Raw genomic sequence first — 57,671 nt, 5'->3', positions numbered from 1 at the left:
TAACCTGCAAAGTCAAAAAAGAGCTCCAGACCAAAGGTATACATAACTGCCAAGGCATAGAGGTTAAAGAAACCACCTGACTGCAAGGCTAGATTCTTCAGAGGAGGGAGTAAGGTCTCTCCTAAAACATGAGCTAGGATAAACTTATACAAAAATCCCCACATGATATAGCGAACAGATTCATCCAGCATATCCATCAACTCATCTCGCTCAGGAATGGCCTGATAATTTTCATTAAAACGCTTAAAGCGATCGATTGGACCACTTGAAAAAGTCGGCATGAAGAGAAGGAAACGAAGGAATTCCCAGAGGGTAAAATCCTTAATCACTCCATCTCTCAGCTCGATGATAATCCCAACCGAACGAAAGGTCAGATAAGAAATTCCCAAAAATCCAAGCAAAGACTGCGTTCCATTGATAGCTGGCTGCACCTTGACAAAGATAATCGGAAGTAAGGACAGAAAACTAACTAAGTAGAAGACCCACTTGCCATCCTTGCTTTTTCGATAATGCTTGTAGAAAAGCAGGAGCACTATTTCCCAGCAAAGGTAAATACCCAAGGCAGCCAGTTGATTGGTCTTTCCACCCACCAACATGGTGACGATAAAGAAGAGGCTAACCAGCACTTCATACCAGGCAAAGCGTTTCTTGAAAAAGAGGCCAATAAAGATGGGTAAGGTTGCAGCAATCACATAGACAAAATACTGAGGATTGCCGTATGGCTCTAAATGAGGAAGCTGTTGAAAGAACTCCATCATCTCTTATTCACCTCGTTAATCAATCCTTTAATATCAATCTTTCCATTGGGAGTCAATGGCAAACTGTCTCGGTAAAGGAATTTAGACGGCATCATGTAGGACATCATGATGTCTATCAGGTCTTCCTTGATAGCCTTGGTAATATCGATATCACGCTCAAACTGCTCACGAACACCGTCTTTTAAGATGACATAGGCCAGTAGATTTTGTACCTTGTGATCCTTGTTATAACGTGGTACTGCGACAGCAGATTCGATATAACGAGACTTATTAAGATTTTGAGAGACATCTTCTAACTCAATGCGGTAACCGTTGAACTTAATCTGGAAGTCCATGCGTCCGCCGTAGAGAAGTAAGCCCTCATCTGTCATGGTTCCCACATCGCCTGTGTGATAGGCTGGCAGACCTTCAAATTCAAAGAAGGCTTCCGCTGTTTTTTCAGGATTGTTCATATAACCTTTTGAAACAGCTGGCCCAGAAACAATGATTTCTCCCTGTTCACCATTTGGCAGTTTATTGCCTTCCTCATCAATAATAAAGGTTGGAGAATCAGCCTTGGTATAGCCGATTGGTAGGCGTTTGAGAGTCGCTAACATCTCGTCTGTCACGGAAACTGCTGACAGGGCTACTGTCGCTTCTGTTGGGCCGTAGGCATTGATAATACGGGCATGTGGGAAACGCTCACGCAATTTTTGAGCCGTTTTAACCGTCAATTCTTCTCCATCAAAGTAGAAATGCGTGATTCCAGGCATTTTCTGACTATTGAAGTCTTCTGACAACATGGCCATATCCGCAAAAGAAGGCGTTGATGTCCAGATAGCGATTGGCAATGAAAAGATGGTCGCAAAGAGTTGCTTAAAGTCCTGAGTAATAGCTGAAGGAAGAGCGAAAAGCGTACCACCAAGTGCCAAGGTCGGTGCCCAGTACATGACAGACAGGTCAAATGAATAAGGTGGTTGAGCCAGCATTTGCGGACGACTTGGCGTCACAAATTCCTTGTCCATAATCATCCAGTTGGTAAAGCTGAGGAGGTTATCATGGGAAATCTGCACTCCCTTTGGCTTACCAGTCGTACCAGAAGTAAAGATAATGTAGTAGTTATCATCGCCCTTGACTGGATGTGTGATCTCATAGCTAGTCCCTTGGGCAAAGGCTTCTTGAACCTGAGCTAGAGTCATCATCGGTGTAGAAACCTGCTCCAATGGAAAGTCTGAGATGGCAATAATCAAGCTTGGCTCTGCTACTTCTAAAATAGCTGAAACTCGCTCCAAAGCCGAATGACTATCAATTGGAATGTAGGCATGTCCTGACTTAGTCAAGGCTACAAAAGTTGCCAACATTTCATATTCTTGGCCACCAAAAACGACCACAGGAGACTTCTTAGGCAAGCCTAGTTGGTCAATGGCTGCAGCCAAACTATCCGAATCAGCCTTTAAATCTCCATAAGTGTGTTCCTGCCCCAAAACATTGTAAACAGGATAGTTAGGCTGTGTCTGAGCAAAATGCTCAATGGTTTCAATCATATCTACTATTGGTTTATTTGACACAATAGGAATTCTCCTTCAAGTTAAAATTCATTATAGATAAAGCTTCCTTGACCCTGGCCAAGATAGCTAAAGAAGTAAAGCAGCCCTAGAAAGATAAGAAAATACAAGGCTGTCCGACCAAGAAAGAGGTACAATTCTTTTCTCTGTTTCATCAAGAAAAACCATTCATTTCTGTAATTTTTGCTAAATAAGATAGACTCTTACTATAGTATTTTTCTACTATTGTACCACTTTATAGACTAGTTTTTCAATTGTTTACCGTACATTTTCACTAGATTTCAGTTTATTTTAAGAATTATGCGGTTTTTCTATGTATATTTCAAATAGAGTGATCCTGGGCAAAAACTCCATTTCAGGAGACAATGAAGGGAATCTTTCCATAATAAAACGCACAATATCAAGTTTTTCAACACCTGATACTATGCGCTTTTCTAATTTTTCAAGACTTTTTAACCAGTCTCTTATTTAAAATAATCTCGTCTGATATAAATTAAAATAGCTTCTATCATCAGACAAATGGCTGATAGCCAAAAACTGATGCTAATACCAAAACTCTCAGTAATATAGCTCATTAGCAAAACAAACACTGAAAATGCTAGTGTCGAAATCACTTCAAGAACGGAATAGACATTAACCAAGTTATTTTCCTCTACTGTTTCCTGAAGAAATACACTTTCAGGAACTTCTTTTAGTTGCGATAACATACCAACTAAAGCTGAAAATAATAAAAAAATCTGTGCGTTTGGAAAATATAGAATAGTCAGTGTCACTATTGCCATAGCTACAAGCGGAAAAAGAATACTTTCCCATTTAGCAGCAAGGAACTTTTCAGATAGCCTAAAAGCAATTAAGCCACTAATTATAATACCAATAGAGTATGCTGTATTAGAATATCCCCAGTAACTTTCCGTTTTATTTAATAACTCAGTTACAAAAACAAGTATAATGGAAGAAACCCAAATCGTATTTGAGAAAATTTCCAATAAATTTGCTGATACAAAAAGTCTTAATCTAGGATCTCTAGCAACTAACTTCCAACCTTTGAGCAAAATTTCAAGATTAGTTTCTGACTCTAACACCTCCACTTCAGCGTTAGGAAGAAATAACATCAGAAAGCTAGAAATTATATACAACATTAAAATGATAAACGTGGTAGGTAAAAGACCAATTGTTGCAAACAAGAGTCCACCTAATCCCCAACCCACTAACTGAACAGCTTCACCACTCATTGATAAGGCTGAATTAGCCTTACCCAAATCGGTCGCATAGCGTGGCACAATAGCATAGGAAACAGGTGCTGCAAAACCATCTAATATTGAAATTGCCACAACAAATAGATAGGTTACCAAAGGCGCTACGGATTGCATTACGGTAAACATTCCTACCAGTATCGCCAATAATATAGTCTTTCCAAATTGGGATAAAGATAAAACTCTATTTAGCGCTATCCTTTTAGTAACTAAAGGAACTAAAAGACTCGCAACAAAAGAGGATATCCCTATTAAAATGGGAACTAATGACGTGGCAATTACTGATTTTGAAATAATGTATATGTTAGCAATGATTGTTACTCTAAAGAAAATATCTGCTAAATTTGCAAACAATTGAGAGACTAACAACTTGACAAATGAATTAGACATGTAGCGCTCCTATAACATAAAAATATTTAACTGATAAATGGTATAGTAGACTTTGTTTGATAACTATTTGACACAAGATTAGGTGGTCAGAAATTGAATTTTTAACATTCCAACTTAGCCATAGTTTTTAGTTCTCACATCTTTAAATCAGCTAAAACAATCCATAATATAACACATATATTATGGCTAGCAAGATGCCGAACAAGTCTATTTATTTTATTCTATATTTTCCCAAATCAATTACTTGATTATAAACCGTTTCTGAATCAATATGATGAGCAACTTCAATCAAAATGATAGGCAACTGCAAAAGTAACTGGCGCACTTGATATGCATTGTCCTTGTCTAAGGATGATGTAACCTCATCCGCCAACACAATGTCTTTTTTCCGAAGCAGACAGCGAACTAATTCAAGTCGTAAACGTTGCCCACCTGAAATGTTTTCTCCATTATTTATCAGTTGATAATCCAAGATATTAGTGATTTCATTCGTTAAGCCAACTTGTTCTAGGCAACAGAGTAATTCTTTATCTGAAATCTCCTGTCCTAATGTTAAATTTTCTCGAATTGTCCCATGTCTGAAAAATGGATTCTGAGAGATATAAGCGACATTCCCTTGATAATGAGTAAATTCTCGACCTGATTTATCACGTACGATAATTCTACCACTATTCGGACTTATCTTTCCTGCTACCAACTGTAGGAGAGTTGACTTTCCGGTACCACTAGCTCCCTTTATTAAAACTTTACTTGGCTTGGTTAATCTAAGTGACAAATCATAAAAGAGCACTTGCTCTCCAACCTGTTTTGAAACACCCTCCAAAACTAGCTCAGCTAAAGATTCGACTGTCGGATATGATGTTTCTAAACAAGATTCTTCCAATAATGAAAATATTTTTTCTTTCACTGTTTGCGATCGCTGTATATCAGATATGCTATACATAATTCTTTGAATAGGTCCGCTAAGATTCATTGTAGCTATATACATAGAGACCAAACTAGCTGTTGTTAACTCTATACCGCTCTTTTGTAATAAAAGACCAAGTGCAAGAGGTAGTACCTGACTAAGGAATTCTAAAGGACCATTGAAAAAATAAACGACATTGCTAGTCCATTCATTTTTCCAACGAGCGTTCTCGTAACACTCGTTGTTTTTTCTCATCTTAGCAAGGTTTTCTTTACTAGCGCCATAAAAATATATCGTATCTGCTCCCTTAAAAAAATCTCCTACAGATAGATGAAAAGCTTTTTGCATTTCCGAAAAATTTGCACCACTTTTCATTAAATGATTATTCATTACCCATTGAGGTAATGGTCGAAGAAAAGAGAACACGATAAAAACAATACCAAGCCAAAAATTTTGCACCAAAATAAAAACAATCGTTGTACAAAGTATAAAAACTCTTCCAACTATCATATCCAGGGGTAAAAAGAAGCGATTATAGAGCAGTTCCATATCTTGTGTAACAATTGAAACTTTTTCATCATATACAACATTTTCCTTCAAAAATAGTTTCTTGATAAGCTGATCTTTTAAACGAATTTGTAGATGACGCTGCAGATTATTACTGACAAAATTTGCTAGCAACATCGTGCTATAAAAAAACAGGTGCAAACACAGTCCATATAAAACAAAGTATGAAATTGTACCAATTGTAAGTTGCTCTTCACGAATATTCAATAGCTTATCCAATAACAATGGCTTTATTAGAGCCATCCCACTATTCAAAAGCACTCCTATTAAAAAATAGATAAAAATATTAGTTTTAATGTATTTTAGAAATTTCATAAATAAGCCTATCTAAAAGAAAGCGAATAGATATAAAAGCCTCAGTCTAAAAGTTATAAACAAATTAACTCCAACTGAGACTATACAATAATTTAATTAACCTATATATGATGCTGTTTATTAAGAGTGATTACCTCCTGAACTAGACTAACTAAATTTCGATTTATATTTTAAAAATCAATCTAAAACTCATTTCCATCTTCATCGCAATAATGATCACGGAGTACAAGTATATCAAGTTGAGTAGTACTCTTATTTTCAATTACAATCATCTTTTCACCCCCTCTCTTATTGCATCAAGATAATCACAATATTCCTTATTTAACATAAATAATTCTAGATTTTTATCAATTTTCTTTTTTATTTGATTGCATAATGTTCTTTGCTTATTACTTCTATGTTTGGGCGGACAAAATCCTGATTTACAAATTAAAACAATAGGACACTGCTTACAATCTGAATCCATGTTTAAGTGCCATTTATCAAACTTTTCCTTATTAAACTTAGCATGTACACTTCCAAATATATTAGAATTAGAATACAAGGCAACCGTACAAGTTTGAATTACACCCTTTACATTAATAGTATAGTGATTTTTTCTATTTGCATAACAGTTGAACAAATTTGTTATTATACCTCTAGCAGCAGGAACATTATAACCTTTTTTTATGGCAAACTTTGATAATTCAAAACTAGCATCTGAATTAGGTAATGTCACTTTATAATTTTGGGCACGCTCCCCACAACCCCAACTACCTACATTATAAAAATAAAATCTAAATCGTTTATCATGCTTAAAATATTTCCCATCTGAATCTAAAAAAATCTTAACATTATTAAAATTTTCTTTCGATATATTAAATCTTAAATTACAATAAAAATTCAAATTTGAATTTTGTAAACCTTTGATATTCTCGAGTATTTTGATATATGATCCCTTTCCATTACGCAACACTCTTTGAAAATTATGACTTTCCTCATCTCCATCAATTGTTATCTGAAAATTATTAACGCGATAGTCTAGAATTAACTGATGAATCATTCGTTCATTAAGCAAATATCCATTAGTTGTTATACTAGCAGAATAATCAAGTCCATTTTGAGAACAAATACTAATAAATTTTTTTGAAAGATTCTTTATCGTTTTTAGCCCTAATAAAGGCTCTCCTCCAAACCATGATACATGTAAAGATTTAAACATAGATTCAGATAATAGTTTTTCTGTAAATTCAACTATCGCAATCTCTGTTTCTTTACTCATTTTTATATTTTCAAATTTTTCATAACAATATTTACATCTAAAATTACAGTCTCCATGTGTTAAAATTGTAAATTCTAACGTCTCCGTTTCACTATTTTTAACATAATCTATTGTATTCTCGAATTCATTTTCTTCTTGAAAATAATTATACTTATTCAAATAATTTTCATATTGTTCCTTAATCTCTAAATCATTTTCCATAACATCTTGTAAATCATTTGTAATGAAAAAAGAATGATTATTTTTACTATTGAAAAATAATTCTCCTGTTTCACTTTTCTTTCTTAAAATATATGGAGATAGAACTTGCATATTAAATACCTCAAAATTCATAATTATGGTGACAACTTCGAAAAATCCTATCGCTCAAATACAATGAACTGATAAAACAACTGTAATTGAAATTTCTAAAGACAATTCTACCAAAATATTATTTCGAGATACTTCCTTTCCCATATCTGCACACTACCCTTTATCTGCTAAAATTTTTTCTAAATGTCCCTCATAATTCTTTGCCAAATGGTTACTTCCCGCTAATTTCATTGCTCCAATACACTTCCTCATTTCAATAATTGCTTTACAATCCGTCTCTTTTTTATAGCGATATAGATATTGGGCATACTGGAATACCAACCGTTCATAAATTTCAGTTTCAGTGAAAAAGCATTGGTTTAGTCGTTTTTCAAAATACAAAGCATCAAGCAATTTTCCTCTTTCAATACATGTGATATATCCGTTCAATAGCATAGATGAAATCAATCGTCTATTATTAGGAATTTCTTTATAAAAATCAGAACGTCTAGACATCTCTCTAGCCAAAACCATAAAGACATCGTGTTTTAGGACATCTAAAGTATTTGAAAAAATCAATAATTCATAGTATCCCCAGTATTCAACACTAAAGAGATAGTCAGTTAGATAAGATAAATCATCACCAGAATAATAAGCTTCTCCAGATAAATCTTGTAAACGAATTTTTAATAAAATAATGTTAAGCTTATGAAATTTCTCTTGTTTAGAATCTGACTCCATCTGAGAATAAAGTAGTTTTTTCAACCCATCAACATCATGATTTGATACAAAATGCCTAATCTTTGATAAGAGTTCATTCAGTTCATCACGATGAAAATCATGAACAGCATACATAAATTCATCAATAGGCATGTTAATTTCATCCAAAATAGCCATAAATTTTGAAATGGTTAAATCAGTCTCTCCCTTTTCAAAACGTGAGAGCTGTGATTTTGATATACCAGCTTTTTCGACATCTTTTAAGCGAAACCCTCTAGATTCTCGAAACTTTTTAAAAATTTCTCCAAATTTTTTCATAATATCTCTCCAACAAGCATATACGGGAACAATTTTTGATTTTTAATATTTTAGCATAAAATAGAAGAAAACAAAAGTGAGGTATTTCACATGAAAAAACAAAAACTATTGCCTTTATTATTCCTAATTTTAGGAGGAATTATGATTATCGTTGTTGGCTAGTACTAAGAAGTTAGTTATTAGAATACTTACATCTTCAATCGAAAAAGAGACTGGGAAAAAGTCTTAAAAATCAGAAAAACGCATCATATCAGGTGTTGAAAAACTTGATACTATGCGTTTTATTGTGAGAAGATTTACTTCATTTTTTGCTGAAATTGGGCTCTTGCTCAAGCTCTTATCAACATAATTGTTTTCTAGATTAGAAAAGTGAGAATACAAGCACGGCCAAGGCTGCACCGATAACAGGTCCCACAACAGGAATCCAGGCATAAGACCAGTCTCCGTCTCCCTTGTTTGGAATTGGCAAGATGCTGTGCATGATACGAGGTCCAAGGTCACGCGCAGGGTTCAAGGCATAGCCTGTTGTCCCACCTAGTGATAGACCGATACCGACAATCAAAGTCCCCACTGCGAAGGTTCCGATTCCTGCTTGAAAATCGTAAAGACCCAAAGCAAAGATTGTCAACACCAAAACAAAGGTTCCTAGGATTTCACTGATCAAGTTAGAAACTGTATCCTTGATGGCTGGCCCAGTACTGAAGGTTGCTAGGATATTACCTGCATTTTCTTCTGCCTCATAATGCGGTTTGAATTGCAACCAAACCAAAATCTGACCGAGCATAGCCCCTGCGAACTGAGCTAGGATGTAAGGGAAAACGGAAGCCCAAGGCAAACCACCTTTCAAGGCCACACCGATGGTCACAGCTGGGTTTAAATGAGCTGGACTGAGCTTGCCAGATACAAATACTGCAACCGCAACTGCAATCCCCCACCCCATGGTAATCACAATCCAACCTGCACTGTTGCTCTTGGTTTTAGGAAGAACTACACCTGCAACAACACCATTTCCTAGAAGAATCAGGATTAAAGTCCCCAAAAATTCTCCAAATAATTCATTCATCATCTTTCTATCTCCATTAAAAAGGGAGGGAGGGTAGACTAGGAGTCCTGCCCTCCACCTCTTTTATTTTTTCTTAATTTTTTAATTCTGCTAAATCATTATTAGCAAGAGCTACTTCTACATCAGCACGGTAAGTTGCTTTTTCTTCTTCTGTCCAGTCATAGAATCGTCCCATTTCATCCAAAACTGGCTCAACGATGCTGTCCAAACTATCACGCATAAAGAGCATGTGGTTGGTACGACGAAGAAGGAAGTCAACTGGGCTAAGAGCCAACTCATTGCGCATTGCATAGTGAAGTGACAAAGTGTCCGCCAAGCTGAGTCCTGGCGCTTGTTCCAAGCTGTGAGCAAGAGCAAAGACTTTCGGTGCATTTGAACCATAGAGATTTGCTAGGTAATGAGCTTCCTTGCTATCCAAACCACGTGACACTCCAAGTTGCGCAAAGGCTTCGATTTCTGAGTCCACATTTGCTGGGTTCAATTCCCCACCTGAAACAGGGTAAGTCTTAGAGTTGATGAGTTTAAAGCTACGGTCAAATTCTGCTTTGAGGATGTCAACCACGCGCTCCATAGCTCCTTCAGCCATCTTACGGTAGTCTGTGATTTTACCACCAGCAAGAGTCAACAGACCATTATCATCACGGTCCAAGCTCGAACCACGAGAAACTGCAGATGGATCCAAATGTTTCTCAGAGGTACTGCTTTCAAGCTTGCTGACAGCAGCCTCTACATCTTCACGCGTTTTTTCTTTAGAGAGATAAGATTCAACAGTCGCAATCAAGTTATTAAAGCTTTCGTCACTGATTGTACCGTTATTTCCTCCATTGTAGTCAGAAGCGCTATTGCCTGCAATCAATGGACGAAGACCTGCCCAACTGCTTTCAATATCATCAATGGTGATGTTGGCTTCTGGGAAGCGGTTGTTGACAATGCCAAGCAAATAATCTACATCTTCCTGAGTCACTTTCGGATGTTCCAAATCCCCTGTGTAGTCTGTATCAGTTGTACCAAAGTAAGTCTTGTTTTCACGTGGGAGGACAAAGACCATACGGCCATCACCCAAACCTGTATCAAAGTAAACTGGCTGTGAAACCTTGATTTTGCTTGAATCCACTACCAAGTGAACTCCCTTAGTTGGACGCATTTGTGAGAATTGTGTTCCCTTATTAGACAAATTGCGTACTTTGTCGCTCCAAGGACCTGTTGTGTTGATAACCAGACGAGCCTTGATTTCAAAGACTTGGTCTGTCAACAAATCACGGGCTACAATACCTGTAATCTTGCCACTTTCGTCAAAGAGGAAGCCTTCTGCCTTCACGTGGTTGGCAATGAGGGCACCGTCTTGGTTGGCACGTTTGATGTTTTCAATCACGAGACGTGCATCGTTGTTACGGAAGTCAAGGTAAACCCCACCTCCTACCAAACCTTCTTTCTTCAAATTTGGCTGGCGTTCCAAGACTTCTTCCTTACTCAAAACCTTGTTAGCAGCTGGTGTGTTGTTAACTCCTGCCAAAAGATCGTACAAGTCCATAGCTACTTTAAGACGGAAAAGGCTAAAAGTAGCTCCATCTTCGTCGTAAACTGGCAAGAGCATTGGATCTGGTTTTGGAATGTGTGGAGCAATTTGTTGTACCACTGCACGTTCAGAAACTGTATCTGATACCACTTCTACATCAAATTGCTTAAGGTAACGTAGTCCTCCGTGAACCAATTTTGTTGAACGGCTGGATGTTCCTTCTGCGAAGTCCTGCATTTCAATCAAACCAGTATCTAGACCACTAGCTGCTGCCTGTAAAGCTACACCAGCCCCTGTGATTCCTCCACCGATAATCAAGAGGTCCAAGGTACGTTCCTGCATTTTTTGAATTGATAATTCACGTGTTTTCTTTGAAAATTCCATATTTACACACTTTCTAACTAAGTCGCTTTATTCTTCCAGTATTAGTCGTCTACTTCCGCAAAGACTTGGGTTGCTTTCACAGCTTTCTTCCAGCCCTTGTAGAGTTGTTCCTTGCGAGATTCGTTCATAGATGGCTCAAAGAGTTCTCCTGTCTCGTTCAAGAGTTTCAACTCATCCAAGTCTTTCCAGTAACCTACTGACAAACCTGCTAGGAAGGCTGCCCCTAGAGCTGTTGTTTCCAAGTTTTTGGCGCGTGCGATATCGATTCCCAAAATATCAGCTTGGAACTGCATGAGGAAGTTGTTCATAGCTGCACCACCGTCTACTTTCAAGACTTGGATAGCTGTTTGAGCATCCACTTGCATCGTATCGATAATATCACGCACTTGATAAGCTATAGATTGCAAGGTTGCCTTGATAAAGTCTTCTTTACTTGTTCCACGAGTCAAACCAAAGACAGAACCGCGAGCATTTTGGTTCCAGTATGGAGCACCTAGACCTGTAAAGGCAGGAACGACATAAACTTCATCATTGTTGTGAGAATCACGAGCGTATTTTTCAGATTCTGGTGAATTTTCAACCATGCGAAGACCGTCACGAAGCCACTGAATAGCACTTCCTGCGATAAAGATTGAACCTTCCAAGGCATAGTAAACCTTGCCGTTGATTCCGTAACCAATCGTTGTCAAGAGGTTATTTTCAGACAACTGCATCTCTTCCCCAGTATTCATGATGATGAAAGAACCTGTTCCATAAGTATTTTTAACCATACCAGGTTCAAAGGCCAACTGTCCAAAGAGGGCTGCTTGTTGGTCCCCAGCCATACCTGAGATTGGAACTTCTCCACCATAGAAATGGAATGGCGCTGTCTTACCGTAAATTTCAGAGTTAGAACGAACTTCTGGCAGCATAGCCTTAGGAATGTTGAGAATTTCCAAAATCTCATCATCCCATTTGAGTTCTTTAATGTTATAAAGCATGGTACGAGCTGCATTTGAGTAATCCGTCACGTGAGCCGCACCGTCAGTCAATTTCCAAACCAACCAAGTATCGATGGTACCAAAGAGCAATTCACCCTTTTCTGCTCGCTCTTGAGCTCCTTCTACATGGTCTAAAATCCAACGAACCTTGGTAGCAGAAAAGTAAGCATCGATGATCAAACCAGTTTTTTCATGGAATTTTTCTACATAACCTTGACTTTTTAGTTGTTCAGCCAAAGGAGCTGTCTGGCGTGACTGCCAAACGATAGCGTTGTAGATAGGAAGCCCTGTTTTCTTATCCCAGACAACAGTTGTTTCACGCTGGTTAGTAATCCCGATTGCTTCGATTTGATTTGGCTTGACACCACTTTCGATGAAAGCTCCCGCAATAACTGACTGGACGGAATTCCAAATTTCATTGGCATTGTGTTCAACCCAACCTGCCTGAGGGAAAATCTGGGTAAACTCTTTTTGACTCGAGCTAACCTTTTCTCCTTTTTTGTTGAAAATGATGGCACGAGAACTTGTAGTTCCCTGGTCAATGGCCATAATGTATTTTTCTTGTGACATGTGCTGTCCTCCTGATAAAGATCTTGAGGATGTTTCCTCTTTACACTAACTAGTATACAAAATGAAGCGCTTTCTTGTTCATCAACTTTTTTTAATTTTTTAAAAAATGTGAGTAGATTGTGTGAATTTCACAAAAAAGACCTGGAACAACCAAGCCTTTTAAGTGAATAATAACTGACGAATCCCTGCCAAATCTTCCATATCCAAGTCGTTTTTTAAATAATAGACTGGGGTCTGTTCTTTCTTATGAATGGGGTTATTGGTAACCAGTAAATCATAATGCCGAGTTCGGTCATAGGCCTCAATGGTAATAAAACGGTTGTATTCCAAATACCGTTTCAAAATGGCTGCCATCCTTGAAAAGACAAGAAAACCAGATGTCAAATCCAGACCAATCCGCATATGCTGGCCACCGTTTTCAGCCATATATTCGATTAACTGGAGCCATTCCCAGAAAATTTTCTTATCTAAGTCTGTCCCCTGATGAAAAGCAGGTAGAGCATGAAAAATCTCTTCTGCTGTCTCTTTAAAATCATGTTCCATCAGCAAATAGGGATGACGATTCTCCAACTGGTACTTGTAGCGATCCTGTAAAATATAGCCCTTATAGAGATAGACTTGAGCACAAAGCTGACTGAGTTCATAGGTGACATGGTCCTCTGTATAACCGCCCAGCAACTCCTCCTTTTTCATTTCTTGAATCAATTGCGTCAGTAAATCTACCAACTGCCCTCCAAAACCAAGGATATACTCCATAGTATGAAGAGGAAGAATACGATGAGATAGGAGGAAAGAGAAGAAAATCATCATCTCACCATCCTCAGTCCCCAAAGGAATGTGTTGCCCAGCAAAAAAGGACGGAGCCTTTCTCAGCAAACGAAGGTAGAAAATATTGTCAAAATACCCTCGCATTTTCTCTTCTATGACTTGAAACTGACAGGCATTGACACGGAGACGTTGTTGACTGATATGAGCCCAGAGAACCAAGTCCAATTTCTGCCCCAAAGACAAACTCGCACCGCAGATTTCTTCTAAACTAGCAATTTCCTGCTTTCTCTCTGGTTTCTGCATGTGACCTTCCCACTCCTGACTCGACCAGACCTTGCGGAAAAGACAGAAATAGAAATAGCGAATCTGATGCTCTGGACCTCGCCAACGTCCATTTTGGATAGATAAGTCAAATTCTGACAAAATCTGATTTAAACTAGCCAAGTGGCGACCAAGCGTAGCCTCACTAATCATCAATTCTTGAACCAGCTGATGGGCTAAAAACTGTTGGTGGTAGAGAAGATAAACCAAAATCTGGTATTTAACAGCATTCTCCAAAAACAAGCTCCGAATATCTCTCCCCTTGGTAGCTGCACCGATCGATAGACGCAGATTTTCATCTTCTAAGTGAATAGTCAGCTCTAAGCCACTATCCAAAGCCTTGTCATTGAGTAGGGTGACATATTTGGTTAGGGTTGCTTTTGAAAATCCTGTTTCCTCCATTACAGCCTTGACGGTCGTCTGAGACTCTTGTAATAGAAAGGAAAGGATTGAAAATTGGCCAGATTCGGCCTTTTCCATCAAATCTCCTAAATACATTTGTTACCCCTTTCATTTTCTACCTTAAGCATAGCATAAATCTTACAAATGCTGAAATAATCTGTTTCTCTTTTTATTTTCATGCTGATTTCATGGTCCATTATCCTAAAAATCAGCAAACACACGGCTCCCCCTTTGGGCATTTTTATGCTAAAATAGTAGCTATGGATAAAATTATTAAAACAATATCAGAAAGCGGAGCCTTTCGTGCTTTTGTCCTTGACAGCACAGAAACCGTCCGCACTGCTCAAGAAAAACACCAAACCCAAGCTAGCTCAACTGTAGCGCTTGGTCGAACTCTTATCGCTAGCCAGATTCTCGCAGCCAATGAAAAAGGAAATACCAAACTAACAGTAAAGGTACTGGGCTCTAGCTCTCTAGGTGCTATCATCACCGTCGCTGATACCAAGGGGAATGTCAAAGGTTACGTTCAAAATCCTGGTGTTGACATCAAAAAGACCGCAACTGGTGAAGTTCTAGTCGGACCTTTTGTTGGAAATGGTCAATTCCTCGTTATCACAGACTACGGTACTGGAAATCCTTACAACTCTATGACTCCCCTCATTTCTGGGGAAATCGGTGAAGACCTTGCCTTTTACCTGACTGAAAGCCAACAAACCCCTTCTGCAGTCGGCCTCAATGTCCTTTTGGACGAAGAAGACAAGGTCAAGGTTGCTGGTGGTTTCCTAGTTCAAGTCTTGCCGGGAGCCAAGGAAGAAGAGATTGCTCGCTTTGAAAAACGCATCCAAGAAATGCCAGCTATCTCAACCCTTCTGGAAAGTGAAGACCATATCGAAGCCCTCCTCAAGGCTATCTACGGTGACGAGGCCTACAAGCGTCTTTCTGAAGAAGAAATCCGTTTCCAATGTGACTGTAGCCATGAACGCTTTATGAACGCTCTTGCTAGCCTTCCAAGCTCAGACTTACAGGAAATGAAAGAGGAAGACCACGGGGCAGAAATCACTTGTCAATTCTGCCAAACTACCTATAACTTTGATGAAAACGACCTGGAGGAACTCATTCGTGACAAATCTTAATACACCTTTTATGATTGGCAATGTTGAGATTCCCAATCGTACCGTTTTAGCACCCATGGCTGGTGTCACCAACTCAGCCTTTCGCACTATCGCAAAAGAGCTCGGAGCTGGACTCGTTGTAATGGAAATGGTCTCTGACAAGGGAATCCAATACAACAATGAAAAAACCCTGCACATGCTTCATATCGATGAAGGCGAAAACCCAGTCTCTATCCAACTTTTTGGTAGCGATGAAGACAGCCTAGCACGCGCAGCAGAATTCATCCAAGAAAACACCAAGACCGATATTGTGGATATCAACATGGGCTGCCCAGTTAACAAAATCGTGAAGAACGAAGCTGGCGCTATGTGGCTCAAGGATCCAGATAAGATCTACTCTATCATCAACAAGGTTCAATCTGTCCTTGATATCCCCCTTACTGTCAAAATGCGTACCGGATGGGCTGATCCATCTCTGGCAGTAGAAAATGCCCTCGCCGCTGAAGCTGCAGGTGTTTCTGCCCTCGCTATGCATGGCCGTACCCGTGAACAAATGTATACAGGTCATGCAGACCTTGAGACCTTGCACAACGTAGCTCAAGCTTTGACCAAGATTCCATTTATCGCCAACGGTGACATCCGTACAGTTCAAGAAGCCAAACAACGTATCGAAGAAGTCGGTGCTGACGCAGTCATGATTGGCCGAGCTGCCATGGGAAATCCTTACCTCTTCAACCAAATCAACCATTACTTTGAAACAGGAGAAATCCTACCTGATTTGACCTTTGAAGACAAGATGAAGATCGCCTACGAACACTTGAAACGCTTGATTAACCTCAAAGGAGAAAACGTCGCAGTTCGTGAATTCCGTGGACTCGCTCCTCACTACCTTCGTGGAACATCTGGTGCAGCTAAACTCCGTGGAGCCATTTCACAAGCTAGCACCCTAGCAGAGATTGAAGCCCTCTTGCAATTGGATAAAGCATAAAATGGTTCATACTGCTCTACTGATTATCGATATGCAAAAAGCATTTGATAACCCTATCTGGGGAGAACGGAACAACCCTCAAGCTGAACAACAAGCATTGAGGATACTGGCATACTTTCGTAAACACGCTCTTCCAGTCTTACATGTTCAACACATATCTGACAATCCCCAGTCACAATTTCATAACAAACAAAATCAGGTGTTTAAAAGTGGATTTGAACCAGTTGCTTCAGAACCTGTCTTTCAAAAAACGGTTAATAGCGCCTTTATTGGAACAAATCTTGAAGCCTATTTACGAAAAAATCAGATTTGTCATTTAGTCGTTGTTGGTTTGACCCTGCCTCATTGTGTATCTACTACGACACGAATGGCAGCAAATCTTGGTTTTGAAGTCACTTTACTAGCAGATGCTACTGCCAGTTTTACCCTATCTAACAAAAACGGTCAAGTCATCTCTCCTGAGACTATCCATGAGATTAATCTCCTTTCTCTACAAGATGAGTTTGCTCAAATTCTTACTACAGAAGAATTTTTAACCCAAGTACAAGTATAAAATAAGAGTCTGGGACAAAAGTCTAGCCTTAAATATAAAAAGCGAACAAAACGAGTTATCTGACACTCAGAATTCTGTCTTGTTCGCTTTTTTGTCTAATCTATCGATTTTTAAAATTTATAATAAAGAATTCCTAAAATCAAAATCTTTTTGTCCCAGACTCTTTTATTTCAATCGATAGGTTTTTCTTGGTTTCTTTTTAGGTACTCGTTTGAGTCCGACTTCTTCTACATATTCTCCATATTTTACGAGAAAGTTATTGCTGACGATTGGACGACCGGGGTTGATAAGATTGACCAGTTCAGTCCCTTCGTATACAGTGAACTCCTCCTCTAGCAGATAAAGGAAGGTCGGATTCCAGTCAAGTCGACCTTGGATTCGTTTGATGGATTCTTGGATAATGGCATAATGGTCAAAAGCGAAGGCTTGCTCCTCCAACTCTACTCCCTCTAAGAAGCACTTGCCCGTCTGAAAATCGACATCTACGAAAACGACATCCTTGGCATCGTCTCCTGCTTGAACAAGTTCTAATGCACGACTAGGCAAATAAACCAAGTGGGCAATGGTCACTGTCCAGCCCCGTGGGTCACGGCCGGGAGTCGATACGGTCATCAATTGCTCGATTTTTTCCAAAGGAAGATCGAGATTGACTTCTTCTCTCACCTCACGCTGACAGGCATGCGCAGCGTCTTCGCCCTTGTCCATAAATCCTCCAACCAGAGCCAAACAATTTTGATAAGGGTGAGCCTTGCGTCGAATTAATAAGAGCTTGATCTTTCCTTCGACAAAGCAGTAGGCTACCATATCCACCGTCACACTTGGTTTTTCGTATTGAGGGAGTTCCTGCTTGTAGTACCAATCTAAAAACTCTTCCTGACTGGCATGGATTTCAAAATATTCTCTCTCTGTCATCCCAGCTGGAATCATCGTGTCCGCCATTTTATGCCTCCTTACGAACTGCCTTGGTCCATTGGTACCAACCTACTAGACTATTGAGAGTGTAAACCCAGTACATCCCTTGGATATGGATCTTTTCACCCCACCAGAGATAGATACTAAAGAGATTGGTTGCAATCCAGAAAATCCATTGCTCACGGTAAAGACGTGTCATCAAGAGCTGACCAACACCATTGGTCGCATCGGTAACACTATCACAGAAAGGGCGAGCACTATGGATACTTTGGTAAGCTAAGCCCATACCAATCCAAATGATAGCAGTCAAGGCTAAGTACTTGAGCCAGTCAAGCACAGATAATTTCTTGGCTTCAAAGTGAGATTCTTCTGCTTTTCCTTGGTCATTAATACGGTTGGACAGCCAAGCATAGAGGCCAATCGGCTGCATGACAAAGAAGTAAACTGTCGTCAAAACTTCGCCATAAAAAGTCGCATTCATGGCCAAAACCAAATAGATAGCAGAGTTAATGGCCCCAAAGAGATAATTGCTTGCACGCCCTTCTGCTACCAAGATAACACAGACAATCCCAGTCCAAGATGCAAACAAGCTCATCCAGTCATGACTTTCTGTATTTTGCGTGAATTCCAAGATCAAGGGAACACTTGACAGGACGATGAGATACAACCACTGGAAAAGACTACGGCCGACAAAGAGATCTTTCCAGAGCAAGTGCATGATTCCTGCAAAACCAATCTTGCGGGCTTCCGCATGGACATTTTTAAAGTTTTCGATAAATTGTGTGATTTTTTCAGTTAGTTTTTTCATAATTTTCTCCTAATCTGCTTGATAAATGGCATCAATAGCCTCTTTTGCAGTTTCATAATTTCCTAGATAATCCTCTGCTAGATAAACTAGTGGAATATTTGCTAAGTAGCGCTCCCTCATCTGATCCAAATGCTGGGAAAAACTATGACGAATATGGTCTTCTGCTATAGTCATATCTCTAAATCCGTCATTGACATAGGAGCCGACAGGCTGCACAAAGAGAATCAAGTCCCATTTCTCCTTAGCCAATATCGAGACAAAGAGATTATCAAAAGTCTCTCCCGATAAGTCCCCTTGATCCTCAGTCTCCATGTAATAATCATAGTAGCCCTTGGTTACTAAGGAGTTGGTGTCTGCTACCACCAGTCCCCTATTGGCATTACTGTCAATTAACTTAGAGGTCTGGTCATACTGCCCCAACAGGATATAATAGTAATCTTTTGGAGTCAATTCATCGTCGCGGACATTGTTTTTGATCTGGTATTCACGCGCGTATTCCAGACTAACGGGTGCATCGTAATACCTAGCCAAATCCTTGGCCAAAGTTGTCTTCCCATTGCTAGCACTTCCCATAATCAACACTTTCTTTGTAAACTGACGTCGGAAGGGTTGAGCAATATATTTCCAATATTTGCTTGGATTTTCTCGAATCATAGTCGCTGAGATACCAAACTTTCTTTCTTGCAAGACAGTCTCAAAGCCACGATTAGACAATTCTTGCTGGTAGTCTGCTTCTCCCACAAAGAAAATTAGTTCTTGCTGGTTTTTATCATAGGAAATCTCCGCTAACATTTGGTCCAACCACTCCTGCCAACCCATAGGGTAACGAGGAAGATTGATTTCATCTAACTTGCAGACAGAGGTCAACTCGTCATCACGAAAGGCCTCTCGGATATAGCGAAATCTTTTTTGAAGCGTTAAGCCTACCTGTTCCCCTCTGTCTCCCTCATAGCCTGAAACGACAACCCAAACCTGGTCACACTGCCGCTTTGCACACTGGATCAGATCGATATGCCCTTGATGAAGCGGAGCAAAGGTTCCAAATACCACTGCTGTTTTCTTTTTCATAAATGCATTGCCTTTTTATAATTTTCGATATTTTCATTGTCTATGTTTTTATTATAAACTATATTTTTATTTCGTCAATAGATTTTTATTATTTTTATACTTAAACAAAGTATAAATTTCTAATTATCTTTTTATATTTTCTTAAATGCTCGTAAAGCCTTATTCTATGTGCTTTCGAGTATTTTTACTGTAGGAAGATACTTCACGTTTCTTTGCATATTTCCTCATGTCTTAGCTGTCAGAAGTGGTAAATAAGTAGTAAATTCATTTGTACTACTAAGCAACAAGACGCTCCTGTTGCTTCTCTTTATTCAAGCGTTTCATTTCTGCCATTGCAGAATCGAATGTTGCATGTGCGTAATAGTTCAGCGTCATGGCTATATTAGCATGTCCCATAATGTACTGTAATGCCTTTGGATTCATTCCTGCATTTGCATAGTTGGTACAGAATGTATGTCGCAAACTATGTGGAGTGATGTGTGGCAATTTATCCTCGTTATACTTATTGTATTTCTTAACAAGACCTTTCATCATGCCGTTGTAATCACTTGCCACTTTTGGATAGTTCTTTCTATTAAGAAAGAGGAAATCACTATATCCATCAATCTCAACACGCTTATCATTCTTTCGATTCGCTAACACTCGCTTAAATGCTTGATAGGCTTCTTCAACCATAGGAACTTGACGTTCGCCACTTTTGGTCTTTGGTGTTTCAATGTAGTACCCAATTTCAGTATCTCTCAATAGCTGATGGTCTATATTGACAAGACGATTCTCAAAATCTAAATCTGGAAGTGTCAAACCACCAAACTCTGAAATACGAAGACCTGTTTTTAAGAGTATCAGAATTTCATCATAATTTTTGCTGTAGGTTTTATCAGCTTTTGCAAAGGCTAACAGTTTTTCTTCCTGTTCTTCTGTTAGTACGGTCTTAGGGACAGTATCATCATCAAGAACTGCTTTCAGTTGAAAGTCAAATGGATTCTTCCGAACACAATCATCTTGTATAGCAATATAGAATGAAGCCTTTAAAGAACGTTTGTAGTTATTGATGGTTTGATAAGCATAACCATTTTCACTCATTCTAATAGCCCATTCTTTAGCGTCTGATGGCTTAATACTGTCAATACTTCTTACACCTAACTTGTCTTTCTTCAAAATATCCATAAGATATTTGCGTCCAGTTTCAGTGTTTTTTCTAACCTTTGGTCTTTGAGCGTTCTGTTTTGCGTAAAGCTGGCAGAGTGTCATTTTCTTTCCTACAACATCAATACCATCATGAATGTCTTTCTGTAACTCTGCGATTTTCTCTCTAAGTGAGATACAATCACGCTTTCCTGCTGGTACTAGGTCTGTAGCCACAAGTTTCCACGAGTAAACAAATTGCGGTTCTCCAAATGAATCTATATATTTGTATAAGTATCTTCCGTCTTTTCGTTGGCTCTCTCCAGTCTTTAAGATTCGACCTTTATTGTCACGTCTTTTTTCTGACATGGCATTTGCTCCTTTCCTTTATGGAAAGAGCCTTGATACGACTTAATACTATTTTATCATATACAAGACCCTTTGGCGACGCTAGATTGCGTCCAATGTATCTATAATTTTTTCAAATTGTTTTCGTTTAATCTGAATACGATTGCCATTCATAATCAGCCAATTTGCATTTTTATTTTCCTCTGCCAAGCGTCGTAGCTTGTTTTCGCCAATACGAAAATATTTTGACGCTTCTTCAATGGTTAGGGTATAACGTTCCCAAATAGGAATGTCAGTCTGCTTCATAAAATCCTCCTTTCCAAATCACTTATTTGGATTTCATAAAAGTTGTTTTACCAGCAATCGAACAGCTTTAGCAAAGCTCACGGGAGTTCCACCCCTGCATGGTTCTCATGTAGCCATACTCATTGCCTGCGACGGTTTTATCACGCTCGGACTATTGACTGTATGGGAGTATCATTATCACGATAAGAATGTCGTTGCAGGCAATCCTGCTAAAGATTGCTTCTCGGATCACTAACATGAATCGCTCGCTATCTTTATAAGATAGGTCATGGCGGTTAGTTCCGTTGGCTCTTTTCTTATCGAAACGTATTCGATTACTTTTATTCAGTTTTCAAAGAACAATGGCTCGTTAGCCTATCAAAACACATTGAAAGCTCAATATGCTTTGGTGGAATAACAAACCTCCCTGTTCGGGAAGCGTGGAATGGTTTAGCACGCTTCCACGAAAGGAGAGAGGATATTACTTAATTTCAAATGACAAAATCTTTGTAATCAGTCTGGTTTCCATTCTTCCACGTAAGACTTCATCAACGACCATACTTTGATTGCCATATTCATCTTTCATAAGTCGTAGGGAACGCTTCGTTATGTACCCTCTGTAATGATGTAGAATCTGGTTAATCGCTTCGGTATCGCCATCTGTTGCCTTTACAATGAGAGGAAAGGGAATCATAGGATATTGTGTTTTCATTCTTCAAATTCCTCCATAAACTTTTTAATTAAGGCTAGTCCACTGGTTCTATGCCGATAGACAGTAGAACGGTTCAATTTCAACAGGTCTGCAATTTCTGAATCGCTCATGTCCATAAAGTAAAACAGCAGTAGAATTTCACGTTTCTTGTCTGGCAACTCACGTAATGCTTCACTCAACAAATCATTTTCAACGCCTACTGATAACCCATTGAGTGTAAAAATCTGAAAGTCAGTTGAATAGTTATCTGTTGTCGCAAACTGGCTAACAAGATAATCGCCAACATCCGAAAAGGACACCTCACGCTTTGCAATCCTTGAAAGATAAAGCATATAATTCTTTCGCTCGTCTTCCATAGCACGTTTACAGATATAGTCAAACTGATTTTCTATTGTGGTCTGAAAAGAAGATGGTTTCATGTTTCTCACCCCCTTTCTGTCTAGGAAAGGAAGTGAGCCTTGCTCGTTTATCTCCTTTCACTCTTAGTCCCAATGTGAAAGGGGGATTTGTTGCATTACTGATAAATAAACTTTGTAAAAAAGTTCTGAATAGCCAAAAAAGCATATAAACAGATTTATTTCTCTGTTTACATGCTTCTGTTATTCTATCTATATGATTTATAAAACCACATTGGTGGACGTACTTATCTATTGCAGATAGACGACTTTTTTTGACAAGAACCCAATGTAAGGAAATTTATTGTATATGATGTACTTCATGGCGACGTTGACCTCCAACAAACCGCCATTTGGAAGTAATATACAATATTTTAACAGCGTAAATAGCACTACCATATAACGGTTTTTTTTATTGGCGTTTAGTAGTGCTTTTTATTAAATATAAACCTATAAACCATATAACACGTTTTTCTATACCTGTTTTTAATTCAGTAGGAACAATAAAATGTATAGAGGTGGTCTACTATGCGTAAAAAAGAAGATAAATATGATTTTAGAGCCTTTGGTTTAGCCATTAAAGAAGCTCGATTGAAACGAGGTTTAACTCGTGAACAAGTGGGAGCATTGATTGAAATTGACCCACGGTACTTAACTAATATTGAAAATAAAGGGCAACACCCCAGCATACAAGTTCTTTATGACCTTGTATCGTTACTTCATGTTTCCGTTGATGAATTTTTCTTACCTGGGGTCCCGAGCGCTTAGTGGGAATTTGTATCGATAAGGGGTACAAATTCCCACTAAACCAATGTTTCAAGGCCTATTTATTTTTTATATTCAATTCTCTTAAGTGTTTAGGAATAGATAACAAGTCAAATTTATACTCTCCAAGAAAAGTGATATGCTCCCAATTAATAGGAGATACATGCTTCATATACTTAGTTACTTCGGGATCTATTTTGACGAGATAATTATAAGCTGCTTGTAAGTAGACGGCGTTCCATATACTTATTGCATTTATTAACACATTAAGCGCACTAGCACTTTGAAGTTGTCGGCGAATATCGCGCTCCATAAATTTTCCGCGTCGCCCAAAAAATAGTTCTCTAGCTAAAGCATTAATCGCTTCTGTCTTATTTAGTCCATGAGTGATCCTTCGCCGTAGCTCACTATCTGTAATATAATCTATCATAAAAATGCTCTTTTCAATGCGACCTAGTTCTCTCAGTGCAAGAGCTACTCTATTCTTACGTGCGTATGAGCCTAGCTTTCCTAATAGTAAAGAACTAGATACTTTTCCTGTTTGAATCGAATAGGCGATTCGTTTAATTTCATCATAGTTTTCTTCAATAATTTTTACATTGATTTTTCCGCTTATATCTTCTGATAAGTTAGGGTAGTAGGAAGGTGATTTGATAGAAAATAATTGTGATTTTTTTATATTTCTGATGCGAGGTTCAAAATCAAAGCCTAGTAATGCGGTCATTCCAAACACCTGATCAGAATACCCATTTGTATCAGTAAAATGTTCCTCAATATCTAGATCTGTTTCATGATAAAGTAGGCCATCAAGGGTATGAGTAGCTTCCCTTGTATTAGTTGAAGCAACCTCGATATGATGAGTCGTATGCCTATCATTTATTGATCGAATCATTGTAGCTCCTTTTTCCATACTTTTGTAATGTGGATTAACATCGGATTTTAGAGCTGAGACGCCCACTGGGACGCGCATTCCGTCTGAAGCAGTGGTTTTTCCTTCACCCCAAAAGTCTGCAACAGGAAGCTTTAACTGATAATTAACCAAAACAGATTGAGCACGAGTCAGAGCTTCTTTATAAAAGCGCCATTGTTTGGCATTGGCTAACTGAGAATAAGAAATTCCAGGAGTTGATTGGGCCATTTTTTCAAGACCAATATTCATCCCTAAACCCAGCAAAGCAGCAAAAATAATTTTTCTTTCTTGTTCACTCGGCGGTTTCCCTGTAGAATCATGACTAAATTCTTGTGAAAAGTTGGTCCAACTGTCCACCTCAATTAAAAGATCACTAAGCCTTATCTTAGGAATTATTGAATAAAGTTTTTTTCTATATATTTCTGCTTCGCTAGGTGTAACTTTTTCCAACTTTTTAAGGTTTGCTCTTGAAATTCTCTTATCAACTGTCGAATAAAATTGAAGCTGTAAATCTAAAATTATTTCCCGATCCTTTAAATAGTCCTCAAACGTGTCTGGAATAGTTTCTGAATCAATACAAGCAGATAAATCAACTAAGTAATCATCAATATTTCGATGGATCATACTTCCTTCAACTGAAATATCTCCTGATCGAATATTGTTCTTTAGCTCGGTGAAAGCTACTAACTCATAGTAAGACCGATCTATTTTCCCCTCTTCTGGCCGAACAAGGCTTTTCCATTTTTTACTCACAAAATCAGTAGAAGTATCTGCCGGTATTTTTCTTTTACCACTATTGTGTAAATCAGTTAGTTGAGTTAGGGCCATGAGGACTGGATTTGCTGCCGGAGTTGCTTTGAACGAAAGGGTCCTCAATAACATTGGCGTGTATCTTCGGAGGTAATTAGCTTTATTTCGAACCATTTCTAAATAGCCATGATTTTTATTACCTGTAATTTTTTTAGCTTCTTCTCCATCTTGTACTAAATCTTCCCAAGGCATGATTCGTTCAATTTCGTCAAAAGGATTACTATCATTATCTTTTGCAAAGTGAAGAGCATCAATTAAAGAAGCATAATGTTCCAATTTTTTAGTAGCCAATTTTCCTTTTTCTTTTAACTGTTCTTGTGAATCACGTGTCCCTTTGCGTTTAATACTTGCTAAAATGCGGTCATTAATCTCAATCAGTTGATCGATCAGATATTGATGATGATTGACTAAAAAAGCAATAAGTAAAGAGTATCTTTTTTCAAGCTCAAAACGGGAGAAGTCATATGCATCATAATTTTCCCCTAGTCTAGCTAGCTGAAGAAACCTGTTCCGATTAATATGGGAGACATTAATTGTCCCGAGTCCCATGGAAGCAATCACTTCCACTTTTTTACAAATACTCATAAAGCTTTCTGGATTTGCCTTACCTGGAATGTCTTTTAGCCAAGCGAGTTTAGTTATTTTCGTCTCTTCATAAATTTGAAACAAACTCTCTAGTTTTTCAATTTGTATATCTGTTAATGAACAGAGTAATATTGAAAATAAGTTGTTTTCTGCTTTATCTCGACAGCGGCTTATAATGTCTTCAAGTGTAGCTATAGATGGAAAAATAATTCTTTTTCGAGTTAAGAAATCAATTGTTTTTTTCATTAGATAGATAGAGTCATCATTTTCTAAAGCTAGTTCAATTAAATATTCTATTAACTGTTTTTGTGTATTAGCACTACCGAATCGATGATAGTTGAATACTTCTAAGATCTCGTTGAAGTGATTTGCACGTGTATTTCTATGATCATATGAATTTAAATCAATTGCATCAAGATGGAGCTGTCGACTCACATAAGAAGTTAGTCTGGTTGATTTAATCGGCCAATTACTTAAAGAACACCCAGGATACCGGGCCAAACAAAGTTGTATCGCAAATCCTAGTTTATTGACCTTTCCACGGTGTTGATTAATAACCTCCAGATCATAATCAGAAAAACTAAAATACGCTTTAAAATCCTCTTCTGATAAGTGGTCTACAGAAAGAAGTTGTTCACGCTGTGAAGTAGTTAAAATTCTTTTCATAGCCATATCTTAAGCATTCCTTTTATTGAGGTAACGGTAAAAGGTTGTTTTGCTTAATTTAGAGGCATCAAGAATTTGACGAATAGAATACTCTTTGCTGTCATACATTTTTAAAGCTAAATCAATTGATAGCTTACCTTTACTTGGACGGCCCCCTTTTTTTCCTCGGACTCTGGCTGCCTTAAGACCAGAGTTAGTTCGTTCAATAATAATATCCCGTTCCAGTTCTGCTAAACTAGCCATAACTCGGAAAAAGAATCTTCCCATAGACGTTGAAGTATCTACGTTATCTTGAATAGATATAAAATTGACACTAAGTTCTTCAAATAATTCAGAAAGTTCAATCAAATGTTTAGTTGATCGTGAAATTCGATCTAACTTGTAAATGACAACAGAATCTCCTTCACGTAGTAGGTTGATCATTTCTTCTAATTGCGGTCGGTCTTTTTTCGCACCAGTTACTTTTTCTTGAAATAATTTATCAATTCCATAATGAGTAAGTGCATCAATTTGTAAACTAAGATTTTGATCATCCGTACTCACTCGAGCATAGCCAAAAATCATAAAAAAACCTCCTTAATTTTATAATTTAAATGTACCATAACTCATTAAGTATAACTATATAGGAACTATGAAAAAGGAACGGATTTTGGTACTTGATTTACTTAAAAAACATTTAGAAAAAGCAGGAAAATGAAAAGGTACCATAAACGGTCGTTTATGGTACCATTCAAATTTATCCTTATTGTACAAAATAACAGCGAAATTTTTAAATCTATTCCTTATCGATACAAATTCCCCGTAGGCGCTAGGGACCTCTTTAGCTCCTTGGAAGCTGTCAGTAGTATACCTAATAATTTATCTACATTCCCTTTAGTAACGTGTAACTTTCCAAATTTACAAAAGCGACTCATAGAATTATTTCCTCCCGTTAAATAATAGATAACTATTAAAAATAGACAATACTTGCTCATAAGTAACGGTACTTAAATTGTTTACTTTGGCGTGTTTCATTGCTTGATGAAACTGATTTTTAGTAAACAGTTGACGATATTCTCGATTGACCCATTTTGAAACAAAGTACGTATATAGCTTCCAATATTTATCTGGAACATCTGTGGTATGGCGGGTAAGTTTTATTAAGACACTGTTTACTTTTGGTTTAGGATGAAAGCATTCCGCTGGCAGCTTAAGCAATTGCTGAATCGAGACTTGAGTGTGCAAGAGCAACCCTAGTGTTCGGTGAATATCCAAGGTACGCTTGTAGAATCCTTCTTCAACAATCAGATAGATGTCAGACGCATGGCTTTCAAAAACCACTTTTTTAATAATTTGTGTGCTTAAATGGTAAGGAATATTCCCAACAATTTTATACCTCTGTTTGTTAGGGAATTGAAACTGTAGAATATCTTGGTGAATTAAAGTGACACGAATGTTCAGTTTTAATTTTTCTGACGATAAGTTGAATAGATGACTGTCTAATTCAATAGACGTTACCTGTTTACTTATTTTAGCCAGTTTCGTCGTTAAATGCCCTTTACCTGTTCCAATTTCGTAAACGGTATCGGTTTCTTTTAAATTCAATTGTTTTATTATTTGGTTGAGTACTTTTTCACTCGTTAAAAAGTTTTGAGAATATTTTATATTTTTGTTCATGTAATCACTCCTGAAGTGATTACATCTATAAATAAATACAGAAGTTAAACGATTTGTTTGTAATTTTAGTTATCTGTTTAAAAAGTCATAAGATTAGTCACTGGTAGGAATTAATCTAACGTATTTATTTATCTGCGTAATCACTGTTTTTAGTCTGTTTCAAAACAGTAGATGTTTTATCTACATTACGCATTTGGAATACCAACATGACGAATCCCTCCTTCTTAATTACAAATTTTTAGCATCTAATTTAACTTCAATTCCTATTATACAAAATTTTAAGATAATGCACAATCAACACACTCTTAAGTTTGCTTCTAAGTCTTATTTCCATAACTTTAGGGTTAACCATACGCAAGACCAATCACTCTCGGACAATACTCATGATTTTAATGATAAAATCCATGTTAAACCCATAGATAAGAAATACACCTGCAATAACCGTTACCTGTTTGTGCCAATTTAAAAATGCACCACTTTTTTATAATTAAAACGGTTGAAAACTGTACCACTAATAACTCACAATAGAGAGATGTCACCGTCAAGTTAAATGTACAAAATAACAGCGAAATTTTTAAATCTATTTCTTATCGATACAAATTCCTCGTAGGCGCTCGGGACCCCTACCTGCTAATAACTTGGTAAAAAGCACCCGACGATTACAGATAGAGAAATACATGGATAGCTTTACAGACAAAGAACTATCCTTAATGGAATCTTTAGCCAGCGGTATCAACGAAGCAAGAAACATCGAAGACTAATTAAAAGAATCCATACATAACGGAAAGAGCCGATAAAATGAGATTGTATTAATCTCATTTTATCGGCTCTGCGTCTTTGCGTCTGGCTCTGTAATCACAGTTACTTTGAACTGCTTTATTTCAATTAAATTTTCTTGTCTGCATTTCGGACAATAGAGGGGGAATTTTTTTAATTCAGTATCTTCCCTTATCTTTAATCGTGTTTTATTTCCACATACAGGACACAATATCCACTTGTAGTTTATAATAACTATCTCCTCCTTTACACTTTAATTCAAATCTTTATTAAAAAATATTTCATCTTATTTAACAAGAAACCATATTTATATAACAACATAAAATACACTAAGTTATTTTATTGAACATATATCGTACTTTATCTATCCGACTATTTGGACGACGGGGCTGGCAAACAGGTTCACCGGTAGTAACATGGTACCCTTTTAACTCTGTTAAACAAACACTACGTCCATTTGTAAAGAAAGTTAAATCACTACGATATTCTTGAATACACCGAGCAGGGATTTCTCCACTAAGAATGACCTCATTATTTTTCAATTGAGTGTCTACGATGTTCGCACAATATTTAGGAGCATCGTTGTATGCTCGTGAAAGATATTCCTGTGGCGCATAAATTTTAAAACTAAGATATGGCTCTAACAATTCTGTTCCAGCTTTTTTTAAGACTTGTTCCAATACAATAGGAGCAAGCATCCGAAAATCTGCTGGAGTACTAACAGGGCTATAGTATAAACCGTACTTAAAACAGATTTTACAATCCGTCACATTCCAACCATATAATCCTTGTTCGCAACCATAGCGTATCCCTTCCATAACTGCATTTTGAAATGATTGATTTAAGTATCCAAGAGAAACCGAGCTCTCATACTGCATTCCACTTCCCAACGGAAGCGGTGATACAGATAAACCAATGGAAGCCCAGAAAGGATTTGGCGGCACTTCGATGTGAATGGTATATTCTGCATTTTTTAACGGTCTCTCCATATAAATGACTGTAGGCTCTTTTAGTTCTATCTCCACATGATACTTTTCTTGCAACAGTGCACTAATCACTTCCATTTGTACTTTCCCTAAGAAAGAAAGTATGATTTCATGTGTCGCAGAATCCACATAATATCGCAGAAGCGGGTCACTGTCGGAGATTTCTAAAAGTGCATCAAGTAACATTTCCCTTTGTTGAGGTTTGCTCGGTTCAACAGTCGTTTGCAGCAGAGGGAGGGGATTTTCAATTCTCTCTCTCTGTGGCAATAGCTTTGTATCTCCAAGAACACTATTTAACTTCAAAAACTCATTCTGCAAAATAACAATTTCCCCGGAATAAGCCTTATCGATTTTACATAATTCACCATTTATTGAAGTATACATTTCTGTAATTTTTATTTTTTCCTTTTCCGATATTCTAACCGAATCTCGCAAATGCAGTACGCCACTATAAAGACGTATATATGCAAGACGCTGTCTTTTTTCCGAATACTCAATTTTGAAAACTTTTCCGCAAAGTTCAGACTGACCTCGATGTGTTGATGAATAAAATTTATTAGTAATAACTTCTATAAGGTTATCAATCCCTATATTGTTTTTTGCACTTCCGTGATAAACAGGGAACAGAGAACAATTCTGAAATCTTATGCTTTCCTCTTGTTCGAGTTCTAATGCTTCCAATAATTTACCGGACATATATTTCTCTAAAAGGTCATCGTTTCCCTCTATTACCGTATCCCATTGTTCAGATTCGGTAAAGTTCGTCACACACATATTAGGATACAGTTCTACCTTCTGTTTGATTACAATTTCGGCAGAAAGTTTCTCTTTAATATCCTGATAAACCGTTGATAAATCAATTCCATTTTGGTCAATCTTATTGATAAAAAAGATTGTGGGAATCCCCATTTTCCTAAGTGCATGAAACAATATACGAGTTTGTGCTTGTACGCCATCTTTTGCAGAAATCAGTAGAATTGCCCCATCTAAAACTGATAATGAACGATATACTTCTGCTAAGAAATCCATATGTCCTGGCGTGTCTATGATGTTCACCTTCGTATTTTCCCACTGAAAAGAGGTTATTCCTGTCTGAATTGTAATTCCTCTCTGACGTTCTAAAAGCGTATTATCCGTCCTCGTTGTACCTTTGTCCACGCTTCCTAATTCTGTAATCGCTCCACTGTTATATAATAAGCTTTCTGTTAAGGTAGTTTTTCCTGCATCAACATGAGCTAAAACTCCAATATTAATAATTTTCATGTGATTTTCCTCCATTCAAAAACCCAAAAGGGCATAAAAATCCCAGTGATAAATACTTTTATCACTGGGATTTTTATGCATAACCATAGGCATACAAAGCATACAGATATTCTCCGGATACTTTAGAATCACATGATAAAGGTATTCTTAAACTGGGTACAAAAAACTAAGCCCTCCTAAAAAAGGACATCCAATTATTTGTTCCCACTATCAAATTGACAGTTTATTTAAGAATACCTTGCCGCATATTTATTAACTCCTTTTAAATAGATACTTAAATAATAGCACATAAGAGCATATTTGTAAAGGAATCTCCAATTTTTTATCAAAGAGAGTACGTGATTACAAAATAGCTGTAATAATGTACCAATATTTGTTATTCTATAATCTTCCAATTACTCCCGTTCTTTTCAAGTACCAAATCAAATTGAGATACCTGCGTTGCTTTGGTCTGCTGGTCGATATACTCCACTGTCAGCGATACCGTGACTTGATTATCCTTACGATTGTGAATAGGATTTACCAGTTCTTGAAAGATGTACTCTTTTCCGATTGGTTTTAATATCCCGTCATTCACATAGTAGGAAAGTTCACTGGCTGTCGCTGTAGGATAGAGCTTGAAGAACGTCGTTAAAAACTCATTGATTTCATTGGTTGTAATGGAATCAACCGTCCCCTCACTTTCAATGGCTTTTGGTTTATAACTTGATTTCTTAGGTATGTTGGTAATGGTCGGATTCTTAACCAGTACCATATTTCCAGAACCATCTACATAGACACTCACTATATAAGCAGAGTGGACGGTCTTTGTATTTTCTCCCTCTGTAATGAGCTGGTCTACACTGTAGGTTACATTAAACTCATTGTCGCCAGTTGGCTCTACCGTCCATATCTGAAATCCTCTTACAGAAGACGATACAGGAATATCTTTGCGTACTGTATCAACATTGAGAGCTTGAAGTTCATCTGTCAGATAGCCTTTTAGACTTTCCATTCGATTATCAATGGACTTATCGGATTGCTCCCATGAATAGTAGACTTTCGCAAAGTTCTCTACAAAATTTTCTACATGATGAGTATCAACGTATTCCTTTTCTATGATAGTTGTTTCGTGAATAGTATGAGTATCTATAGCTGTAAAGTGCTTGAATATCGCAAAGCTGAAACTAAGCCCTAAAAGTACCCACAAGGCAATCACAACCTTTTTATGAGGATTGACCTTATAGTAGACACGAGGTTTCTTTTCCTTTGGTATCTGTTTTTCTTTATTCTGATTTTTTCTAAATTTCATCATTAAATCTTCCTTTCTCATTGTTTGATTCGTCCTGCTCCCACTAAATGCTGTTGCCAGTAGGGGCTTGTTAAGTCGGCATAACCGATTGGGTCGCCTGCATGAAACATACGGTTATTGCCAAGGTATATCCCAACATGAGTAATATAAGAGCCAGCGTTATAGGTAGAATGAAAGAAAACCAAATCGCCAGCTTGTGCTTCCGATAGTGGGATATGCTGGGTCACATCATATTGCTGTTGTGCGGTTCGTGGTAAGTTAATTCCAGCTTTTCCATACGTCCATTGTGTCAGTCCGCTACAATCAAAAGAAGTAGTCGGGGAAGCTCCACCGTAAACGTATCGCCAGCCCTCATATTTCAGTGCTTCGTCCATGATGGCTTGTACCGTATCATCATCAAACTCTGTTGTGACAAGATACTGCGTTACCAGTTGCACATAAAACATATTGCCATAGTTGTATCGCCAGCCCCCATTGATAGGTATGGCTATGGGATTGGGGTAAGACACTTTTTCGCCACCTGAATACTCTTTTGAGAAACTTTGAGCCAGTTCAAAGGTATATTTATTTCCACGATTAGCCACATACCCTAAGAAACCACCACCATAATTGTAGGACTGGATAACCGATTCTAAATCTACACTGAGCCTTTCGCTACTGGCTAATAATTCACTGAAATACTTCACACCTTGCTTAATGGATTCTTCTGTACTCAATGAATTAGGTGGAAGACCGAGGGATTCCGAGGACTGCATAACATCTTCCGCAGTACCGCCCGATTCCACCTGTATAATCGCAAGAAGTATGTTGACATATTCTTCAACGCCATATTCTTTGGCATATTTTTCTACCATAGGCTTATGAGCCAGCACTTCTGCGGAAACATTCACACCTCCATAATGAATATTGGAAATTCCGCTGTCCTGTTCATCTGAAAATAAAATGGCAACAAACAGAAGCAGTGAGAAGACCATCAAGAATAATCCAGAACCACCAATCACTAAAGTTTTCAACTTCATGGTTTCTTACCGACTTTCTTAATGGTAGCGGTTTTGATTGGTGGTCTACTTCTTGTATTTTGTAGTGGTACTCTTTGAACAGTAGACGGACGTTCTTTTGTGATTGGACGTTGTGAAGTTCTATCTGCTGTAGTGGTTGAAGTTGCTGGCTTTTGAACGGTTTTTTCTTGAACGGTATTGCCTTGGCGTTCCACTTTTGGACTTGAAAAATCGGACTTAACTGCTGGACGCTCTTGTTTGGCTTGTTGAGATTCCTTATATGAAGTCTGAATATTAGACTGTTTTGAGGTCTGTTCATCATGATATTGTTCTTGTCTTGTAGTCGGTCTTTCATGAACAGAAGAAGCAGGCTGTTTTTTCTGTTTGACCTGTTCCATTTCAGAGCGACGCTTCGCAATGGTTTTTCGCCTTTGTTCCTGCTGTTCCTTGCGTCCACTGGCTCTGTCCGCTTTGGTTTGAGAAATACTACTGGTTAAATCACGGACATTCTCTTTTACTTTGGATTTTCCTTGATATACTGCATATCTTGCATTGGTCGGCAAATCTTTAACCTGTTCTTTCAAACCACTAGCAGTGTCTACCATTCTGTCTTTGGTATCAGCTACTGTACCGATGGTTTGACCGATACGTTTTCCAAGTGTTGATTTTTCCTTTCCGTCTGGTCGGGAGTGATCTGCTTGTGTCCTTGCAGAACTCCCCGAACCCGACTGTCCTTTTTTACCTGTAACAATGGCAGACCCAGCCCCTAGAGTAGTCATGGAACGTCCAAGTTTCCGCTGTAGACGGTGCATGTGAGCGTGCATAAGCATACGAGGTTTTCTCATCACACGACTTCCCACACTTTGAGAATCGTTACTCTGTAGAGAAAACATACTCATTAAATCGCCCAGCTTGAAGTAGATTCCTGCAAAGGTCACAATCTGTAGAAAAGCAATCAAAAAGAACGGATAACCAGCCGATAAGGTATAGAGCATGGTTGAAATACTAAATGCTGTCGTAATAATCAATGTGATTCCAGCTCGTGTCAAAATGGTATTAAAGAGCTTTGTTATGGCTCGTTTTGACATACCATCAAATGATGGAATCATGCTTAAAATAAAGCTCACAGGCAGAAACATAGCATAGATGATAAAAAGTACCTGCGAGAAAATCATGATTCCTGTTAATAGGAATACAAATATGGAAATCCCAATATTGAAGACAAATAGGAAGAAGACTGTACCTAAACGGTTAATGGTCTTTGTAATGGTTAGATTGGTATTGCTTCTGTCTTCAATTTCTTCCGCAACAATTTTTTCTCTGTCTTCGCCATTGTTGGAATCTGGGCTGGTGGAGAGCAGGCTTTCCACACGGTCAATACCGATACTTTCAATGTCTGAACTGTTGTATTGAAGCAGTAGCCACGGTTGCTGAACCTGTATGGAAAACAGGCTATCTCTGATTAAGTCCACGCTGTCCTTGCCTTGACTATCGGAATGGGGCATGACAATCTTCGTGCCAAGTGATAAACTGGCATTACTGATGTCTGATGAAAAGTCATTGATTTTTTTAATGTAGTCGGGAGCGTAGGCAATAAAGGAAGCCGATAGGATAAACACCAGCACAAAATTCATAATGGCATGAATTGCCTTTGTGGTTTCTCTCTTTATCAGTCCCGTATAGGCAACATAAACCCCAAGAACCAAAATCAAGAGTAAGAGGAATCCAACATAGAAACCCTCTGTTGAAAATCCGTTTGCACTCACACCAGCTAAGGTCTGCATATTCTTACCAATGGAATCTGCTGTAGCGGAAATGAAGTCTAAGGAATAGGCTTCCTGTACTAAGTAACCTGTCGCATTGGAAACATACAAACTGATTGTCCAAATAAAATTGGTAATGGCATATAGTCCATACATGACCTGTTTTCCAATCCCGTCCGACCAGTTCCACGGAAGCCAGCCCCAGCTATTATCCACATAAAAATCCAGTTGATAGTTTTCAAGTGGGTATCGGCTGTATTCATTTGCCACATTGACCGTATCATCTACCAAGCCCGCAGCTTGAACCACCGTTCCCAGCATGGCTAAAAGAAAAATGGCAATCACAAGTGTGAAAGCCACTGTCATTGCCACTTTACCTAGACGTTTCAGCGTCCAGTTTGATTTTATTCTGTTTACTATTGATGGTTTCACATTTACACCTCTTTTCGCACAGGTGGTCTGGTATCAAAGGCATGGAGCAGTTCTTCAAATACAGGGTGGAACTGTATCACACCGACACGACCATATAAATCACTGATAAGGCATTGCCCGTTTTCCAAATCACGCAATCGCTTCTGATTGTTTTCGTCCTCTGGGTCTACACCAAAAAAGGCTAAGGTCTTTTTAATCTCGTTAAGGTCAGTGGAACGAAATGCAAATTTTAAGCCGAGGTTATTTTTCAGTTTTTCATCTAAGAGGTCGTCTGTATTTTGGGTCACGAAATATACCCCAGCGTTCATAGCACGACCAGCCCGAACCAGCTTCATAGATAGTGTTTTTCCTTGTGCTACCTGTAAAAAGCTCCATGCTTCGTCTAAATCTACAATCTTGAAAATGCTTCGGTCTGTATGGATAAAGTCTAAAGCAAAGGTACTAATGACAATCAGCATAGCAACGGATAAAAGCTCCATAGTGGTATATTCCTCAAAGGAAGTTTCCTTGTCGGGAAGTACCAAGTCCGCAACCTGTATAATGTTCAGTTGTTTTTCTAAGCTGATAGACTGCTCCACATAACCATTACTGAATAATAAATGTGCAAAGTCATAGTCTGTAAAACTTTCGATATGGTCGGCTATACTGGTACTTAGTGGCGTATTCTCAACCCGTAATTCCTCAATCACTTTCATCAACCCTCGTACTTCACTATTGGTTACTGCACGAATGGCTTTTCTAAGGATTGGGAAGCGTTCCCCATCACGAGAGGAAATCCCCGTAAGGAATGTCAGAATATCAATAGCCAGTGATTCAGAATCTTTGGGATTTTTCATAATCACATAAGGGTCAAGTAAGCCTTTGTTTTTCTCATCAGAAGTCAGAGTGACGATATTGATTTCATGGGAAATCTCTGGCAAGGTTTCTTTCCATCTGCCACGTTCTGCTTTTGGGTCTACAATCACTGCTTGTGCCCCATAAAGCACCGCATAATAGACGATAAGGTTATTCGCAAAGGATTTACCACCACCCAGCGAACCAACAAAAGCCGACGCTAACGCATTGGTTACTGAACCCTTAACCCCTTGACTGGCAAGAGCAGGTTTCAGATAGACATTGCGTCCAGTATCTAAGCTGTAGCCAACATAAATCCCCTTATTTTCCCCCAGCATTTGAGTAGCACCAAAACCTAAACCAGCGAGGAAATCAGAGGTCACGTATTGAATATAATCATTCATATAACGCTTGCTGGCAGGTAAAAATTCTTCATGTAAGCCGAGCATATCCCCAAATGGTCGTACCAGTTTTACGCTTAAATCGTCATAAAAATCTTTCACTTCATTACAACGACGTTTGAGTTCGTCAAGATCATTTGCTGATACCCTTACCACATAAGACAGCTTGTACATAGATTCCTTGCTTTGGTCTAAATTGGTTTCCAGCTCATTCACACTTTCCAGAGCTTCCGCCACATTGGAGCTGGTTTCATTATCACTTTGCCAAGCGTGGTTATCCAAGTCTTTCAGTTCTTTCTTTTTATTGCGGACAGTAGATAGGGCTTTACGATTCGCTACAATTTCCACATTCATTGACGTATCAATCGGGAATGTAAATTGCTGTTGCTGGTAGTAGAAGATTTCAGAGGACGGGAAGTCCAGTTCTCCGACAATGCTGTTAATGGTAAAGTAAGCTACATAGACGGTTTCATCTTCCTGCTGGATTTTCAAATATCGCTGTTTTTCTTCCACCAAACAGCGAGTAGGCTTAATCAAGTCATAGTATTTAATCAGCGTTTCATTATCCAGCTTTTTCTTTGATAGATGGTACTCATACTCTTCATAGGCAGTTCCTGTCTGTCCGTAAAGGTGTTCAATCAGATAGCCGAAGTCGTCCTTATCTAACCTGCGGATTTTGAAACGACGAGAGATTTTATTTTCTAAGAGCTTTTCCATCTTCTGAAAACGCAGGATTTCATCATTACTCATACTAACAAAATCGCCCATCAGCTTATGGTTCACATCATAGACAAAATCAGACAAAGCATTTTTTGCTTCAACGGTAAGACTTTTCATAGAAAACTCCTGATCGTTGAGAAGCAACTTAAAGCCGATAAAGAAACGGTAGTTCACTTGATTTTCGCCAATCATGGATATTAAAGCGTCTGTCTGTTGGTCGATTTTGTCATAGGCAACCGCTTTGAGCTTGCCAGTGACTTCATTTTTGGAACGCTCTTGTGCAGAACGTATGCTGGATTCTGTACTGATTTGTAAAGCATGAATTTTGCCATCACGATTTTGTGCGATAAGCTGTCTGAAAGAATCATGCACTTGTATTTTCTGTTCTGGACTTAGAAATGAGTAATTGTAAGGAACAAGCTCATAGTAAGCATAACATTCCCCGTCTTTATTCCAGACGAGATTGTTTTCAATGTATTTAATTGGATATGCCATAAAATTCACTCCTAACTGCTGTAATGGCTTCTTGTGGCTGGTTTCTGCCAAGCGTTACTTTTTTTCCTGCATAGGTCAGCTTTGGTCGCAGTGCATAAGCAATGACAGACTTCAAAAATCCATAAGGCTTTTTACCATCAAAAGTTTTTGTAGACATAAACCATGTGAAAGCCACAGGAATCCCAAAGTATTTGAGAAATGCTCCCTCTATCATGGAAAGAGGGGGCAAGTTGCCAAGTATCATCACTGCAAAGAGTGACACGACAAACCATGTCATTTGCGTAAAGGTTATGGGAAACGGAAGTCTAAAATCATTGATAGAATACAGTACCTTTTCCACAGACCAGATACTGGTATAGCTTCGTATTTTCTTCATGTAATCAATCCTTTCATAAAAAATAGGGGTAGCTGATTGAGCCACCCCGTAAAATAGAAAATCTGCCAGTAGTAATGTACCGACAGATTTAATAGACGATTTCAAAAATCCCATGATTGGTTGAGATAAACGTTCCTGAAAGGTCTAAATCCCGACCATAGGCTTGATAATCAATATAGTTTTGAAGACTAGCTGGTACTTCGCCTAAAGCACCCGTTTCTTCAATGTAGTAGCGTGCCACGTCATACATATCATCACAATCGGAATGAATGATAATATCCTCTTGATGTTCGCTTAGTTCTTCAATGCTTGAAAAATGAGTGAGCAGAGCAGATAGCTCCGATTGTAATTCTTCGGGTAATTCCGATACCATTTCCCATAGTCGATTGAGTTCGCCAATGGAAGTGTATTCGTCAACCGTAAAGGGTAACTCGTAGTCATGAATGGCGTATTCCTCATATTCATCATTCAAGCCGATTTTCTCTTTGACTTCCTCAAAGTCAATGGGAAAGGTAAACCACGCACCGACCAATTCGCCCTCATTGTATTTGCCTAAATTCGCAATATAGACTTGCATATCGTCCATATATTCACGTCCTTTCTTTGTAGAGATTCAAAAATCCCTACCGCACTTCGTTTGGTGTACCATTCCTTTGCGGAACATAAGAAAACCACTTATATTCCACAAAAGAACGGTTTTATTTAAGCACCAATAATGCGATTGAATAGCTCTAGTAAAATGTCTTTTACTCCAGCAGCGTTGAAGACTAAGCCAACCGCAATAATCGCAATAATTAAAAAGCCAATCAGTTTGCTAAACTCACGCTTGAAGCCAAGATACAAGCCAATCACAACGATTGCTAAAAGCACCAGTGATTGAGCGTTTGATAGAAACCAGTTATAAAGGTTTTGTCCAAAATTCATAAAAATGTTCTCCTCTCTATATTCAATGAATTTGTATTTGAGTTATTTTTTTGTTGTTATCACGTCCTGTTCTTTTACTGACTGTTGCTTCAAAATCTGCTTGTGTCGGTCTGTCAGTTTCGCATGGTCGAGAATGTCTTTTACAACCTGCGTCTGGTTGATTTCATCAAGTTTAATCGCAACCTTTAAGGTCGGGGCAACTTGATGAGATAGCCAGTTCAGCGTCCTTTGGAAGGAGTAAGGCTCTGGTTTTGTGGTTAGTTTTAATCGTTCACGATTGTTCCCAATAAACCAAGCCCATTCTTCATTCAGTTTCCAATCAGAACGAGGTTTGGAATCGTCTTTATCTACAAAACGGATATACCGATTGATAATTTTAAAGGCGGTATGCTCTGGATTGTCATAGACGAGTAAATCACGGACTGCATAATAGGCACGCTCATTTTTCAATCGAATCTCAAAACGGTTTTTTACTTCTGCGTCTTCAATGGGAATATCATTTTTCTTGTACTGCTCGTAGTCCTTTTCATAGATACAGAAATAAACTTCACTTTGTAATGAACCGATATAGAGGGTGTTTCCCATACATTCCTTTTCCTCTTTGCGTACCAGTTCGCCACTGCGATAGCTTTTAAAACTGCGGAAGACGGAGATACATTCTTCCTGTTGGCACTTTTCAGTGAGTACAGGGATATTCAAAATCCCTGTCTTATCGTTAATGGCAAGGTCAAGGCGTTTCATCACACCGCCAGCCACCAAAACGTCCATAAAGAACTCATACCAGCTTCTTTGTTGTGCCAGAAGATAGCTTTCAAATTGTCTGCACCCACGACCTTTCAATTCCACCAGAACTCCTTTGTCCAGTTCATGGGAGCAAAGGACGAATATGTCGCCTAAAGCATAATGCTCTGAATAAGAATAGAAACCATAGTCCTCATGAAGAAAATAGGACAGTTTCAGTTGTAAGATGTTTTCGACCACCTGCTGTACGTCTGTTGTCGGAAAGCGAATCCTTACATAATCAAACAGCATTTCAAGGGGAGCGTCGGGATTGAAGCGTTCCAGAGCTTCCCAAAGGGACTGCTGTAAATCCTCTGATGGCTTGACTTTTCCTGTTTCAATATCGCTTAGATACTGCCTTGTAATACCAGTCGCAACAGCTAAACGGTTTTGAGATAGTCCATAAGCCAAGCGTTTTTCTTTTAAATGCTGTAACCAAGTTTGTTCATTCAGTAAAAATCCCTCCAATCAAAAAGGCGTATGTCAACTTTTAAAGCCCATTTGACATACGCTGAAATTTTGTAAATCCCTTGTAACCAAAGGATTTTCTAATGTTTTTTTGACTGTTTCCTGTCGATTTGTACCCCCCTGTTAGATACGGGGGGTTAAGTGCTGGCGTGGCTATTGCCACACCAGCCAGCAAGATCAGTCCACACCTGCGACTTCCGCTTCGCACGTCGCCTGCGTGGACTGTCTGCTGTTGGATAACTTTTTAATTTCCTCCAAGAAATCATATCCTTTTGGTACAAGGGGAGTATAAAACTCTGATATGACACTTGTTCCTACATCAACATAGCCACGACCTTTGATTCGCTTTAAGAAGAAATCCTTTTGTACGTCACTGCCAAACATCATGCCATAGCCCATTTCAGACATACGACCTAAAGCCACTCTGAAATTAAACTGATCACGGATTCCGTCGCCTAAATATTTTGCGTCTGGACGTTGACAAGCCAGTATTAGAAAGAAGCCAGCTTGACGACCTAACATGACAATCTGTTTCAGCTTATTCATAACTGCGGTGTTTTCTTTTGTTCCCAGCATTTCCATGAAAGCGACGTATTCATCAAAGATTAAGAAGTGTGCCGGGAGACCTAAGTAAGCATAATTTTTGCCAGTCTTATAGTTCTTCATCTGCTTCATTTCCTCACTACGTTTCATCATTTCTTCATAGAATGTTTCAATGCAAGAAAGCAAGTCTTCTTTTCTATAGTAGACATTTGCCATCACAGAACCTAAGTCCGCAAGGTCAGCATTTTTCGGGTCAAGAATATACAGTTTTGAATCTGTATGAAGCAAGGCTTCAATCAGTGTCAGTATAAAGTAAGTTTTACCGCCACCTGTACCACCAGCAATCAACATATGAGGGAGCTTATCATATTCCCACCATACGTTTTTCATTAAGCGAAGTTTACCATCTTTAGCTTCTACTTCATCAATAGAAATACGACTGGCTATGGTGTCATAGAGCAAAGTATATTCCACATAGGAATCCTTTAACTCTTTATCCGTCAGCTCACAGTACAAGCCACTCTCTAATTTCTTTTCCAAGTGTAAGAGTTGGTCTTGATATTTTCCCAGCGTGATTTCCACCCGTATCTGTATCAAGCCATTTTTAAGTCGATAATACATTTTAGGGAAGTAGGTTATCTTTTCCTTTGTACGACCAGCACTATCTTTAAAGAAACCCTCTGTTTTGACCTGTTCAGATTCATACCACTTGTTTTCAAGTATCATCTTTGCCAGTTTTTGACGGTGGTAAAGTTGTTTAACCGTATCATAGCGAACCCGTTTGAATACAAACGCTACCAGCAAGCAGATAAGAATTGCGACACTGAAACTGATAATTAAATAGGGAATGTCAATCTTATCTGCTTGTGATAGGTTAAAATCCTGCCAGTTGATCTGCTGGATTGTCTTCACATGAAACAGTCCGACAACCAGCAGGAAAACAGGCAGGAGTGACGCTATCGTAAAATGAAAGACTAAATCTTTACCAGATGGGCGAATCCTTTTACCACGCTGTTTCATGCGAAAAAGTCTCCTTTCTACCTAGCGACTATTTGTCTTGTGTCGGTTCTTTCTTTGCTTGTGGTTGAGCTTTGAATGAACTAGAATCCTTTGTCAGCACAATATCGTCTGCCTTGATATACCAGTCAACATCTGCTCCTTGATAGGTGGCAGTAGCAACGGTGTCCGCAATGGGATTGATAAGTTCCACCCGTGCGTTATAATCAAACTCTTTCAAAGGCACGCTGGCAGGAATACTTACTTGAATCATGCGTCCTTGTCCTTTGGATTTTAAGTCATAGGTACGTTCCTTGATTTCATCTGAAACCGACCCGTCTTCATTTTGGATTCTCACTTCACGACGTAGAGCAGAGAATTTCAATTCTCCAAAAGTCGTGTCTTTATCTAATACAATGCCATTTGCTAATCTCATCATTTTTCCTCTCTTTCTTTATTCTTTTATCATGTCGTCAGCATGTAAAAGGTAATTTGTAAAACCACGAGTGCCGATTTTGTAGCCCTCTGCGGTAATACGTGGATTGACTAACTTCACACGTTCCTCAAAGCCGAAATGTTTTTCGCCAGCTTCAGCAGGAAGCACCACCACAATATCATCTGCTCTTTGAACATCAGAATAGAGATTATAGCTTCTTGATAAGACAGTTAGCCGTCCGTTGATTCTTCGCTGAACGACTTTATCCTCGCCAGCAAATTCTAAATTGCCGAATGTTTTTTCCATGTTGGGAATCACAAATTTAAGTTCCATATTTTTACCTATCCTTTCTTTTTTATTGGCTGAATGAATGTTTGATGGTCTTAAAGAGTGGGGAACGACCTTTTGATTCTTGATTTTTTGTTTTCATAAGTTCACTTCCTTTCAAAATCGGGTAAAAAAATAGACACCTCATTTTTTGAAGTGTCTACCTATTAAATATTCAAATTTTATTGGAAGTATCTTTATATCTTCACTTTTCAAGGATAAATCGTCGTATCAAAGCTCATTCATAAGTAGTAAATTAGTAGTAAATTGAGTGGTTTTGACCTTGATAAAGTGTGATAAGTCCAGTTTTTATGCGGATAACTAGATTTTTATGCTATTTTTTATAAAAAAGTAGCAAAAAAGAGAATCAAGATTTCTCCTGATTCTCCATTTTTATGCAATATCAAATTTTAACTGGCCTGCTTTGACACCAATCTTAAGTGTGCTGCCTGCCTCTAATTCTCCATTGAGAAGAAGTTCTGCTAACTTGTCTTCCACTTCTGTTTGTAGGGTTCTGCGAAGTGGACGAGCTCCCATCTCTGGGTCATATCCTTGATTGGCCAACAATTTCAGTGCGGAAGTTTGTAATTTCAAGTCAATACCTTTTTCAGCCAAACTTGCCACTAAAGGTTTAACCATAATCTTCACCACTTCCTGCATATGGTCACTAGACAGGCTATGGAAGACCACCTTTTCATCAATACGGTTAATAAACTCAGGTCTATAAGCTTTTTTCAGCTCTTCAAACATGCGTTTTTCCATATTTTCCTGATCAAAACGAATATCCTTAGCCCCAAATCCGACAGTCTTGTCATCACGAAGGGCTGTCGCACCAAGGTTTGACGTCATGATGATAATGGTATTTGAAAAGTCAACCTTGCGGCCCTTGCTATCGGTCAAGACACCATCATCCAAGACCTGCAAGAGAACATTAAAGATGTCTGGGTGGGCCTTCTCTACTTCGTCAAAGAGGAGAACGGAATAGGGTTTGTTGCGAACCTTCTCGGTCAACTCCCCACCTTCTTCATAACCCACATAGCCCGGAGGAGCTCCATTGAGACGGCTGGCTGCAAATTTCTCCATATACTCACTCATATCAAAGCGGATAAGGGCTGATTCGTCATCAAAAAGAACTTCTGCCAGAGCCTTAGCCAATTCGGTCTTACCAACACCTGTAGGCCCTAAGAACATAAAGGAACCAATCGGACGCTTATGACTGCGAATCCCTGACTGGTTGCGACGAATCGCACGGCTAATGCTTGAAACTGCTTGATCTTGACCGATGACACGTTTGTGCAGTTCAGCTTCAAGATTCAGGTACTTCTTAGCATCCGTTTGAGTCAGTTTTTGAACTGGAATACCTGACAAGCGACTCAAGGTGGTCAAAATATCAGACTCTGTCACCAAATCTTTATAGACAGGCACTTCCTCTTCTTTAGTAATTAGTTGAGCAGCTTGTTTCCACTTACCATCCATCAAGGCCTTGTCAGCTGGAGTCAAACCTGAATCGTCTGCTTTTATATTTTTAGTTTTATTTTGCACTGTTGCCGCTGCTTCATCCAAAAGATCGATAGCAGAGTCTGGCAAGTGACGACTGGTTAAGTAGCGATGCGCCATCTTAACCGCTGTTTCAACCGCTTCATCTGTGATTTGTACACGGTGATGTTTCTCATAAGTCGCCTTCAAACCTTGTAAAATGGTCATGCTATCTGCCACACTTGGTTCTTCAATCGTCACTTTGGCGAATCGACGAGAAAGGGCCGCATCTTTTTCGATGTGTTTTTGGTATTCTTCTTGAGTGGTGGCACCAACCGTTCTCAAAGTTCCACGCGCCAAGGCTGGCTTCAAGATATTGGCCGCATCCAGAGTTGAGTCAATCCCACTACCAGAACCCATGATAGTGTGAAGTTCATCGATAAAGAGGATGACTTGACCATCTTCTTCAATATCCTTGATGATATTGTTCATGCGTTCTTCAAAGTCACCACGGAAGCGTGTCCCTGCAACGACATTCATCAAATCAAGCTCTAACACGCGCATCTTAGCCATTTCCGCAGGTACATCCCCACTAGCAATTCGCTGGGCAAGACCAAGCGCCAGAGCAGTTTTTCCGACACCAGCATCCCCAACCAAGACAGGATTGTTCTTGGTCTTACGGCTCAAGATTTGAATCATACGCGAGATTTCCTTATCCCGACCGATGACTGGTTCTAACTTGCCAGAACGCGCTTGCTCTGTCAAATCGTGCGTATAGTCCTCGAGACCACCACTAGGAGTCTGCGGCATGCCCATCATATTGGCCATGGAATTTTGCTTGTCAGCTACTGTACGATGGCGTTGGCGTAGAGCCTTGAGATCTTCTCGAGTCCAGCCTACTCGTTCTTCTAGATTGCGACGAAGGGCAGCAATCTTGACCTGATCTTTCTTGTCTTCATAAGAAAAACCAGCCCTCTCCAAGATACGAGTCGCCAAGGCATTGCCATCATGCAAAATCGCATAGAGGACGTGCTCCGTCCCTAGCACCTTAGCATGGACCACTGACGCTACATACTCTGCTTCGTCAAAAAGAACCTGCAAACGATGGGAGAACGGCAATTCCGTAAAGGTTTCATCCTGGCTATAGTCCGTTTCAGTCAGTTCCAAAGCCACCTCTTCTAAACGGTCCATCTCATATGGATAATCATTTAAAGTTGCCCCTGCCACACTATAACTGTGATTGGACATGGCAATCAACAAGTGCCAAGACTCTAGGTAACGAGCTCCAAAATGGCCAGCAACCATGTAGGCACTTTCGATACATTCATTCAATGCTTTTGAATAGTTCATCTTACTTCCCTTTTCTATCTACCTCTTGTATGACCTGTCGTAGCATATTAGCTCGAAGGACTGGAGCTTCTTCTCCTAGAACGCGATCCAAAGCTACTGATACTAGCAAATTCATCTCCTGCTTGGTCATCAATTCCTGCTCAACCAAAAGCTGTAGAATATCCTCATAAATTTCTTGACTGACCCGCTCACCAATCGAGTAAAGCAGCTCCCGGAGCATTTCATGATGACTAGAAAACTCAATCCGTCCTATACGAATGTAGCCTCCGCCACCACGCTTACTTTCAACTAAGTAGCCTCTACTTTCCGTAAAGCGTGTCTTGATCACATAGTTAATCTGACTAGGAACAACCTGAAAAGTATCTGCCAACTGACTCCGTTGCAACTCCACAATTCCAGATTGATCTAAAATCGCCTTGATGTAGGCCTCAATATGATCCGATGTATTTTTAAATCTCATTACAAACCCACCTCTCTCTTTAAACCTTGACTATCTTTGACTATTATACCGAAATTTTCTCATTTTTAAAAGAAAAAGGGCGCTGGTAAAGGATAATCTTCACCAACTCCCTATTTTTCTACTTATCCAAGCCTAATTCTACCAAGATTTGACGTTTGTAGGCAATCTTTTGGACTTCCTTGTCCTCTTCTTCAGACCAATCTAGTTTAATTTCTGAAACAATCTGCCCAGGGCGATTTTTCAAAATATAGATGCGGTCGCTGAGATTAAGGGCCTCCTCGATACTGTGAGTAATAATCAAGGTTGTTAGCTGCAACTGCTTGTGAATTTCAAGATACCAAGCATGGAGTTCCATCTTGGTCATCTCATCCAAAGCGCTAAAGGCCTCATCCAAGAGAAAGAGCTTGTGCCCGAAAAGGTAAGTTCGAAGCAAGGCTACACGCTGACGCATCCCACCACTGAGTTCATGAGGGTATTTATCTCTTACAGCTGTCAACTGGAAGGTCGCAAGAATTTCATCCGCGCGGGCAATGGCTTCCGCCTTATCCACTTTTTGAATCAAGAGAGGAAGAATGATATTACCAAGCACCGTCTTGTGCTCCAAGAGCAGATCCTTTTGCAACATATAACTCACGCGCCCCTTGGGATTTTCTTCACCATCAAGGACAATTCTCCCTGACTGAACTTCTAAAATCCCCGCAATTAAGTTGAAAAGCGTAGTCTTACCAACACCACTTGGGCCTAGGATGGAAACCACTTCGCCTGAAGTCATCTGCAGGTTGATGTCCTCTAAAATCCTCTCTTGACCATAGGCATAACTGACGTGTTCTAGTCTAATTTCTGTCATTATTTCACAAATTCGTTGGTGAAGCCTTTGTCTGTCAAGTCTTCTTTAAGGATACCATTTTCTTTATCCCATTTGTAGAAGGCATTCCAGCGAGCTGCATCAAATTGACCCCATTTTTCCTTGTCGCTTGCGTATTCTTTTGACAAGTATTTTTGAGATTCGATAACAAAGTCACGTTTTTCCTTGAGTTCAGGTGCATTTTTGATGAGGATATCAGCTGCTTCTTCTGGATGCTCCATAGCATATTGGTAGCCTTTTTTGATAGCTTGGATGACTTTACGAGCTTCTTCTTTGTTATCTTTCAAATAGTCGTTGTTTGCGATGATGACTGGTGAATAGTAGTCAAATTCTTTAACGTAGTCTTTCAAGTACATGAAATTAGCATCTACACCTTGAGATTTGGCAAGGATACCATCCCAACCGTAGTAAATCCAAGCAGCGTCAAAGACGCCATTGGCAATCGGTGTGATCGAGTTTGAGTCGTTGTTTGGTACTTTTTCAACCTTCTCAAAGTCTCCGCCTTGTGATTCTACCAAGGTTTTCAACATAGCAAGTTCAGTTGGGTCATTCCAAGTTCCGTATTTCTTACCAACCAAGTCCTTTGGACTGCTTACATTATCAGATTTACGAGAGATGATTCCTGATGTATTGTGTTCTACGATAGCTGCAACGGCAGTGATTCCTGCTCCTTTTTCCAATTTTTTAGCCATGTAGTCTTGGAAATACACTGCAAATGGTGCCTTACCATTGATAACCAAGTCAGATGAGCTTTCTTCTGGTGGCAATTTCAAATCAACATCGACTCCAGCTTCTTTGAAATAACCTTTTTCCTTGGCAACATAAAGCCCTGTGTGGTTAGTATTTGGTGTCCAGTCTAGGATAAAGTCGATCTTCTTGAGTTCTGCTTCTTTGTTGTCCTTAGAAGCAGTTCCTTGACCACAGGCCACAAGCACAACAGCTACAAGAGCTGTTACAAGCGTTAAAAACACTTTCCATGTTTTCTTCATTTTGATTTCCTCTTTTCTTTTTCAGAAACATTCTTATTCTACGAACGTTTCCATTTAATAACATATTTTTCACTAATATCGACCAACTTCATACCAAGAAGACTGATAACCGATACCAGAATAATAATAGCGAACATGGTATCATACTGAAACAGTTTCTTGGACTGAATCATGTAGACACCTAACCCCTCAAAGCCTCCCAACCACTCAGATACCACTGTTGTGATAAAGGCGTAGGAGACACTGACCCTCAGACCTGCATAAAAGTAAGGCAGACTGACTGGAATTTTAAAATGCCACAGGATTTGCCAAGGCTTGGCCCGCATCAAACTAAACAAGGTCAGCATATCCTTGTCACAATGCCTAAAGCCGTCCAAAATACTGACGATGATAGGAAAAGTTGTCGTCAAGATAATCAAGACAATCTTGGGCAGAATCCCATAACCTAGCCACAAGACCAGAATAGGAGCTATGGCAATGGTCGGAATGGTCTGAACGACCACCATCATAGGGTAAATCAGGTCATTGAGCCAAGTCAAACTATCCATAAGTACAGCCATGAGACAGGCAATCAAGACTCCCAAAATCAGTCCCAATAAAGCCACTCTCAAGGTCGCCCAGCTATGGTACCAGAGAAATTCTCTATCACGAACAAAGGCCTGAAGAATTTCAAAAGGTGTCGGCAGGATAAACTTGGGGAGAAGTTTAAGAAAACCTGCTAACTGCCAGATTGACAAGACCCCCAGAAAGCCCAATAGACTAATGTGTCGTCTCAGTATACTTTTCAAGTTTCTCATCAATACTTAAAATCTCTCCTACATTTATTTTGACATTGGCAAAGACATTATCTGCCTCCTGCCCTGCCACTTCCAGCGCTTCTTTGAGAATGCGCATGAGCTCATCAAACTCCCCTTCCAAGACCGTTTCAAATGGTGTCACCACTATGGTCACTTCTTGAGCTTGTAGATAAGCAATGACTTGATCGATAACAGCAATCCGATCAATCCCCTGTGCTAGGGGTAAAACTTGCAAGGCGATGCTTGCTTTCATAAAAACCTCCTCTTCTCGTTTTCCTTTGACAAAAAGAAAAACCTTTACCATATATGGAAAAGGTCAAGAATAGACTAAGTATCGTTCCCTCCGCTGGCATTACCCAGATCAGGTGCGGTCGAAGTTTAACACTTCCTCTCAGACTGTACACAGACTCCCATATATTATATGGATATATGATAGCGCAAATTAAGAAAAATGTCAAGGAAACTGCTTACAGAAAAGAGCAGGAAACATTTCCTACTCCAATTTTCTATACTCGTTCTCCATCACTGTTTACTCTGTAGCCATCCACCGCCGTATTAACAGCTAAGACACCTGAAGAGTAAGAATAATACCACTTACCAGAAACTTGATACCAGCCTGTTTTCATTGCCCCTGAACTATCCAGATAATACCACGAGCCATTTTCCTTTAACCAGCCTGTCTGCATTTCACCAGATGATTTCAAATAATACCAGCTAGAACCATCTTTCAACCATCCCGTTGATTTAGACCCATTTGATTTAAAATGATACCAACTACCATTTATTTTCTTCCAACCGACAGTCGATCCATTATTTGAGCTATAATTAGAGCTATTCCCTGATTGGTTCTGATAATTTTGTGAAGAAGTCACTCCCTCTAGCTGGATATAACGACGACTTCCGTTATAAGCTGTATAACTCAACCACTTGTATCCATCTTTTTCGAGAATTTGATCATAATGAACCTTCTCCCCAGGATAATAGTAATCAATCGCAGTTGCGCTAGCTAGTGGCTGATTTTTGATAGCAGACTTAGACTTGAAATAATGTGTTCCTCCTGTTGAAACTGAGGTTTGACTATTCCCAACACTGCCACCAGCTAAATCTTTAAAATGAATAAATCCTGTCATCGTATTTGCTTTTATAATTCGTTTATTATAGGCTTCTGTATAACCATAGTTATATTCCTCGATCTCAATCTGATCTCCCATTACATTTGACACCCAGGCAACATGCCCATAAGTTCCTGCAGTAGACCAAGCAATAGAGCCAATCGCTGGTCTATTATCGACACGATAACCTTCACGACGAGCACGATAGCCCCATTCATTCGCATTTCCATAAGCCCTTGGAATCTCAAAACCATTGACATTACTCAAACGAAAGGCTGCAAAAGAAGTACACTGACGAGAATACATGCGCCACTGATCAATCTCCTGGCTCCCATTTTTATAATAAACAGGATAATCATCTCCACGCGCAATCGATCCATTTCCTCCAGAATAGGCATATACACTATCACTCGCTGCTAACATCAATCCTACTACTAAAAAAGGAACAACCTTTTTAGCTGATTTTCTGAAAGAAAACCTTGTCTCTGTTACTTTAAACGGTAAAATTTTCATTCTTCCTCCTTGAAAATAATATAAATCGAAGATTACCTTCACTTAAACTATTCGGAGAAAAAAGAAAAAGTGAGAAAATTTCTCACTTTAGTCCAGATAATGAATTAGATTTTTTTCTGTAAGGATATCTGAGTAAGTAAAGGATTCAACGTAAACATTAGCCTGTTTATCTCCTTCCACATTCCCAAATTCCACAATAAATAGGGATGGATAAACTTCAATTAACTTACCCAATCTATTTTTTTGACGCTTACGCCCATTTTCCAAGGTCATTTCAATTACATGACCCTCATGTGCCTTGATTTCCTCTTTGATTTTTTTCATCTTAGCTACATCTGTAAATGCATCTGTCATTTTATGCCTCCCTTTTTGAGATACTTGAAAATTTATTGTATTCTTTTTGGAAAATCAATTCCACTGTTCCACGAGCTCCACTACGGTTTTTCTCGATAATAACTTCCACCTTATTATTTGGGATACCGTCCTCTTCTTCACCACCACGCTCATAGTAATCGTCACGATAGAGAAAAGCTACGATATCAGCATCTTGCTCAATAGACCCAGATTCACGAATATCAGACAAGACTGGTCTTTTATCCTGACGTTGTTCTACACCACGAGAAAGCTGACTTAGAGCAATTACAGGAACTTTCAGTTCCTTAGCTAAAATTTTCAACTGACGTGAAATTTCTGAAACTTCTTGTTGACGATTTTCCCGACCAGTTCCCGTGATAAGCTGCAAATAGTCTATCAAAATCAAACCAAGATTGCCCGTTTCTTGAGCCAATTTACGAGAACGAGAACGAATCTCTGTAATTCGAATCCCTGGCGTATCATCAATATAGATACTTGCATTAGCTAGATTACCCTGAGCAATGGTATATTTTTGCCACTCCTCATCAGTCAATTGACCCGTACGGATAGAATGAGATTCCACCAAACCTTCTGCAGCTAACATACGGTCCACTAGACTTTCCGCACCCATTTCCAGTGAGAAAATAGCTACCGTCTTGTCCAACTTAGTCCCAATATTCTGAGCAATATTCAAGGCAAAGGCTGTCTTACCAACCGCCGGACGAGCTGCTAAGATAATCAACTCCTCCTCATGAAGACCAGTCGTCATATGATCTAAATCACGATAGCCTGTCGCAATACCTGTAATATCGGTCGTTTGTTGCGAGCGAGCTTCCAGATTTCCAAAGTTGATATTCAACACATCTCGAATGTTCTTAAATCCACTTCGATTAGCATTTTCACTGACATCAATCAAGCCTTTTTCTGCCTGAGCAATGATTTCATCAGCTGGTTGCGAAGCCTCGTAAGCTTGATTGACAGACTCTGTCAACTTGGAGATTAATCGCCGTAGCATTGCTTTTTCTGCAACAATCTTAGCATAGTACTCCGCATTAGCAGAAGTTGGCACAGAATTGACAATCTCAACCAAGTAAGACAAGCCACCAATATTCTGTAAATCCCCTTGATTATCAAGAATGGTGCGAACAGTTGTTGCATCTATGGCATCACCACGATCGGATAAATCGACCATGGCTTGGAAAATCAAACGATGGGCATACTTAAAAAAGTCCCGAGACTCAATGTATTCTCGCACAAAAACAAGTTTACTCTCATCAATAAAGATAGCCCCTAAAACGGATTGCTCAGCTAAGATATCTTGAGGTTGTACTCGTAACTCTTCTACTTCTGCCATCAGACTTCCCTTCCTTTTACAATCTTGTCAAGAAGGTGTAAATTTATCCTTCTTTCACACGAAGATTGATTACACTTGTGATATCTTGATAGATTTTCACTGGCACATCAATCAAACCAACTGCTCGAATCGGAGCTTGTACTTGGATATGACGTTTATCAATCTTAATTCCAAATTGCTTTTGCAATTCTTCTGCAATCTTCTTATTGGTAATAGAACCAAAGGTACGGCCATCTGGACCAACTTTTTCAACAAATTCTACAACCGTTTCTTCTGCTTCAAGTTGGGCTTTAATTGCTTTTGCTTCTGCAATCATCTCAGCGTGAGCTTTCTCTTCGGATTTTTGTTTACCACGAAGTTCACCTACAGCTTGAGCAGTCGCTTCTTTGGCTAGGTTCTTTTTGATAAGAAAGTTTTGCGCATACCCTGTTGGTACTTCCTTAATTTCGCCTTTTTTACCTTTTCCTTTAACATCTGCTAAAAAGATTACTTTCATTCTTCTTTCTCCTTTTCCTTTATTTCATTTAATACAATTTCTGTCAGTTTTTCACCTGCTTCTGACAAGGTTAAATCTTTAATTTGAGCTGCTGCCAAATTAAAGTGACCTCCACCGCCTAACTCTTCCATAATCCGTTGCACATTCAGTTTACTACGACTCCGAGCTGAGATGGATATAAAGCCTTGTGTATTTTTCGCAAGAACAAAACTCGCTTCAATACCTGACATAGCTAACATGGCATCTGCTGCCTTACTAATAACAACTGTATCATAGCATTTCGTGTCCTTAGCCTCTGCTATTAGTACATCTGAACCTAATTTACGCCCCTGTAAAATCAGTTCATTGACCTCACGATATTCTTCAAAATCTGTCGCAGCGATTTCCTGGATAGCAATACTATCGCTTCCGCGCGTTCTGAGATAGCTAGCAACATCAAATGTCCGACTGGTAACTCGCGAGGTGAAATTTTTAGTATCCAACATCATACCAGCCATTAAGACACTTGCTTGCATACGACTCAAACGATTTTTCTTAGAATTCTGGAACTGAATCAATTCTGTTACCAACTCGCTGGCACTGCTTGCACCACTTTCGATATAAGTAATAACTGCATTGTCTGGGAAATCCTGATCCCTTCTATGGTGGTCAATGACGATGGTTTGGGTAAATAAATCATAAAATTCTTTTGATAATGTTAAGGCTGTCTTTGAATGGTCTACAAGAATCAACAAAGAACGATTGGTCACCATCCCCATTGCATCCTTAACAGACAACAACTTCGTAACTCCTTCTTTTTCTAAAAATGAAACAGCTCGTTCAATATCTGGAGACATTTGTTCTTCATCATAAAGAGCATAGCTATTTTCAATCACATTGCTGGCGAACAACTGCATACCTACAGCAGAGCCCAAAGCATCCATATCTAAATTTCTATGCCCAACTACAAACACTTGATCCACACTACGAATCTTATCAGATATGGCTGTCATCATTGATCGAGTACGGGTACGAGTGCGCTTGATAGACGCAGCCGACCCACCGCCAAAGTAGACTGGATTTTTCGTTTCATCATTCTCCTTGACAACCACCTGGTCGCCACCACGTACTTCAGCCAAGTTCAAGTTGAGCAAAGCAACTTTCCCTATCTCATCATGATTTCCATCGCCATAAGAAAATCCCATACTTAAGGTCAAGGGCAACTGTCTCTGTTTCGACTCTTCTCTGAAAGCATCAATAACAGAAAATTTATCATTCATCAAGCCCTCAAGCACCGTATAGTCCGTAAATAGATAAAATCGATCCATACTTACCCGACGAGAAAACATCATGTATTTTTCTGAAAACTCTGATATAAAATTAGCTACAAAACTATTGATTTGACTAATATCTGACTCAGAAGTTGCATCCTCCAAATCATCATAATTATCCACAGAGACAATCCCAATCACTGGTCGACTCGTTACTAATTCATCTGTTATGGCTTGCTCCCTGGATACATCTACAAAATACAAAACACCGGAAGAAGCATCCATATGAACAGCATAACGCTTCTCACCCAGCTTGGCATAAGTAGACGGATTTCCTACTGAAGCCTTGATAATCGTTTGAACAGCTTCCAAATCAAAATCACCATCTTCCTTGGTCAAAATCAATTCAGCATAGGGATTAAACCACTCAACCTCTCCAGAAGATAAATTCAATTTCATAACACCTACAGGCATCTGTTCCAATAGAGATGTCAAACTTTCTTCCGCTTGGTGGTTTACATACTGTATCTGTTCTACATCACTCCTTGTATAATGCACTCTCAGTTTCTTAAATAAAAAAACATAGCCTCCTACAAAAAGAAACAAAATTAAAAGCGTCAACAGATTATTATTAACAAAAATAATGAAAGTGGATAAGACTCCAAACGCAATCAATCCTACTAGAATAGGAAAGAATGGACTTACATAAAATTTTTTCATTCCAAACCTCTTGGCACCCATTATACCATAATCCCCCTCAAAAAGCGACTTTTAAAGAAGTTTATGGCTATTAGCATTAACAGTTTAGCTGTGAGTTTATACATTCAATCTCTATTTCTTCTTGATTTGAACATAAAAAATAGAGGAAGAAGTAGTCATCCTCTATTTTCTTCATTAACGATAGTTTCTTTAACTAAAAGAGACTATTCTCCAACTTCTATCTGAAGACCTTTCAATCTTTCTTGTGCTTGGCTTACAATAGACTCTATAATAAACTTACAAGGTTTGATTTCTTTGACTAACCCCGCAATCTGACCACTCATCATTGAACCATTTTCTGTATCTCCTTCATAAACCGCTTTAGAAAGAGATCCGATAGTAATTTCCTCTAATTCCTCACGGTTAGTTCCTTTTTGCTCTAATTCAATATAATGATCAGTCATGGCATTTCGGATGCAACGAACTGGTGCCCCAGCAATCCGTCCAGTAACAGCAGTTGCCGTGTCATTTGCCTCCAAAACTGCTTCTTTGTACTCTGTAGCAATCGGACACTCATCTGAAGCTAGAAAAACAGTTCCCATCTGCACACCTGCTGCTCCTAAAGCAATGGCTGCAGCTAGTCCTCTACCATCCGCAATTCCTCCTGCTGCGATAACAGGAATCGTAACAGCATCTACAATTTGCGGGATAAGGGCCATAGTGTTACTTTCTCCGATGTGACCACCTGCTTCTGAACCTTCTGCAATAACAGCATCAACTCCGAGTTCTTGCATTTTTTGAGCATGTTTCACACTAGCAATAACTGGAATAACCTTAATTCCAGCTTCCTTCAAATAAGGCATGACATGTTTTGGTGTTCCCGCCCCAGTTGTAACAACAGGCACTTTTTCTTCGATAATAACTGTAACAATATCTTTGATATTCTTCATCATCAACATAATATTGACACCAAAAGGCTTATCTGTCAACTTTCTTAACTCACGAATTTCTTCACGTAACTGTTCTCCAGTCATCCCACCGGAGGCAATAATTCCCAATCCCCCAGCTTCTGATACAGCTGCAGCTAATTGATAATGAGAAATTTGAGCCATAGCTCCTTGAAAAATTGGATATTTAATTTGTAAAAGTTTTGTAATAGACATGTGAATACTCCTTTATTTTCTGTTGCTTCTTGTTGGCGTATGGGTAGTCATCCCACCTGATCCAAGTCAACAAGAAAATGAAATCATTTGTCTCCTTATATACGACTATCCTAAAAAAATTGGTTTGCGATCTTGCCTATCTGTAAAAGGAATTATTGGAGGTCGAGAGCGTGGCACATAATCTACAAATTCTTTACCTTCTTTATCAAACTGGGCGACTGCTAAAAATTGATCATGATAAAAGAAAAATTTATAGTCATTTTCAAAAGCTTGACGGAGCCACTTCTCTTTTGCCAAGATTGATTTCATAGGGTAATCATCCACTGCAGGGATCCACAGAGAATTCCGATGAACATGTGTCAACATCAAATCTCCCATATGAATCATCGTATCCTTTCCTTGTTTCAATAGAATAATACTATGACCATTACTATGACCACTCGTACGAATCATTTGAATTTCTGGAATCACATTAATGTATTCTGAAAAAGTTGTTACTTGCTTTTCAATTGGTTCCCAGTTTTCTCTAAGATAAGTGCCTTTTGTCCGATTATTAGGATTTCGCATTTCATACCATTCGACATCGTTTACAATGATTTTTGCTTTGGGATACTTGGATACCAAGTCTCCAGAGACATCCCTATAGGTCAAACCACCTGAATGATCATGATGCATATGAGTCATGAGAACAACATCAATCTGACTAGTAGTCAATCCTAAGAGTTCCAAACTCTCCTCAACCCTGCTCTCTGATAAAATACCTAAATTTCGTCTTTGTTTTTCTGATAATTTAGCTGTATCAAAACTAGTATCAATAAGGTAATTTTTCTCCTTATATTGAATCAAAATTGGATCTGTTAGCTCAGCCATCATATTATCCTCATTGGTTGGATAATAGCGCGACCATACAACTTTAGGAACAGGGCCAAAAAGTGTTCCTGCATCAGTTAATTTATCTGCACCACGTAGCCAAGTCAACTTCATATCATGGAACTGGTATTCCTGTAGTGTGAGATTTGTCATTCTTTACTCCTTTAGCCACTGACAGGCAATTCGCTTGCGAATCGAATCTCCTGATTTACCATACATTTCAAGCGTTTTAGCATCTTTTAAATATCGATCAATGGGAATATCTTCCACAGTATGCAAGGGGCTCATCAACCGAATAATATCCTCAGAAATCTCCAAGGCAACTTTTGTTGTATAAAGTTTAATCTGACATACAAACAAAAGTGCATCTCCCATGTTACCTTGATACGAATTAAAATACGCTTTTGCTGAACACAATTTTGTATACAAATCTGCAAACTGATACTGATAAACAGTTGCATCTAGTAAACGCTTGCCAAACCCACGTTTAACTTTCACAAAAGACAATCCTTTTTCAAATGCACCTTCAGCAACTCCGAGGGAGACTGCACTAAGACCAAGCTGTAATTTTTGAAGAATATCATTCAATTGTTCATCACCTGATAAGCTCAAACCCAATAATCTGTCTTGCGTCAGAAGCACATTGTCAAAGGCAACAGAACTGATGGGGCACCCCTTTAGACCTGGTTTGCTAATGTCATCACCAATAACAACACCTGGGTCTCTTGTATCGACTATGAAAAAACCAAAAGAATCTTTTCCCCCATCTGCTTCTATCTTCGCAAGGATCAATAAAATATCAGCAAATCGACAATTAGACACAATTGATTTTTCACCTGATAAACGCCAACCAGTAGCTGTTTTCGCAGCAGTAGTTTCAATTACTGACAAACTTTCCATGGATTTTCCTTCAGAGAATCCCAAGCCTACTAATCTCTCACCTTTGACTAATGATTCAAGATAATGAGACTGCTGGTCTATGGTTCCAAAGCGCATAAAAGGGTAGATTCCATAGTAAGCTTGAGTCAATAAAATTGTAGAAAATGCTGGAAAATACTTTGCAATCAGACGAATAAGAGTTAGAAAA

The 57,671-nt window shown here is 38.9% G+C and carries 55 protein-coding genes, 3 pseudogenes and 1 riboswitch (2 of these 59 cut by a window edge); of the genes and pseudogenes, 6 read left to right on the top strand and 52 right to left on the bottom strand.

The genetic code is table 11. The features are described 5' to 3' along the window. From dltB to HT720_RS05340, 11 genes are all read right to left on the bottom strand, one after another. Positions 1-758, bottom strand: partial view of a D-alanyl-lipoteichoic acid biosynthesis protein DltB gene (gene dltB / locus HT720_RS05390; protein WP_049535475.1) — the 5' portion only. 487 nt of this gene lie to the left of the window's left edge; 758 of the gene's 1,245 nt are visible here — the first part of the coding sequence; the start codon lies at positions 756-758; the stop codon falls past the left edge of the window. Then, positions 755-2,305, bottom strand: a complete 1,551-nt coding sequence (gene dltA / locus HT720_RS05385; RefSeq protein ID WP_173274911.1) for a D-alanine--poly(phosphoribitol) ligase subunit DltA — start codon at positions 2,303-2,305, stop codon at positions 755-757. The genes dltB and dltA overlap by 4 nt, the downstream gene beginning before the upstream one ends. A 20-nt stretch (positions 2,306-2,325) precedes the next feature. Further along, entirely contained in the window at positions 2,326-2,457 is a 132-nt protein-coding gene (locus HT720_RS05380) for a teichoic acid D-Ala incorporation-associated protein DltX (RefSeq protein WP_000813667.1), read from the bottom strand. A 309-nt stretch (positions 2,458-2,766) separates the two neighbouring features. Next, on the bottom strand, positions 2,767-3,945 hold the full coding sequence (locus HT720_RS05375) for a ryptide export MFS transporter (protein ID WP_164226150.1): 1,179 nt from the start codon (positions 3,943-3,945) through the stop codon (positions 2,767-2,769). A 211-nt stretch (positions 3,946-4,156) separates the two neighbouring features. After that, a complete protein-coding gene (locus tag HT720_RS05370; RefSeq protein WP_173228922.1) occupies positions 4,157-5,734 on the bottom strand; it encodes an ABC transporter ATP-binding protein in 1,578 nt (525 codons plus the stop codon). A 268-nt stretch (positions 5,735-6,002) separates the two neighbouring features. After that, positions 6,003-7,307, bottom strand: a complete 1,305-nt coding sequence (locus HT720_RS05365) for a radical SAM protein (protein WP_173228924.1) — start codon at positions 7,305-7,307, stop codon at positions 6,003-6,005. 153 nt (positions 7,308-7,460) lie between these two features. Beyond that, positions 7,461-8,324, bottom strand: a complete 864-nt coding sequence (locus HT720_RS05360) for an Rgg/GadR/MutR family transcriptional regulator (RefSeq protein WP_173274910.1) — start codon at positions 8,322-8,324, stop codon at positions 7,461-7,463. Between the two features lie 361 nt (positions 8,325-8,685). Beyond that, positions 8,686-9,390, bottom strand: coding sequence for an MIP/aquaporin family protein (locus tag HT720_RS05355; protein ID WP_050390553.1), 705 nt, complete (start codon positions 9,388-9,390; stop codon positions 8,686-8,688). A 70-nt stretch (positions 9,391-9,460) separates the two neighbouring features. Beyond that, on the bottom strand, positions 9,461-11,287 hold the full coding sequence (gene glpO / locus HT720_RS05350) for a type 1 glycerol-3-phosphate oxidase (RefSeq protein WP_173274909.1): 1,827 nt from the start codon (positions 11,285-11,287) through the stop codon (positions 9,461-9,463). A 41-nt stretch (positions 11,288-11,328) separates the two neighbouring features. Beyond that, positions 11,329-12,837: a glycerol kinase GlpK gene (gene glpK / locus HT720_RS05345; RefSeq protein WP_000076784.1), complete on the bottom strand. Its 1,509-nt coding sequence runs from the start codon at positions 12,835-12,837 to the stop codon at positions 11,329-11,331. 159 nt (positions 12,838-12,996) lie between these two features. Continuing rightward, complete coding sequence (locus tag HT720_RS05340; RefSeq protein WP_049511830.1) at positions 12,997-14,424, bottom strand: helix-turn-helix domain-containing protein; 1,428 nt, start codon at positions 14,422-14,424, stop codon at positions 12,997-12,999. Positions 14,425-14,588: 164 nt separating this feature from the next. Here HT720_RS05340 and hslO point away from each other — a divergent pair, with 164 nt between their 5' ends. Genes hslO through HT720_RS05325 form a run of 3 tightly spaced genes read left to right on the top strand, consistent with a single transcriptional unit; the run spans position 14,589 to position 16,981 of the window. Beyond that, complete coding sequence (gene hslO, locus HT720_RS05335) at positions 14,589-15,461, top strand: Hsp33 family molecular chaperone HslO (protein WP_000357854.1); 873 nt, start codon at positions 14,589-14,591, stop codon at positions 15,459-15,461. Next, positions 15,448-16,428, top strand: a complete 981-nt coding sequence (gene dusB, locus HT720_RS05330; RefSeq protein ID WP_020902632.1) for a tRNA dihydrouridine synthase DusB — start codon at positions 15,448-15,450, stop codon at positions 16,426-16,428. Before hslO ends, dusB begins: the two co-directional genes overlap by 14 nt. Before the next feature lies 1 nt (position 16,429). Beyond that, on the top strand, positions 16,430-16,981 hold the full coding sequence (locus HT720_RS05325) for a cysteine hydrolase family protein (protein ID WP_172925430.1): 552 nt from the start codon (positions 16,430-16,432) through the stop codon (positions 16,979-16,981). Between the two features lie 165 nt (positions 16,982-17,146). Here the strand turns inward: HT720_RS05325 and HT720_RS05320 are convergent, their stop codons facing one another. The 5 genes from HT720_RS05320 to HT720_RS05300 all read right to left on the bottom strand — a co-directional run bounded on the left by HT720_RS05320 (position 17,147) and on the right by HT720_RS05300 (position 21,548). After that, positions 17,147-17,920 (bottom strand): NUDIX hydrolase, encoded by a 774-nt coding sequence (locus tag HT720_RS05320; RefSeq protein WP_173249771.1) that lies wholly within the window; start codon positions 17,918-17,920, stop codon positions 17,147-17,149. Position 17,921: 1 nt separating this feature from the next. Continuing rightward, entirely contained in the window at positions 17,922-18,701 is a 780-nt protein-coding gene (gene pnuC, locus HT720_RS05315) for a nicotinamide riboside transporter PnuC (RefSeq protein WP_173234323.1), read from the bottom strand. A 9-nt stretch (positions 18,702-18,710) separates the two neighbouring features. Then, positions 18,711-19,769, bottom strand: coding sequence for an AAA family ATPase (locus HT720_RS05310; RefSeq protein WP_173274908.1), 1,059 nt, complete (start codon positions 19,767-19,769; stop codon positions 18,711-18,713). A gap of 276 nt (positions 19,770-20,045) precedes the next feature. Next, positions 20,046-21,263, bottom strand: coding sequence for a tyrosine-type recombinase/integrase (locus HT720_RS05305; protein ID WP_001291557.1), 1,218 nt, complete (start codon positions 21,261-21,263; stop codon positions 20,046-20,048). 81 nt (positions 21,264-21,344) lie between these two features. Further along, the gene (locus HT720_RS05300) at positions 21,345-21,548 is read right to left on the bottom strand and encodes an excisionase (protein ID WP_000814511.1); all 204 of its coding nucleotides are present in this window, start codon (positions 21,546-21,548) and stop codon (positions 21,345-21,347) included. Between HT720_RS05300 and HT720_RS10220 the strand changes: the two genes are divergently transcribed. Next, positions 21,532-21,783 carry a hypothetical protein gene (locus HT720_RS10220; RefSeq protein ID WP_001845478.1) on the top strand — a complete coding sequence of 84 codons (252 nt, stop codon included), beginning with the start codon at positions 21,532-21,534 and terminating at the stop codon, positions 21,781-21,783. The two genes, HT720_RS05300 and HT720_RS10220, sit on opposite strands and share 17 nt — an antisense overlap. Before the next feature lie 225 nt (positions 21,784-22,008). On the opposite strand, the gene HT720_RS05295 is transcribed toward HT720_RS10220, so the two are convergent. Both HT720_RS05295 and HT720_RS05290 read right to left on the bottom strand, forming a co-directional pair. Then, entirely contained in the window at positions 22,009-22,239 is a 231-nt protein-coding gene (locus HT720_RS05295; RefSeq protein ID WP_000857133.1) for a helix-turn-helix domain-containing protein, read from the bottom strand. Next, complete coding sequence (locus HT720_RS05290; RefSeq protein ID WP_000804885.1) at positions 22,236-22,658, bottom strand: sigma-70 family RNA polymerase sigma factor; 423 nt, start codon at positions 22,656-22,658, stop codon at positions 22,236-22,238. Before HT720_RS05290 ends, HT720_RS05295 begins: the two co-directional genes overlap by 4 nt. A 504-nt stretch (positions 22,659-23,162) precedes the next feature. On the opposite strand from HT720_RS05290, the pseudogene HT720_RS05285 reads away from it, so the two are divergent. After that, positions 23,163-23,384 (top strand): annotated as a pseudogene (locus HT720_RS05285) (helix-turn-helix transcriptional regulator); the annotation flags it as partial. A gap of 73 nt (positions 23,385-23,457) precedes the next feature. Here the strand turns inward: HT720_RS05285 and HT720_RS05280 are convergent. From HT720_RS05280 to HT720_RS10355, 5 genes and pseudogenes are all read right to left on the bottom strand, one after another. After that, positions 23,458-26,376 (bottom strand): Tn3 family transposase, encoded by a 2,919-nt coding sequence (locus HT720_RS05280; protein ID WP_001240982.1) that lies wholly within the window; start codon positions 26,374-26,376, stop codon positions 23,458-23,460. A 3-nt stretch (positions 26,377-26,379) separates the two neighbouring features. Beyond that, positions 26,380-26,934, bottom strand: a complete 555-nt coding sequence (locus HT720_RS05275) for a recombinase family protein (protein WP_000576156.1) — start codon at positions 26,932-26,934, stop codon at positions 26,380-26,382. A 354-nt stretch (positions 26,935-27,288) separates the two neighbouring features. Further along, positions 27,289-28,026 carry a 23S rRNA (adenine(2058)-N(6))-methyltransferase Erm(B) gene (gene erm(B) / locus HT720_RS05270; protein ID WP_001038790.1) on the bottom strand — a complete coding sequence of 246 codons (738 nt, stop codon included), beginning with the start codon at positions 28,024-28,026 and terminating at the stop codon, positions 27,289-27,291. A 124-nt stretch (positions 28,027-28,150) separates the two neighbouring features. Beyond that, a complete protein-coding gene (locus tag HT720_RS05265; RefSeq protein ID WP_001814874.1) occupies positions 28,151-28,234 on the bottom strand; it encodes a 23S rRNA methyltransferase attenuation leader peptide in 84 nt (27 codons plus the stop codon). A gap of 48 nt (positions 28,235-28,282) precedes the next feature. After that, a pseudogene (locus HT720_RS10355) lies at positions 28,283-28,366 on the bottom strand (MLS leader peptide); the annotation flags it as partial. 283 nt (positions 28,367-28,649) lie between these two features. Between HT720_RS10355 and HT720_RS05260 the strand changes: the two are divergent. Beyond that, a pseudogene (locus tag HT720_RS05260) lies at positions 28,650-28,787 on the top strand (XRE family transcriptional regulator); the annotation flags it as partial. Positions 28,788-28,846: 59 nt separating this feature from the next. Here HT720_RS05260 and HT720_RS05255 read toward each other — a convergent pair. From HT720_RS05255 to HT720_RS05115, 29 genes are all read right to left on the bottom strand, one after another. Then, complete coding sequence (locus tag HT720_RS05255; protein WP_000336323.1) at positions 28,847-29,014, bottom strand: cysteine-rich KTR domain-containing protein; 168 nt, start codon at positions 29,012-29,014, stop codon at positions 28,847-28,849. 118 nt (positions 29,015-29,132) lie between these two features. Further along, the gene (gene tet(M) / locus HT720_RS05250) at positions 29,133-31,052 is read right to left on the bottom strand and encodes a tetracycline resistance ribosomal protection protein Tet(M) (RefSeq protein ID WP_173274907.1); all 1,920 of its coding nucleotides are present in this window, start codon (positions 31,050-31,052) and stop codon (positions 29,133-29,135) included. A 15-nt stretch (positions 31,053-31,067) separates the two neighbouring features. Then, positions 31,068-31,184 (bottom strand): tetracycline resistance determinant leader peptide, encoded by a 117-nt coding sequence (locus tag HT720_RS05245; protein ID WP_001814923.1) that lies wholly within the window; start codon positions 31,182-31,184, stop codon positions 31,068-31,070. A gap of 244 nt (positions 31,185-31,428) precedes the next feature. Next, positions 31,429-32,364 (bottom strand): conjugal transfer protein, encoded by a 936-nt coding sequence (locus HT720_RS05240; RefSeq protein WP_001224320.1) that lies wholly within the window; start codon positions 32,362-32,364, stop codon positions 31,429-31,431. After that, positions 32,361-33,362 carry a bifunctional lysozyme/C40 family peptidase gene (locus tag HT720_RS05235; protein ID WP_000769868.1) on the bottom strand — a complete coding sequence of 334 codons (1,002 nt, stop codon included), beginning with the start codon at positions 33,360-33,362 and terminating at the stop codon, positions 32,361-32,363. Before HT720_RS05235 ends, HT720_RS05240 begins: the two co-directional genes overlap by 4 nt. Beyond that, the gene (locus HT720_RS05230) at positions 33,359-35,536 is read right to left on the bottom strand and encodes a membrane protein (RefSeq protein ID WP_000804748.1); all 2,178 of its coding nucleotides are present in this window, start codon (positions 35,534-35,536) and stop codon (positions 33,359-33,361) included. Before HT720_RS05230 ends, HT720_RS05235 begins: the two co-directional genes overlap by 4 nt. A 2-nt stretch (positions 35,537-35,538) precedes the next feature. After that, on the bottom strand, positions 35,539-37,986 hold the full coding sequence (locus tag HT720_RS05225) for an ATP-binding protein (protein ID WP_173274906.1): 2,448 nt from the start codon (positions 37,984-37,986) through the stop codon (positions 35,539-35,541). After that, a complete protein-coding gene (locus HT720_RS05220) occupies positions 37,970-38,362 on the bottom strand; it encodes a conjugal transfer protein (protein ID WP_000723888.1) in 393 nt (130 codons plus the stop codon). The genes HT720_RS05225 and HT720_RS05220 overlap by 17 nt, the downstream gene beginning before the upstream one ends. 88 nt (positions 38,363-38,450) lie before the next feature. Beyond that, on the bottom strand, positions 38,451-38,948 hold the full coding sequence (locus tag HT720_RS05215) for an antirestriction protein ArdA (protein ID WP_000342539.1): 498 nt from the start codon (positions 38,946-38,948) through the stop codon (positions 38,451-38,453). 116 nt (positions 38,949-39,064) lie between these two features. Further along, positions 39,065-39,286, bottom strand: a complete 222-nt coding sequence (locus HT720_RS05210; RefSeq protein ID WP_001009056.1) for a hypothetical protein — start codon at positions 39,284-39,286, stop codon at positions 39,065-39,067. A 42-nt stretch (positions 39,287-39,328) separates the two neighbouring features. Then, positions 39,329-40,534 (bottom strand): MobT family relaxase, encoded by a 1,206-nt coding sequence (gene mobT / locus HT720_RS05205; protein ID WP_000398284.1) that lies wholly within the window; start codon positions 40,532-40,534, stop codon positions 39,329-39,331. A gap of 22 nt (positions 40,535-40,556) precedes the next feature. Beyond that, positions 40,557-40,709 (bottom strand): hypothetical protein, encoded by a 153-nt coding sequence (locus tag HT720_RS05200; protein ID WP_000879507.1) that lies wholly within the window; start codon positions 40,707-40,709, stop codon positions 40,557-40,559. Positions 40,710-40,711: 2 nt separating this feature from the next. Beyond that, the gene (locus HT720_RS05195; RefSeq protein ID WP_000813488.1) at positions 40,712-42,097 is read right to left on the bottom strand and encodes an FtsK/SpoIIIE domain-containing protein; all 1,386 of its coding nucleotides are present in this window, start codon (positions 42,095-42,097) and stop codon (positions 40,712-40,714) included. Positions 42,098-42,125: 28 nt separating this feature from the next. Beyond that, positions 42,126-42,512 (bottom strand): YdcP family protein, encoded by a 387-nt coding sequence (locus HT720_RS05190; protein WP_000985015.1) that lies wholly within the window; start codon positions 42,510-42,512, stop codon positions 42,126-42,128. A gap of 15 nt (positions 42,513-42,527) precedes the next feature. Continuing rightward, on the bottom strand, positions 42,528-42,842 hold the full coding sequence (locus HT720_RS05185; protein ID WP_000420682.1) for a YdcP family protein: 315 nt from the start codon (positions 42,840-42,842) through the stop codon (positions 42,528-42,530). Between the two features lie 387 nt (positions 42,843-43,229). Next, on the bottom strand, positions 43,230-45,662 hold the full coding sequence (locus HT720_RS05180) for an ATP-dependent Clp protease ATP-binding subunit (protein ID WP_173274905.1): 2,433 nt from the start codon (positions 45,660-45,662) through the stop codon (positions 43,230-43,232). 1 nt (position 45,663) lies between these two features. Continuing rightward, positions 45,664-46,122, bottom strand: coding sequence for a CtsR family transcriptional regulator (locus HT720_RS05175; protein ID WP_001211277.1), 459 nt, complete (start codon positions 46,120-46,122; stop codon positions 45,664-45,666). A gap of 118 nt (positions 46,123-46,240) precedes the next feature. Beyond that, positions 46,241-46,969 (bottom strand): ABC transporter ATP-binding protein, encoded by a 729-nt coding sequence (locus tag HT720_RS05170; protein WP_164226139.1) that lies wholly within the window; start codon positions 46,967-46,969, stop codon positions 46,241-46,243. After that, the gene (locus HT720_RS05165; RefSeq protein ID WP_061438562.1) at positions 46,969-47,976 is read right to left on the bottom strand and encodes an ABC transporter substrate-binding protein; all 1,008 of its coding nucleotides are present in this window, start codon (positions 47,974-47,976) and stop codon (positions 46,969-46,971) included. Before HT720_RS05165 ends, HT720_RS05170 begins: the two co-directional genes overlap by 1 nt. A 38-nt stretch (positions 47,977-48,014) precedes the next feature. Further along, on the bottom strand, positions 48,015-48,773 hold the full coding sequence (locus tag HT720_RS05160; protein WP_173274904.1) for an ABC transporter permease: 759 nt from the start codon (positions 48,771-48,773) through the stop codon (positions 48,015-48,017). Then, a complete protein-coding gene (locus HT720_RS05155; protein ID WP_049513323.1) occupies positions 48,736-49,026 on the bottom strand; it encodes a thiamine-binding protein in 291 nt (96 codons plus the stop codon). Before HT720_RS05155 ends, HT720_RS05160 begins: the two co-directional genes overlap by 38 nt. 68 nt (positions 49,027-49,094) lie before the next feature. Then, positions 49,095-49,197: riboswitch (TPP riboswitch) on the bottom strand. Positions 49,198-49,279: 82 nt separating this feature from the next. Further along, positions 49,280-50,398, bottom strand: a complete 1,119-nt coding sequence (gene cbpD, locus HT720_RS05150) for a choline binding-anchored murein hydrolase CbpD (protein ID WP_112444678.1) — start codon at positions 50,396-50,398, stop codon at positions 49,280-49,282. Positions 50,399-50,485: 87 nt separating this feature from the next. Then, positions 50,486-50,752: a Veg family protein gene (locus HT720_RS05145; RefSeq protein ID WP_000128619.1), complete on the bottom strand. Its 267-nt coding sequence runs from the start codon at positions 50,750-50,752 to the stop codon at positions 50,486-50,488. Position 50,753: 1 nt separating this feature from the next. Continuing rightward, complete coding sequence (dnaB, locus tag HT720_RS05140) at positions 50,754-52,106, bottom strand: replicative DNA helicase (RefSeq protein ID WP_112444677.1); 1,353 nt, start codon at positions 52,104-52,106, stop codon at positions 50,754-50,756. Positions 52,107-52,149: 43 nt separating this feature from the next. Beyond that, positions 52,150-52,602, bottom strand: coding sequence for a 50S ribosomal protein L9 (gene rplI, locus HT720_RS05135; protein ID WP_000864214.1), 453 nt, complete (start codon positions 52,600-52,602; stop codon positions 52,150-52,152). Then, positions 52,599-54,572, bottom strand: a complete 1,974-nt coding sequence (locus HT720_RS05130; protein WP_173274903.1) for a DHH family phosphoesterase — start codon at positions 54,570-54,572, stop codon at positions 52,599-52,601. Before HT720_RS05130 ends, rplI begins: the two co-directional genes overlap by 4 nt. Before the next feature lie 203 nt (positions 54,573-54,775). Next, positions 54,776-55,714 (bottom strand): DUF561 domain-containing protein, encoded by a 939-nt coding sequence (locus HT720_RS05125; protein WP_050242825.1) that lies wholly within the window; start codon positions 55,712-55,714, stop codon positions 54,776-54,778. 105 nt (positions 55,715-55,819) lie between these two features. Next, a complete protein-coding gene (locus HT720_RS05120; RefSeq protein ID WP_173274902.1) occupies positions 55,820-56,737 on the bottom strand; it encodes an MBL fold metallo-hydrolase in 918 nt (305 codons plus the stop codon). A gap of 3 nt (positions 56,738-56,740) precedes the next feature. Then, a protein-coding gene (locus HT720_RS05115; RefSeq protein ID WP_173274901.1) for an acyl-CoA dehydrogenase family protein crosses the window boundary here: on the bottom strand, positions 56,741-57,671 show its 3' portion. 182 nt of this gene lie beyond the right edge of the window; 931 of the gene's 1,113 nt are visible here — the last part of the coding sequence; the start codon falls outside the window, past its right edge; its stop codon occupies positions 56,741-56,743.

The organism is Streptococcus sp. 68 (assembly GCF_013277415.1).
Taxonomy (GTDB): Bacteria; Bacillota; Bacilli; order Lactobacillales; family Streptococcaceae; genus Streptococcus.
Note: the sequence above shows the minus strand (reverse complement) of the source record. Positions and strands in the feature narration are given on the sequence as shown.

Bases quoted from the DNA above. Each gene is read 5' to 3' on its own strand.
- HT720_RS05380 (WP_000813667.1), bottom strand. From the start codon at position 2,457: ATGAAACAGAGAAAAGAATTGTACCTCTTTCTTGGTCGGACAGCCTTG.
- HT720_RS05375 (WP_164226150.1), bottom strand. From the start codon at position 3,945: ATGTCTAATTCATTTGTCAAGTTGTTAGTCTCTCAATTGTTTGCAAAT.
- HT720_RS05370 (WP_173228922.1), bottom strand. From the start codon at position 5,734: ATGAAATTTCTAAAATACATTAAAACTAATATTTTTATCTATTTTTTA.
- HT720_RS05365 (WP_173228924.1), bottom strand. From the start codon at position 7,307: ATGCAAGTTCTATCTCCATATATTTTAAGAAAGAAAAGTGAAACAGGA.
- HT720_RS05360 (WP_173274910.1), bottom strand. From the start codon at position 8,324: ATGAAAAAATTTGGAGAAATTTTTAAAAAGTTTCGAGAATCTAGAGGG.
- HT720_RS05355 (WP_050390553.1), bottom strand. From the start codon at position 9,390: ATGATGAATGAATTATTTGGAGAATTTTTGGGGACTTTAATCCTGATT.
- glpO (WP_173274909.1), bottom strand. From the start codon at position 11,287: ATGGAATTTTCAAAGAAAACACGTGAATTATCAATTCAAAAAATGCAG.
- glpK (WP_000076784.1), bottom strand. From the start codon at position 12,837: ATGTCACAAGAAAAATACATTATGGCCATTGACCAGGGAACTACAAGT.
- HT720_RS05340 (WP_049511830.1), bottom strand. From the start codon at position 14,424: ATGTATTTAGGAGATTTGATGGAAAAGGCCGAATCTGGCCAATTTTCA.
- hslO (WP_000357854.1), top strand. From the start codon at position 14,589: ATGGATAAAATTATTAAAACAATATCAGAAAGCGGAGCCTTTCGTGCT.
- HT720_RS05325 (WP_172925430.1), top strand. From the start codon at position 16,430: ATGGTTCATACTGCTCTACTGATTATCGATATGCAAAAAGCATTTGAT.
- HT720_RS05320 (WP_173249771.1), bottom strand. From the start codon at position 17,920: ATGGCGGACACGATGATTCCAGCTGGGATGACAGAGAGAGAATATTTT.
- pnuC (WP_173234323.1), bottom strand. From the start codon at position 18,701: ATGAAAAAACTAACTGAAAAAATCACACAATTTATCGAAAACTTTAAA.
- HT720_RS05310 (WP_173274908.1), bottom strand. From the start codon at position 19,769: ATGAAAAAGAAAACAGCAGTGGTATTTGGAACCTTTGCTCCGCTTCAT.
- HT720_RS05305 (WP_001291557.1), bottom strand. From the start codon at position 21,263: ATGTCAGAAAAAAGACGTGACAATAAAGGTCGAATCTTAAAGACTGGA.
- HT720_RS10220 (WP_001845478.1), top strand. From the start codon at position 21,532: ATGTCAGTCTGCTTCATAAAATCCTCCTTTCCAAATCACTTATTTGGA.
- HT720_RS05300 (WP_000814511.1), bottom strand. From the start codon at position 21,548: ATGAAGCAGACTGACATTCCTATTTGGGAACGTTATACCCTAACCATT.
- HT720_RS05295 (WP_000857133.1), bottom strand. From the start codon at position 22,239: ATGAAAACACAATATCCTATGATTCCCTTTCCTCTCATTGTAAAGGCA.
- HT720_RS05290 (WP_000804885.1), bottom strand. From the start codon at position 22,658: ATGAAACCATCTTCTTTTCAGACCACAATAGAAAATCAGTTTGACTAT.
- HT720_RS05280 (WP_001240982.1), bottom strand. From the start codon at position 26,376: ATGGCTATGAAAAGAATTTTAACTACTTCACAGCGTGAACAACTTCTT.
- HT720_RS05275 (WP_000576156.1), bottom strand. From the start codon at position 26,934: ATGATTTTTGGCTATGCTCGAGTGAGTACGGATGATCAAAATCTTAGT.
- HT720_RS05265 (WP_001814874.1), bottom strand. From the start codon at position 28,234: ATGTTGGTATTCCAAATGCGTAATGTAGATAAAACATCTACTGTTTTG.
- HT720_RS05240 (WP_001224320.1), bottom strand. From the start codon at position 32,364: ATGAGAAAGGAAGATTTAATGATGAAATTTAGAAAAAATCAGAATAAA.
- HT720_RS05235 (WP_000769868.1), bottom strand. From the start codon at position 33,362: ATGAAGTTGAAAACTTTAGTGATTGGTGGTTCTGGATTATTCTTGATG.
- HT720_RS05225 (WP_173274906.1), bottom strand. From the start codon at position 37,986: ATGGCATATCCAATTAAATACATTGAAAACAATCTCGTCTGGAATAAA.
- HT720_RS05220 (WP_000723888.1), bottom strand. From the start codon at position 38,362: ATGAAGAAAATACGAAGCTATACCAGTATCTGGTCTGTGGAAAAGGTA.
- HT720_RS05215 (WP_000342539.1), bottom strand. From the start codon at position 38,948: ATGGACGATATGCAAGTCTATATTGCGAATTTAGGCAAATACAATGAG.
- HT720_RS05210 (WP_001009056.1), bottom strand. From the start codon at position 39,286: ATGAATTTTGGACAAAACCTTTATAACTGGTTTCTATCAAACGCTCAA.
- HT720_RS05195 (WP_000813488.1), bottom strand. From the start codon at position 42,097: ATGAAACAGCGTGGTAAAAGGATTCGCCCATCTGGTAAAGATTTAGTC.
- HT720_RS05190 (WP_000985015.1), bottom strand. From the start codon at position 42,512: ATGATGAGATTAGCAAATGGCATTGTATTAGATAAAGACACGACTTTT.
- HT720_RS05185 (WP_000420682.1), bottom strand. From the start codon at position 42,842: ATGGAACTTAAATTTGTGATTCCCAACATGGAAAAAACATTCGGCAAT.
- HT720_RS05180 (WP_173274905.1), bottom strand. From the start codon at position 45,662: ATGAACTATTCAAAAGCATTGAATGAATGTATCGAAAGTGCCTACATG.
- HT720_RS05175 (WP_001211277.1), bottom strand. From the start codon at position 46,122: ATGAGATTTAAAAATACATCGGATCATATTGAGGCCTACATCAAGGCG.
- HT720_RS05170 (WP_164226139.1), bottom strand. From the start codon at position 46,969: ATGACAGAAATTAGACTAGAACACGTCAGTTATGCCTATGGTCAAGAG.
- HT720_RS05165 (WP_061438562.1), bottom strand. From the start codon at position 47,976: ATGAAGAAAACATGGAAAGTGTTTTTAACGCTTGTAACAGCTCTTGTA.
- HT720_RS05160 (WP_173274904.1), bottom strand. From the start codon at position 48,773: ATGAGAAACTTGAAAAGTATACTGAGACGACACATTAGTCTATTGGGC.
- HT720_RS05155 (WP_049513323.1), bottom strand. From the start codon at position 49,026: ATGAAAGCAAGCATCGCCTTGCAAGTTTTACCCCTAGCACAGGGGATT.
- cbpD (WP_112444678.1), bottom strand. From the start codon at position 50,398: ATGAAAATTTTACCGTTTAAAGTAACAGAGACAAGGTTTTCTTTCAGA.
- HT720_RS05145 (WP_000128619.1), bottom strand. From the start codon at position 50,752: ATGACAGATGCATTTACAGATGTAGCTAAGATGAAAAAAATCAAAGAG.
- dnaB (WP_112444677.1), bottom strand. From the start codon at position 52,106: ATGGCAGAAGTAGAAGAGTTACGAGTACAACCTCAAGATATCTTAGCT.
- rplI (WP_000864214.1), bottom strand. From the start codon at position 52,602: ATGAAAGTAATCTTTTTAGCAGATGTTAAAGGAAAAGGTAAAAAAGGC.
- HT720_RS05130 (WP_173274903.1), bottom strand. From the start codon at position 54,572: ATGAAAAAATTTTATGTAAGTCCATTCTTTCCTATTCTAGTAGGATTG.
- HT720_RS05125 (WP_050242825.1), bottom strand. From the start codon at position 55,714: ATGTCTATTACAAAACTTTTACAAATTAAATATCCAATTTTTCAAGGA.
- HT720_RS05120 (WP_173274902.1), bottom strand. From the start codon at position 56,737: ATGACAAATCTCACACTACAGGAATACCAGTTCCATGATATGAAGTTG.